Here is a 57,671-nt window from a genome sequence, read left to right as displayed (position 1 = left end):
TGACCTTGACCTAATACCTTATCTGAAATGATGGTTTTATCTAAAGCCAAATTTAATGCCTGTCTGACTCTGATATCATTAAAAGGTGCTTTTTGGGTATTAAATTCGTAATAATAAACACCTAATTTAGGCGAAATGTGAACCTGGCTACCTAACTTAGTTTTTAAGGAGTTAAATGAAATTGATGGGATACTTTTCGTTATATCTATTTCCCCTGCTAAATAACGATTCACCACTGCTGTTTCTGACGTGACGGCAAGATAGGTGACTTTATTAATAACGGTATGTGCATTATCCCAATATTGTGGATTTCTGATACCAATGACTTTTTCATTGACGATCCATTCAGCCAGTTTAAACGGGCCACTACTGACAAACACATTCGGTTGAGTCCATTTCTCACCATATTTTTCAACCGCTTTTTGGCTGATAGGCACCATTACCGGATGTGCCACCATCTGTAAGAAATAGGATAGCGGCTGTTCTAATGTCACTTCTACCGTCATGTCATCCAGTGCTTTAACACCTAGTGCATCGACTTTTTTCTTTCCGGCAAGAATATCTTTGGCGTTGGTTATATACATGTTTTCAATATAGCTGCCATATGGAGATGCCATTTGGGGATCAATTAAACGTCGCCAACTAAAAACCACATCATGGGCAGTAATAGGAGAACCATCAGACCATTTTATTCCTTCTCTTAAATGAAATAACCACACTTTATTATCTTTGGTTTCCCAACTGACGGCTAAATCGGGATTTAACTTACCATCAATGCCTGTGTCAATTAATCCACTAAAGAAGTCGTGAATAATATCAAATTCAACATCACTTTCAACTTTATGGACATCAAGAGACGCAGGTTCTGAACCATTATGAAGAACAATATCCTGATTAATTGCCAGTTTTGTACCAGGTGGAATAATTGCCGCATGAGATAATGTCAAGCTTCCAAATATAATTCCTGTGAATAAAAATATATTTTTTATTGTCTTTTTCATCGTGATTTCTCCAATAAGGCTTCGTTTTTTAATATTGATGTTGCAAGTTGAGCAATATCTGATATTGGCTCGATTGTAAATAACCCTGCCGAGGAATAGCCCCCGAATTTTTTCTTCCGGTTAAAAAAATCTTAGATCCTGCTCACAGATCAGCATATTTTCCTGAACAGAAATGTCGAAAGTTACATCTATGTATCTAATTATTCTTTTATTCTTTTTTTTAGTTGAAAAATTAACATCTATATAGCAATTGAATATATTAAGTTATAGGTTATATTTTATATTATCCAATCCATCAGGAGATAACCATGGCGGTAACAACGCTCAGGCATTTCATTAATAGTCAGTATGTTGAATCTAAAAGTTCCGAATATTTTGACCTGGTAAGCCCGGTCACGGGTGAAGCCTATGCACGTTCTCCTAACGCGACTATAGCGGATGTTGATGAAGCTTATGCATCGGCTAAAGAGGCGTTCAAGATCTGGGGGCGCAGCACACCGTCAGCACGTCAGCAGGCGTTGCTGGCATTAGCCGATGCGGTGGAAAAAAACGCTGAACGTCTGATCGAAGCGCAAAGCCGCAATACGGGGCAGCTCAAGCATCTGATTGCCTCTGAGGAAGTTGCGACGTCAGTGGATCATATCCGTTTCTTCGCTGGTGCCGCCCGTTTTCTGGAAGGCAAAGCGACGGCTGAATATCTTCCTGATATGACGACCAGCATCCGGCGCGAACCACTGGGCGTGGTGGGGCAAGTTACACCGTGGAACTACCCGCTGATGATGGCAGTATGGAAGATAGCGCCTGCGCTGGCAGCGGGCAATACTGTGGTACTCAAACCGAGCGATACCACGCCGGAAAGTACTCTGTTGCTGGCTGAACTGGCCGCTCCGTTCTTCCCTGTAGGTGCATTCAACGTGGTGTTGGGTAATGCCAGTGCGGGTGCTCTGGTCGTTTCACACAAAACGCCGGCTATGGTTTCCATCACGGGTTCCGTGCGTGCAGGTTTGCAGGTTGCCTCTTCGGCGGCGGCTAATCTCACCAGAGCACATTTAGAGCTAGGCGGCAAAGCGCCGGTGGTTGTTTTCGCCGATGCAGATATGGATAAAGCGGTGGAAACCATAGCTACCGCGGGGTACTTCAATGCGGGTCAGGATTGTACGGCAGCCTCGCGTGTGCTGGTGCATGAATCTGTTTACGATACCTTCGTCGCCAAACTGGTGGCGGCAGCTAAAGCTACCCGTTTTGGCTATCCGGAAGATGAAGCGGCGCTGTACGGGCCGCTTAATAATGCTCGTCAGTTGGAACAGGTCAAAGGGTTCATTGCGCGTCTGCCCGCTTATGCCCGTATCGAAACAGGAGGCCGTCAGGCCGAACGTTCGGGTTATTACTTTGAACCTACGGTAATTACCGGTCTGAAACAGCACGATGAAGCAATCCAGACCGAGATTTTCGGCCCGGTTATCACGGTGCAGAAGTTCCGCGATGAACAGGATGCCATAGAGAAAGCTAACGACGTGAAATACGGACTGGCCTCCAGTGTCTGGACTCGCGATCATGGCCGCGCGTTGCGTTTGTCACGTGAACTCGATTTCGGTACCGTCTGGATTAACACCCATATTCCTCTTACGGCAGAAGCGCCGCACGGCGGCTTCAAGAGTTCTGGATATGGTAAAGATCTGTCGACTTATGGCTTCGATGAATATACGCGTATCAAACACGTGATGAGTTCCAACGACTGACACAGGACATCCGTCATGATTCAGAATAGATCTCCACGCGACTTGGTGTCGCGTGCGCACCATGAGTTGTTTACTGACCGTGATGTAGGGGCGCTTGAGCGTTATTTTGCGCCGCATTTCATCGAACATTCCCCGTTGGTCAAAGAGGGTCTTGCCGGATTGCGTGAGTTGGTCCGGACACATCCTGAACTGCATCACGAAACGTATCGTGTACTGCAAGATGGTGATCTGGTCGCCATCCACGGTCGTTTTACGGGATTAGACGACCGGCCGCTGGTCGGTTTCGATCTGTACCGGGTTGCCGACGGCTTAATCGTAGAACACTGGGACGGCCTGGTACCCCAGGCCGAACCCAACGCCAGTGGCCGGACTCAATTAGACGGCCCGACTGAAGCAGGTCATGGTCATGACCGGGAGAAGAATCGCGAGCTGGTGGTCAACTTTTTCACACGTACCCTGATCGAGGGCCACTACGAAGAGTTTGTGAACTACACCAATGGTGAATTGTTTCGCCAGCACAGCCCCGATATTCCCGATGGTACGGCTGCGGTCATTTCGTTTCTTAAGCAACTCAGGGATGAAGGGCAGGGTCTGCATTACGCCAAAATTCACCGTACGGTAGCCGATGGGCAGTTTGTTCTGACCCATTCGGAGGGGAGTATCGCCGGAGCGCGTCACAGTTACTTCGAGCTATGGCGCATTGAAAATGGCGAAGTGGTTGAACTTTGGGATGCTATCACCCCGGTACCGGAGGATGCGAAAGCGCTGCATCGCCACGGCATTTTTTAACGTTGAACGATACCCGGCGCGGATGGCATGGCGGTAGTTGGGAACTGTTCACATCGGGCGTCTGCCTGCTGAAGCCCGTTTATTTCAGATTGCTGAGGAGTTTTCATTTATGACTGAATCTATGTTAGCCAAAAGACGCCGCGCGGCGATTGCAAAAGGCGTGGGCGTGACTACACAAGTTTATGCGGAGCGTGCGGAAAACGCTGAAATTTGGGACGTTCAGGGGCAACGTTATATCGATTTTGCCGCCGGTATCGCCGTGGTGAATACCGGCCACCGCCATCCGCGCGTCATCGCGGCAGCCAGAGAACAACTGGAACAATTTACCCACACCTGTCATCAGGTAGTGCCCTACGAAAATTATGTGGCGTTGGCCGAACGTTTGAACCACCTGGTGCCTGGTAATTTTGCGAAGAAGACTGTTTTTGTCACTACCGGGGCCGAGGCGGTGGAAAATGCCGTGAAGATTGCGCGTGCCGCTACCGGGCGCAGTGGCGTGGTCGCTTTCAGCGGCGCTTTCCATGGACGTACCTTCCTCGGTATGTCATTAACCGGCAAAGTTGCTCCGTACAAAATGGGGTTCGGCCCGCTGGTTAGCGACGTTTACCGTGTTCCGTTTCCGATCGGGCTGCATGGCATTAGTGTGGAACAAACGCTGAATGCGCTGGAAAATCTCTTTAAAGCCGACATTGAGCCTACGCGCGTCGCTGCCATCATCATCGAACCGGTACAGGGCGAAGGCGGTTTCTATCCTGCGCCTCCTGAGCTGCTCAAAGCTCTGCGTGAGATCGCCGATTGCCACGGCATTGTACTGATCGCCGATGAGATCCAGACCGGTTTCGCGCGTACGGGCAAACTGTTTGCCATGGAGTATCATGAGATTACTGCCGATCTGACCACGATGGCGAAAGGTCTGGCGGGCGGTTTGCCGCTGGCGGCTGTGACGGGACGTGCCGAGTTGATGGACGCTGTCGTGCCTGGTGGTCTGGGGGGAACCTATGGTGGTAACCCGGTGGCGATTGCGGCCGCCCATGCGGTGCTGGATGTGATCGAAGAAGAGAAGCTGAATGCGCGGGCGACGCAGCTGGGAGACCAGCTAAAACAGCGTCTGCATAAACTGCGACCGCGTATCCCGCAGATCGCCGACGTGCGTGGGCTCGGGCTGATGATTGCGGTGGAGTTTAACCGTGCGGACAGTCAGGAACCCGATGCCGGCTTTACCAACGCGGTACGTCAGAAAGCGCTGGAGCGTGGTCTGATCCTGCTGATATGCGGTGTACACGGCAACGTGATTCGTTTCCTTCCGCCGCTGACCATACAAAATAACGTTTTTGACGAAGCGCTCAACATTCTGGAGTCGGTGTTGCTCGATCTGACTGAACAGTAGATAGAACCTGCTGCCTCATAAGAGGGGATAACAATGCACTGGTATTTAAATGTATTAAAGAACTATGCATGCTTCAGGGGGCGAGCCCGGCGTAAGGAATTCTGGTATTTTGTTCTGTTCCAGATCCTGGCTGTATTTATTATCTCTTTCCTTGAACGCTACTTTGCCGTTGCCAATCCTGAAATTTATATGGGCTGGTTCAGCGCTGTCTATCTGCTGCTCACATTTTTGCCCGCGCTAGCTGTGAATGCCCGCCGCCTGCACGACATCAACTGTAGCGCTTGGTGGTTACTGCTGCATCTCATACCGTTTATCGGCACTGCTACCTTGCTGATTCTCGCCGGTCTGAAAGGGAGCTCTGGCAGCAATAAATACAGCTCAGATAGCCGTACTCACTCATAGGAAAACTCTCCAGACCAGGCCAGCGAGTGATTTCAAGATCATGACAGGAGTGCTGAAATGACAATGAATAGAAGAGACTTTATCTCTACCGTCGCGACGCTAGCGGGGGCAGGAGTGCTTTCATCTGTACTTCCTAACTTATCCTTGCTCGCCCAGACCTTAACCGCGGCCGATGCTCGGGCCGTCAATGTTGATAAGCTCCGGCCGACGCTGTTGGAGGATGCGCAGCACAGAGCCAGCCGGTTGGGGCTGGATCCGCGCATCTGGAACTGGCATAAAGACGCTGCTGCTGACGCCATGCCGGCCAACTATTATGAAGCATCTCTGGCTGACTGGTCAGCTTTTGGAAGCCTGCCTGGAGACCAGAACTGCGAGGTTGTGGTCATCGGCGGTGGATTGCTGGGTGTTTCCACGGCATTGCATCTTGCTGAAGCGGGTGTGGACGTGATTCTAGTTGAAAAGGATAACATTGGTTCAGGCGCTTCTGGCCGTAACGGGGGACAGATGACCCCCGGACTCGCACGCTGGGAAGCTGAAACCATGCTGGAAAAACTTTCGTCCGATGAGGCAAAACGCCTATGGCGTTTTGCCTCTGTTGAAGCGATGAATCTCGTGGATGAACTCCGTGAGCGTTACAGTTTCGAATGTGACCGCAAATATGGTCATATCACTGTTGCGGTGCACGCAGGCCACATGGGGCCGCTGGTGGCTAATGCTGACGCCCGGCGCCAAATGGGAGATACAGCAATGAAGGTTATCGGACCGCACGAATTGCAGGAAGAGTATGTGCGTTCGGGCATCTACCATGGAGCAAATATCGACAGTATCGGTGGGCAGATCCAGCCTCTGGCGCTGTTGCGTGGCCTGGTTTATGGTTTCGCCAGACTGGGTGGGCGAATCTATGACAGTACGAAAGTGAAGGGCTTCAGGCAGGATGCTGGTGGCACAGTCGTAGAAACTGAGCGGGGGGCTATCAGGGCAAGTAAAGCCGTGGTGCTGGGTGTGCATAGCTCCACGGGTGAGTTTATCTCCGGTCCTTCCACCACGGTGCCTTTTTTCTCCTACGTAGCGGTAACGCCGCCGTTGCCGGTGGATGTCAAAGAGCTGATCCCGTCAGATCTGCCGGTCTACGATACACAGTTACAGGTTGACTACTATCGTGCGGTGCGCAATAACCGCCTGTTGTTTGGTGGACAGGGTACTGGCAACTCCTGGTCACCGCGTGATGTGAACAACTATCTGCTTGGGCGTATCAGAACCGTGTTCCCGCAGCTGGAAAAAAACGAACTAGAATATTCCTGGGGCGGGATCAGCGATCTGACCCTGAACGGTGCTCCCGATGCCCGCAAGAGCGGCGACAGCGTACCCGTGTATATGGTACATGGCTGGAGTGGTCATGGCGTGGCGCAGACGGTGCGCATTGGCAAAGCTATCAGCGACGATCTTACCGGACGCAACGACGACTTTACCATGCTTACCTGCATCGACCACGCGAGTATTCCGCTGGGCTCCTATCTCTCTCCAGTAGCCATTCCGTTGGCTAAGGGTGTTTTGGGAGTGATAAGCACGTTTAATCCGGCAGAGATGGTTTCGTTCTGAGCAGTACTATGCAAGGCTCTAGTTCGTTGCGTGACATTGGTTAGTGATGAAAATATGCGGTAGGGAAATGCTCTTTAATTAAACAGAATAATTAATTTATGATAAATAAATTATAAGAATTTAGAATGATATTCTGGCTGAATATTATTCTGATTAATAATCTTATTATATTAAAATGACAATATATTTATTGGTGGATATTTATTATTGCTTTTATCACTGGAAGGAAATAATTTATCAATTCATCTTGCATAATTCACATAATAGAAATTCTATTGGCCGAAATATTGAAAATACTTATTTATGATTATGGTGATATATCTTGATTAGCCTACTTTTATAACTAGAAAATTGACATTCTCAATCCATGTATGAATGGTAACCAATATGCAGAGAACCCAAAGAGTTGTTATTACCGGTATGGGGACCGTAACACCGATTGGTGAAGATGTTGAATCGTGTTGGCAAAGTATTATCGAGAAACGACATCAATTTCACAGAATTGAATTTCCTAACTCATTTATTAATTCACGTTTCTTTTCTTTCCTTGAATCAAATCCATCACGCTATCAGCTCTTGCCGAAAAAGTTAACGCATATGCTTTCTGATTGTGGAAAAATAGCGTTGAAAGCCACTCATCAGGCTTTCGCGCAAGCATTTGGCGCAAATGTATCTCCGGTTGAATATTATGATAAATACGAATGTGGGATAATTCTTGGCAGTGGTTGGGGTGCTATCGATAGTGTCGGAGATTATGCTTGTCAATATAAGGAAGTAAAATTAGCTCATCCCATGAGCAATCTTATCACTATGCCAAGTTCCATGACGGCGGCATGCTCGATCATGTATGGATTACGTGGTTACCAGAATACCATTATGGCGGCATGCGCAACGGGAACAATGGCGATAGGAGATGCATTTGAAATTATTCGCTCAGGGCGTGCAAAATGTATGATTGCCGGAGCAGCTGAATCACTTACCCGGGAATGTCATGTTTGGAGCATAGATGTACTCAATGCATTATCGAAAGAGCAAACGGACCCGAATCTTGCATGCTGTCCATTTAGTCTTGATCGCTCCGGGTTTGTTCTGGCGGAAGGCGCGGCTGTGGTTTGTCTGGAAGATTATGATTCGGCGGTGGCACGTGGCGCGGTTATTTTGGCGGAAATTAAAGGTTACGCTCAATATTCAGATGCCGCCAATTTAACCCGGCCAACAGAAGATATTGAACCTAAGATATTAGCAATAACTAAAGCCATTGAGCAGGCACAAATTTCGCCGGAAGATATTGACTACGTTAATGCTCATGGCACATCTACACTTTTAAATGATCTTTATGAAACACAATCAATTAAAGCCGCATTGGGCCGATATGCTTATCAGGTACCCATATCAAGTACAAAATCTTATACAGGTCACCTTATTGCTGCCGCAGGTAGTTTTGAAACCATTGTTTGTGTGAAAGCCCTGGCTGAAAATTGTTTACCGGCAACATTGAATTTGCATCGGGCTGATCCAGATTGCGACCTTAATTATTTACCTAATCAACATTGTTATACGGCTCAACCAGAAGTGACTCTTAATATCAGTGCAGGTTTTGGGGGGCATAACGCGGCATTGGTTATCTCTAAGGTAAGGTGATCGAAATGTTGATTTTTGGAATAGAAGATATTAAACACTGGTCGAACTTCTCTGGGGATTTTAACCCCATTCATTATCCAGAGAAAAGCGAGTCTTTGCACAATATGCAGCAATATCCGGTACAAGGCATGTTGAGTCTTCTTTATGTACGGCAACAATTTGCTCAATTATTTTCAGCTTTTTCCGCTGAGGTACTGAATATTGATGCTTTATTCCGTCAATATGTTTATACCGCATTACCACATCAACTGAACATTGATGCTAAAAGCAAAACGTTTAAACTGGAAAATCCATGCAGGAAAAGCACATTGTCCGGCAATACCCGTGTAGAGAATACAGTGGCATCAATTGAAGATTGGGTCATTCAGGATAACTGTCAAAAGCTAACGATAACCGAGAGAGATATTTATAAAAAACATGTCATCTTTAAACATTATTTTCCCAGTGTTACTTCTGTTGGGTGGTTTCTGGATGCGCTTGCATTTCATTTTGTCATTAATTCGACAAGTTTTCTTAATTTTGAACACTACCACTTTAATCAATTAAACGATTATTTGAACCGATCTTTTACTTTACATACCGGGCAAGGGATAAAGATTAAGAAAACGGTTGTTTATAGCACAGAATTACTGTCTTCGCCGAATATTTGTATTGAATTAAACCCTCCATTATTGATTAAAAATGGTCCTAAAGACTATGTCCGTATTTTTCATTATCGATGTTTATATAATGAAAATCCTATTTTTGTTTCAAAGATTTCAATTATCTCTAAAATGGAATAAAAGGAATGAAGAATGCCTACACAAAGTGACATTTTTACTGAGGTAAAAAATAGAATATTAATGATGAAAGATATAGAAGAGACAGAAATAACACCAGAATCCTCTTTTGTTTCGCTTAAATTTGATAGTCTTGACTATGTGGAAATTCAAGTGTTTATATTGGAGATATATCGAATTAGTATTAAAGCCGAACTTTTTTCAAATCATTCTATTTTAACATTAAATGAACTTACTCATTATGTAAAATCACAGTTATAGTTTGAGTTTTTACTTAATACTATTTTTTACTACCACTAATATTTAAGGAGTTATAATGAATATTATAGAAAAAAGTAAATTTTCTGCTCTATATTCCGGATATTCAGAAACAGAAGGTTCTTCGTGGGTTGGGAATCTGTGTTACTTCTCAGCTGGTTTGGAGCACCTGCCTATTATTGTTAATAAGCGTCGTTTCTTGATTGAATTTGTTATTCCAAAACATTTATTTGATCCAACCGTTGAACCTAGAGTATTTGATCTGGATATAAATAAACAGTTTTTACTTCGTCGTGACCATCGAGAAATAAACCTTTATAGTTTAGGTGAAGGTAATTATATGGATAGGACAACAACAGATAGAAAACTGTTCGAATTAGATGAAGATAGTGCGCTATTTATTAAAACGTTACGTCAAGCACTTTGTAAATATGTTTCTATCACGCCCTCAACCACTCAATTCGTCTTTTTTGCGCAAGGAAAATACAGCGAATTTATTATGAATGCCCTGAAAGAATTTAATGACGAATTATCAAGGCATTATCGCATTAGAATTATCCCTGAGCTACAAGGGCCATTCTATGGCTTTGAACTTGATATTATTTCTATTACAGCCTAATTCGCAAGATTGGAGGGTATTATGGCAAAGAAAATCACAACATTTACTATTGAGAGAACTGATAACCGTTTTTATGCTAATGGGCGTCATCAATCCATGGTAAAAATTTCTGTACTTAAGCAGGAATATAATGGCAATAATTGGGTAAAGATAGCGCTTAGCGATGCTGAAAAAAGATCGATTCAGGTGGCGGCATTAAGTGATAGCCTGAGCTATGATCAATTAAAAATGCCTTCAGGATGGACAACAACAGATACTCGGGGTAGATATGTGTTTGGGTTATTGAATGGTGCTTATAATGCTTCATTTGATGAGCCTGTCACAGATCATGCTGGCGATTGCTGTACAAACGAAAACCATCAACAGAATGAACAGAGTGCGAATGTTAAGAGTGTTCCTGAAATTATCTATCGTTATGTAAGTAGTGGTAAAACAGGAATAGAGCAGTTGATGGCCAAAATGACATTCGAAGATACAACAGGGAAACGTACACTAACGACCAATATGTCAGTTGGTGATGATGTTTTTGACAGTAAAATTTCATTAGAAGCCATCGTGCCTTATGCGATCAATGCCAATCAATTGCATGAATCAATAAATAAATTATCCGACAAAGAAGAAAATCCTACAAAATCAGATACCCATCATCAGACAATCAATCTTTACACATGGACATTACCCTATAATTTGAGGATTTTTGAGGGGAATGACAGGACAGTTAATCGCATATATGCTCTTGGTAAAGACTCATCAAATGAACGATTCCTGACAAGAGGAAGAGTATTTAAACGAGGAACTTCATCTGTAAATGCACGTGATAATGTGAATGGAGGATGTGTTATTGACCATTCTTATTCTGTGACTATTCCAGACACTCAGCTTGCGGCTGAAGTACTCCAGGTTACGGGGTGTTCATGGACGAGTAGTCATCATGATCAAGGCTACGAAGTCTCAATTATTGATAATTACGGTTGCCAACATAAATTTAAAATATCATCTTTTAATACAGGACGTGAACTGAGAATAACGAGAATATAAGTTAATTTTCCAACTCTATTTATTGCTGGTAATCACTTTTGCGTTTACCGGCAATTTAGTATCTGTTGTCGTCCGTAAATTGATAAATAAGAATATTTTACCTGACTATAACCTTAATTAAACAGGAAATTTAAAATGAAAGTTGACGATATATACTCCAATGCCTTTAATTTTGGATCTTATATTAACACCGGTGTCGATCCCAGAACAGGTCAATATAGTGCAAATATCAATATTATCACGTTAAGACCAAATAATGTGGGTAATCTGGAGCAAGCACTGAGTCTATCATTTTCACCATTAACGACTTTAAATAATGGGTTCGGTATTGGCTGGCGATTCTCATCAACCACATTGGATGTAAAAACATTAACATTTAGCCGGGCAAATGGGGAACAATTTAAATGTAAACCACTTCCTCCTAATGGTCATGATATCAGCTTTAAAGATAAAAAATTAAAAGATCTCCGTGTACATAAATTTGATAGTAATATTTTCTATGTTTATAATAAGAATGGTGTTATAGAGATACTTAAACGAATTGGATCAAGTGACATTGCAAAAACCACCGCAATTGAATTTCCTGACGGTGAAGCATTTGATTTCATTTATAACTCAAGGGTTGCATTGTCCGAAATAAAATATCGTGCAACTGGAAAAAACTATCTTAAACTCAATTACGATGGAATTAATTGTACCTCAGTTGAATACCCTGATGATAATAATATCACTGCGAGAATATCATTCGATTATCGGAATGATTATCTGATCACCGTGACGGTGCCTTATGATGCTTCAGGCCCTATTGATTCTGCAAGATTTAAAATCACCTATAAAATGTTGCAGGGTATATTTCCGGTTATAGATAATTTTCGTACGCCAACCGGTTATATTGAACTGGTGAGTTATAAAGAAAATGGACATAAAGTAACAGATACCGAATATATTCCTTATGCTGCTGCATTGACTATCCAACCTGGCAATGGGCAACCGGCAATTAGAAAATCCTATGAATACAGCTCGGTACATAATTTTTTGGGATACTCTTCTGGTCGGACAAGCATTGATTCCAGTCAAGATAATTTATATTTGGTCACTGGGATATATAATTATTCATCAATTGAACGTGTTTTAGATGGTACAAAAACAGTTTCATCAACGGAAAGAGTGTTTAATAAGTTCCATTTGATGACCAAGGAAGCCAAAACCCAGGACAATAAAAGAATTACAACGGAAATTAAATATAATGAAGATCTGTCGAAAAGTTTCTCTGAACAACCCGAAAATTTACAGCAACCAGCGCGTGTGGTAACACATTATACTGACCTACAGGCAAATACCTCACGGGAAGAGGTGGTCAATATTGTCACTGATGATTGGGGCAATACCTTACGTGTCACTGAAACAAGTGGGATACAGAAAGAATACGTTTATTATCCTGTCAACGGGGATGGAAATAATTGCCCTGCTGATCCATTGGGTTTTTCCCGGCTTTTAAAATCAATTACGCAAAAAGGATCGCTCGACGCCTCGCAGAAGGTAGCGGATAAAGTGACTCACTACACATACAAGAAGCTGCCAACTTTTACCGGTGCTTATATTAAAGAATATATCTGTAAAGCTTCAGAAACAGTCGATAGCAAAATAGTACGAACTTTTACCTATATTAATTCACCTGCAAGTAAGACGCATGGTTTGTTGGAGAAAGTATCTTCTGTACAGAATAATCAGTCAACGGTAACAGCATTTAAATATGAATATTCAACAAGCACCATTACCACAACCGCCACGGTAACGGGGTTTGATGGTGCAAAAATGCAATCGAAAAATGTGACCTCTATTTATACACAGCGGCAGCTTCGCAAGGTTGATGTAAATCATGTCATTACGGACCAATCCTATGATCTTTTAGGCCGAATTACTGAACAAACTATCGACCCTGGGACGACAAAAGAGATTAACCGTGGTTATGCTTATCAATATCCCGGTGGAGATGAGAATAGTTTCTGGCCAGTGATGATAGAAATTGATTCTCAAGGTGTCAGACGTAAAACCCATTACGATGGTATGGGGCGTATTAGTACAATTGAAGAGCAAGATGATGACGATACTTGGGGCACATCGGGAATTTATCAGGGTACATATCGTCAAGTACTTGCCAGACAATATGATGCTTTGGGGCAATTGGCTAAAGAAACCACAAATGATTGGTTATGGGATTTAGCTTCTAATCCTCTGACCCGCCTGACGACGCCTTTGGTCACAACGAAAACCTATCAATATGATGGCTGGGGAAACCGTTACAGTACTGAATACAGCGATGGTCGGATAGAACTGGAAATCCATAATCCTGTTGCAAGGACGATTACGCAGGGAGTGAAAGGACAGGGGATGTTAAATATTCAGCAAAATAACTTTGACCAGCCAGGTTCTATCAAAGTTGTCTATCCTGATGACACTGTATACAGTTCTCGTACCTATCATTATGATGGATTTGGCCGCAATGTGACTGAAACTGATGCGGAAGGCCATGCCACACAAATAGCTTACGATGTGTTTGATCGTGTGGTGAAAAAAACGCTTCCGGATGGGACCCTATTAGAATCCACTTTTGCTGGTTTTAGCCATGAAGAATTAATCTCTGCACTGCATGTCAATGGAACACAGTTGGGCGCGATAACCTATGATGGCCTTGGGCGTGTAGTAAACGATACGGTTGGTGGTCGTAAATCAGAATATGTATATGGGCCTCAAGGTGATAAACCTATTCAATCCATTACGCCTGCACATGCCAAGCAAAATATAGACTATCTGTACCATCTTGGCAGTGTCATGTCCAAATTTGCGACAGAAACAAGCCAGCAAAATTTTCGTTACCATACAAAAACGGGCGCTTTATTATCTGCGTCAGACACTGCGTCCCAGAGTAATTATAGTTATTTCCCGTCTGGTGTATTACAACGAGAATCATTGTCGCAGGGGAATAAACCGATTTCATCAGGCGATTATCTTTATACGATGTCTGGCTTGATTCAGCGTCATAAAGATAGTTTTGGTCATGATCATGTTTATAGCTACGATGCTCAGGGGAAATTAGCCAAAACTCAGCAAGGTCCACAGGATGCGACATTTGAATATGATCAGGTTGGGCGACTGGTGACCACAACAACAACGGACACGACATCATTATCCCAATTAGTGACAAAACTCGAATACGATGTTTTTGGTCGGGAAATAAAACGTACGCTAGTCAGTGATTTTGCAATACAAGTTATTACACTGAGTTATACCAAGAATAATCAAATCAACCAACGTATCACCTCCATCGATGGGGTGGTGATGAAAAATGAACTCTATCAATATGATAGTAATCAGCGTTTAAGCCAATACCAATGTGAGGGAGAACAATCACCGGTTGATCATACCGGCCGTGTGTTAAATCAACAAATTTATCATTATGATCAATGGGGAAATATCAAGCAGCTCGATAATACATACCGGGATGGTAAGGAGACAATCAATTATCATTTCAGTAAGGTCGATCCGACCCAACTTATTCGTATTACCAGCGATAAGCATCAGATAGAGCTAAGTTATGATGCTAACGGTAACCTGATACGAGATGAAAAAGGTCAGACTCTCATTTACGACCAGAATAATCGCTTATCACAAGTCAAAGACGGTAAAGGTAACCTGATATGCAGTTACCAGTATGATGCACTGAATAAGTTGACAACACAGATTTTAGCGAACAGTACAGTTAATCGTCAGCACTATGCTTCAGGTAAAGTGACTAATGCTCAATTGGGTGATGAAGCGATTACCTGGCTGAGTAGTGATCAACAACGGCTTGGTCACCAGAGCACAATAAAAGGTCAATCAAGTTACTATCAATATGGTAATGACTGCAATAACACCGTTGTGGCGAATCAGAACGAAAGAGAATTGACCTCTTTATCCTATACACCTTACGGTTTCAGGAGCTTAATTTCTTCGTTACCCGGTTTAAATGGTGCGCAGATCGATCCGGTAACAGGATGGTATTTTTTAGGTAATGGGTATCGTGTTTTCAATCCGGTTTTAATGAGATTTCATAGCCCGGATAGCTGGAGTCCTTTTGGCCGGGGAGGGGTTAATCCCTATACTTATTGCCAGGGAGATCCGATAAACCGGATTGATTTGAATGGGCATATGAGTGCAGGGGGGATATTAGGCATTATATTAGGTGCAATTGGTATCATTGTCGGCATTGTATCACTGGGGGCTGGGGCTGCGATTAGTGCTGGTTTGATTGCTGGTGGCGGTATTATCGGTGCTATTGCTTCCACCAGCGCAGTTGCTGTCACCGCGACCGTAATTGGATTAGCTGCTGATACGATAGGGATTGCGTCAACAGCAATAGCGGAACAAGATCCGAAAACGTCAGGGATATTAAATTGGGTAAGTCTTGGGTTAGGGATTTTTAGTTTTGGCATCGGCGCGACGACATTTGCCACTTCGCTGGCGAAATCAGCAAGGGGGGGTGCTCAAGCAACCAGTGCGGGTGTTATTGGATCAGTACCTATTGAATTTGGTCAGGTTTCCAGCCGTGCCAGCAAGCGCTGGGATATTGCCTTATCCGCAGTATCATTGGGTACAAATGCGGTGTCGCTCTCTACCGGGATAGCCGCTTCTGCTGTTGCAGACAGCAATGCGAATGCAGCTAATATCCTGGGATGGGTATCGGTAGGTTTTGGTACTGTGGCGACAACCACAGGGTTGATAAACCTCGCACGTTCTGTTTATTCAGTAAACAATCAAACCTGGGAGCTGAGTTCATCATCGGGTACTTCTGAAGGAAGTGAAGCCTATACTTTATCCCGTTTCACCCAACTGGAGCCGGAAGCCGTGAATGTTCATCCAGCTGTTCGGGCTGTTGAGGTGAACCAGGCATTCCGCAATAGTACCGGGAATCTCTTTAGTGAATCGTCCATTGAAACCCGTAATGTGTTGCGAGGGCGTTTGACGATATAAGGATTCTGCGGGCTGAACGAAATAACAACTATTGGGCGACGTATACGTCGCCTTTTGTGAAAAATCGGAAATGAGTTTAAAGCTATTTTGCAAGCAGTCTACGATGATAATTTTCTTATTTTGCGATACCTAAAAACAAGGCCAAACAGCGATCCACTTGCTGCATCGTCGCGTAATCCAGTTTACCAAATACTGCTCCGGCTTTTTCTTTCGGGACAGTCATTGCCTTATCAATCATGACTTGTGACAATTTTTCAAGATTTGTTTCAGGGAAAGGTTTAATTGTCACCCGGAAGAGTTATTAAGTCTCCCCGCTTCACTCCCAGTCTCCTGAATCAGCCAGTTCATTCATCGCACCTTCTAATAGTGCATCCGTTTCCTTGTCTTGTATTGCTGTAGCCAGATGGCTTTGACGCCGGCACTCTTCTTTAAAATGAGGAAGGCGTGTATCAGGCACCCATATTTGAATGGGCCTTAACCCTGACTTCCTAAGTTGTTGTCTGTGTTTTTTTACACGATCTGCAACCTTATTCATCTCTCATCCTCGTGACATGTAACCATGTTCATAATATAACCAAAAAAACGTTACATGCAACACTTTGTGTGCATCACTTTTTTATTCGCACATGGGGATAATCTTACTGTATATTATTTTAATATTGATATCGGTGCTTACAATAATTTTTCATCAGGTGAATATTTTGCGCTTGTCTTAATTAAACTCCCGAATTTCTCTGTTATTTTTTTAGAAATGTGGCAAACATGAAGCAATTTTGGCAAATAGTTAGCGGTAATCCGATTATGGTTGTATACTGTGAAAAAGAGATAATAAGCAAGGTGGGGCTATTGAGCCAAGTAAATTAATTAAAAGATGAGGAGCTATTATGACTAATATTTATATAAATAAATATGCTTCAAATAGTATCGTTGCGAAACTCCCATTGGCATCTGATAAAAAAATAGAAAAATGGAATGCGGAGAATTTAGATTTTCGCATTTGGACCCCGGGATTTGTATGGTTGGATGGCCAAAGCATTTCAGAGTTTCGCAACTTATTTCGTTATCCAGGTATTACAAATCTTTATCTTGCATTCACGTTTAAAGCGCAGTTTCTCACTCCACTAAGCTCTACAGCAGAAATGTCAAGGGCACAGCCAATTCAAGATTGGTTTTTCAATAATGGGGAATATATTGAGAATGGTTTTGATAATTTCGGCATATATTCCAGTGATACAGGGAGTGGAGAATACAGTGTAAATTTCATTGACCCCTGTTTTTATCTTATAAAGAATGGTGAATTGAATTATAGTGATAAGAGTTCCGCTTTTCCAAACCTTGTCCTTCGGGTGAAAAGTAAAGTCAGTTCAAATTTTCTAGTAAATTTAATTCCTACGGATTTTAAAGTTATTATTAGTTAGTTTAATACTATATTGAACCCCATCTTGGGTGGCTGACCTGAGTCAACACACCCAAAAGAGGATTCGCCTTATAAGCTGGTTTCCTTAACTACCTCATTTTCCCTCTCTTTTTCCAGCATAATCAGCAATTCAAGCATACTGATAATATCTTTAGATGCTTCGCGGGCCTTTCTATGTGATAAGACAAGATTAGGGAACTTATTCATGAATGCGCTGACATTTAACTTTCTATCCGTATCCGGATTGTTGTTCAACGAGTCTATCAATTGGGACAGGCAATCTCTCGCCCGTAGTAAATTTTGCTCCAGATAGGGTAAATATTCTTGATAAGTATGCAGCAGTTTTTCTAATTTTTTTGTTTTCAGACTACCACCCGCATGTGGACCCGGTTTCATGTTAGCCATTGCCCGAAATGTATCTTTGCCTTTGTTATAAATACCACGGGGATCCAGTCCTGCCGCCGCAGTCAAACCCAAAGCTAATTTTGAGCTAACGGATATTGAGCCATATTGCAGCATGGAGCTGAAAGTACCCGCGGTCCAGTTACTCACACCTTCGGTAATAGAACTGGTAATCACATCAGGCGTGTTTGCCAGTGCAGTATCCAGCACAAAATCTTGCGCATATTCTCTGTTCACATAGGTACGATATAGCTCATGTAGCCTGGGGTAGCCGCTCAATTTATCCTGTAATTTCTTCATTACCTCACGTTCAATATCTTTAGTCGTATTGTTGGCACAGGTTGGATATAACTGGGTATGAACACCTGTTCTTGACGTAATGGGCTTTACCAATTCTCCACCAATGCTTCCTGCCGCCGCACTGGCGAGAAAAGAGAGTGCAGGACCGCCTGGAGCCGCAGCAGCGCCAGCTAATCCTGCACATATTGAAGCGGGAACTGAACGTATCATCGTGTCTTTAATTTCCACCAGTGCATTTCGCCCCATTTTATTCAACAGCTTTTGCGGTGAGCTAAGACGATACAATTGCTTTTGCAGTGCATATACATTCTGTCCCGCCATGACCATTGATCTATTTAACATATCAAATTCATATGCCAGTTTTATTTCCTCTTTGGTGAAACCTTCAAATCTGGAGTTTCCCATATTAACTTTTCCTTTGAATGAGAATGGGTTTATTTTTCTGATCAGATAATATTCCCATGCTTTTTAGCGTTTAGTGAAAAAAATAAATCAATTTTTGACAAATCAGATAGTGAGGGTATTGAATGACGGGCGGGAGTGTAATGTAAAGTTCCGGTAAACGGATGGTAATAATAAGGTTAAGCGGATTTCCATCCATAGTGGATAGTCATATTACTGTGGATAGTAATCCGCCATTAATTATAGATAAAATTGTTACTTTCGATTATTTTGCCTCAGGGAGTTTAGCGAGCTTAATCCCCAGCAGCAGAGCTAAAAGGATGAGCAGGGTAATAAATAAAACGACGCCGTTCCAACCCCATTGTAGCCAGAATATGCCGCCAAAAGTACCCGCTACACTTGAGCCGGCGTAATAACAAAAGAGATAGAGAGATGATGCCTGTGCTTTGGCCCGACGAGCGCGACGTCCAACCCAACTGCTGGCGACAGCGTGTGCGGCAAAGAAACCGGAAGTGAGTATGACCATCCCAATTATAATCATCACAGTAGAGGGCAGCATGGTAATAAGAGTACCCATTAGCATCATACTAATCATCACTATGAGTATTTTTCCGAGTCCATACTGATTTGTTAATCTACCCACTTTAGATGCGCTGTATGTACCGGCTAAATAGACAATGGACAACATACCGACAGTTGATTGACTAAAATGATAGGGTGAGTCCAGTAAACGATAACTGATATAATTAAACATCGTAATAAACCCCCCCATGAGTAAAAATGCTTCGGAAAATAATAATGGCAACCCTTTATCACGAAAATGTAATCTCAGATTTATCAATAAAGATTTAGGTTTGAGAGAACTTGGCCGGAAACGACGGGATTCAGGCAACATGCGACAAAACATAATTGCAGCAATTAAGGCAAATAAGCCTAATACGATGACAGAAACCCGCCATGAGAAATGATCAGTTATCACCCCCGATATTAACCGCCCACTCATTCCGCCAATAGCATTACCGCTGATATAAAGCCCCATTGATAAAGCAACAAAGTGAGGATGAATTTCCTCACTAAGGTAAGTCATTGCAACGGCTGCTACGCCACTGAGAGATAAACCAACCAGAGCGCGCACAATCAGAATTCCATGCCAACTGGTCATAAATGCACTGAGTAAAGTGAAAAATGCGGCGGCAGATAGCGCGGTTACCATAACATTTTTACGGCCAATAGCATCAGATAAAGGGCCGGTTATCAATAACCCCAGCGCCAGCATCCCAGTCGAAAGCGATAAAGATAAACTGCTGGTGGCCGGAGAAACGCCAAAATCTTCCGATAATATAGGTAAAATTGGTTGAACAAAGTAGAGCAGGGCAAATGTTGCTAATCCTACGGTAAAGAGTGACAACGTCACCCTGATATACAAAGGATCTTCCTTCTGAATATAATCTCTCTTATTTTGCATATCCTGGACAAGATTATTATCGGGAGTTGGGTTTTCGCTGATGCTACGGGTGGTGCTCACATGATTTCCTTAATTAAATAAGCAACTTGCATTTTGATCCAGATCAAGCATATGAATTGCAAAATATTTTGTCTAATATATTAATCATTAATAATAATATGTATTAGATCTCAAAGGTGATTATGGCTATCGAATTACGGCACTTACGTTACTTTGTTGCAGTTGCAGAGGAATTACATTTTGGTCGCGCAGCAGAGCGGCTTAATATTTCACAGCCTCCGTTAAGCCAACAAATTCAGTCACTTGAAAATAGTATAAATGCACAGTTATTAGAGCGTAATAACCGGAATGTAAGCCTGACCCCGGCAGGTAACATGTTTCTGGAGGAGGCTTATCAGATTCTGGCGCAGGTTGATGCCGCAGTGATAAAAGCAGCGAGAATGCAAAAAGGCGAATTAGGTGAAATATCTATTGGTTTCACGTCTACAACACCGTTTATGCATAAAGTCACGTTGAGTTTACGGCAATTCCGCGAACGATACCCAGAAGTATCTATTCATATGCATCAAATGAACACCAAACGCCAGATTGCTCCGTTGCTGACTGGGCGGTTAGATATTGGGATCATGCGTAATACGCAATTACCGGATAACTTGGAGCACCGGCTATTATTTCGTGAATCTTTTATGCTGGCTGTTTACGATGGACACCCTTTATTAGAATATGCTCAGCTGGGAATAAAGCTCGACATGTTGGCGGGCCATCCATTGGTATTTTTTGAACGTGAAGTTGGAACTGCTTTGTATGATGAAATCGTGACTTTACTTGCCCAAGCGGGTGTGACACCGATGATTTCACAGGAAGCCGGTGAGGCAATGACTATTCTTGGTCTTGTCTCTGCTGGGCTAGGGATCAGTGTTGTGACTGAATCTTTTACCCGTATGAAAGTCGATGGTGTTCAATATATTCCATTAGCTGATAACCAATCTTTCTCTGAGGTTTGGTTAGTCAATCATAAAAGCCGACCCGTATCAGCCGCGGCAGACAGACTGACAAGACTACTCATATCTAATATTCTGAATGAGAAAAATGAGTAAAAATCAGCTAAATTTCGTGCTTAATATCACATATTGATTGAAAGAATGATACTTTTTGCCTAAAACATCGACATAATCAGCCGACAATTATTTTGAAGCACAAATTAATTAAAGAGCGAAAGGGTGAGTATGGATGGACAACCAGGTCATATTGATCAAATAAAACAGACTAATATTGGTGCTGTTTATCGGTTAATTGATCAATATGGCCCAATTTCCCGTATTGAGCTATCTAAAAAAGCACAACTTGCCCCAGCGAGTATTACTAAGATTGTTCGTGAATTGGTTGATACGCACTTAGTGATGGAAACAGAATTTCTGGATTTGGGATTCAGAGGACGCCCGGCGACCGGACTGAAACTTGATTCTGAAAGCTGGCATTTATTGTGTGTTAATATTAGTCTGGGAAATTTAATATTGGGTCTCCGTGATCTAAGCGGCAAGTTAATTGTTGAAGATGTCTTACCATTACCGGCCAGCAATAGAAAATCCTTTTTGGACTGTATTACTGATGAAATTGATGCATTTTTTGGCCGATATCACTCTCGTCTTGAGCGTCTGACAGCAATTAGCATTACTATAAACGCGATTGTTGATCCGATTAAAGGTTTAATCAGCGACTTTCCCTATTATCAGATTCAAGAATTGTCAATAGGTGAGTACCTGCATCGTCGCATCGGATTACCGGTATTTCTCCAACATGAAATCATAGCCTGGACGATGGCTGAATCGTTATATGGTGCGGCAAAAAATTGTCAGAATATTATCCAAGTTGTTATTGGTGAAAATGTTGGGATTGGCGTTGTCATTGCAGGACAAACATTACATGCGAGCAACGGTAGTGTTATGGAAATAGGGCATATTCAAGCTGAACCTGATGGTGAACGTTGCTATTGCGGTAACTTGGGATGTCTGGAAATAGTTGCAGGTATCAGTCACATTTTATCCAGAGCAAAGCAGCAGTTAATAACGGTGCCAGATTCTTTACTTAACTGTGAACCGCTGACTATTGAATCATTCTGTCAAGCGGTGAATAAAGGAGATACTCTGGCAATGGATATTATCCATGATATAGGGGTAAAAATTGGTCATATTGTCGCAATTATGGTGAACTTATTTAACCCAGAAAAAATTCTGATTGGTTCTCCGCTTAATACTTCACAGCAAATTTTGTATCCTGTTATTAATGAATGCATTCAAAAACACGCTTTGCCTGCTTATAGTAAACAGGTTCAGTTGGTTGCAACCGAATTCAATAACTCAGGAACATTATCTGCGGTGTCATCAGTTAAAAAAGCTTTATATGACGGCTCATTGTTGGTTAATTTAATGAAAGGATAATAGACCTGATAAACGTTCTCTGGTTGTAATATTTGCTTTATATAAATTTTTTCTTCCTCAATTTACGCAATAATTAAACAAAACATTGAGCTAACGCAATCTCCCTTATAGCCGTACCCTCTAAACTTAAGTGCTCATTAACCGGATTTTATCTGTCATTATGGAAAACAGAATTTATGTTAACTCGCCTATTTGTTACGGGGACAGATACCAACATCGGTAAAACAGTTGTTACCCGTGCATTATTACAAGCTTTTAATCGTGACGGAACAACAGCCGTAGGTTATAAGCCTATAGCCACAGAAGGGTATGAAACAGAAGAAGGAATGCGTAATCGAGATGGTCTGATTTTACAAAAATCCTCTCCCGTTCAGTTTAAATATGAAGAAATTAACCCCGTTATCTGGAAAAGCAGTTATTGTGAAGAAAATCAGGTTGATTTCGATCAGATGAAAAAAGGATTAAATAACCTTAGCAGTAAAGCAGATTGCGTTATTATTGAAGGCAACGACGGTTGGCGTGTGTTGTTGAATGATGAAACTTTTTATTTTGATTGGGTGATTCAGGAAAAAATTCCAGTCATTTTAGTGGTAGGTATTCAACCTGGTTGTGTAAATCATTCAATTTTAACCGCTCAGACAATCATAAATGATGGGTTGCAGTTAATAGGATGGGTAGCAAATAGGATTAATCCTGGTATATCGCATTATGCGAAAGTTATGGATAGATTACGCCGTCACATTAATGCACCACAGTTAGGTGAAATCCCTTATATTTTACGTCCGGAAGAAAAAGATCTATCCTGCTATCTGGATATTTCCACCTTATTAAAAAAGGTTGTAAAATAATAAAGAATTGAAATATTGAATGAACAAAATAGACAAATATTTTGACTGTGATGTTTGAAAATTTAATAAGAAAACCTCACTTTTAAAAAAAGTGAGGTTTTCCATCAATCCATTGCCATACGATATTATTAATCATACATTTCAAATTCCACTTTGCCGTCCTGTAGGGTTCAGGTATAGAAAGCGTATTTTTAGCTTTTGCGACACCCTCGGCAGAAATTAAGCCTGATTACTGGTAGCAAGAATATAGCGCGTGATATATTGGGTATTTCATATAGAACAGTACAAGGCTGGAGAAATCCAGCGTCAGCAAATATGACAAAGGATATATATGCCAAACAAAAAAGAAACCGAATCCGAAAATTTCGTGGTGCCTGGTGAATATACAATTTCATGCACCACAAGTCCCCACGCTACCTTCGGTGATCCTGGATATATAAAAATCAAAGTGTTACCGACTTTCTCGTTCCATAATTGGATGAAAGCCGTTCCAAATTCCCAGCCATTGGCTAATATGACAATATTTGGGACGCACAACTCATGTGCTAGAAGATCGGACTTTGTCTTTGGAAAATGTCAGACATACAATCTAGCCGCTCAACTTAGAATGGGAGCTCGTTATCTTGATATACGATGTTGTGTTAAGAAAGGCTCTTTCCAAATGTATCATGGCCCAATAGATGAAAAAATTAATTTCGATGACGTTATGAACCAGTGTCTTGCATTTTTGAGGGATAATCCGTCAGAGACAATTTTAATGAGGATAAAACAAGAACATTCTACCGCTTCTAATCAGGAGTTCATGAATATATTCGATGGTAAATATGGTGAATATCGTAGTTCAATGTATTTTAATCCCAGCGGAGCTAATGTTAGCTTGGGGGCGGTGAGAAATAAAATCACTATCATTTCGAATGTGAAAACGCTAGCTGGAATTCAGTGGGATGATATACGGAAGCAAGATTTTGATAGTGAAAATAATGTCTCTAAAAAATGGAAATTAGTTAAGGACCAATTAGATAGTGCATCTAGTGCTTATGCCGCTAACTATTCTGGTTTTTATTTCAATGGGCTCAATGCACATAATAGAGATGATGCTAATGAGTCAATTGAACATATTGCCAAAGAGATGAGAAAAAAATTATTAGATTATTTAAAATCAACGAGTACTCAATACTACGGTATATTGGCGACCGATCATATTGATATATTCAACGAAAATGATATGAAGACCATAATTTCCTGCAATAATATTACAGGTGACATTGTGTAAAAGCCTGACCGAAAAGAGTTGAGAGCATGTTATGATCCGGTAAGAACATCAAGATTATACTCCTCGCAAATATAGTTAATGAGCACTTTTCATCCTGCTTGCTCAATCGCTTGGGAAAAGGCACTTTCCAATGCTTCTGTCCACCAGTGAGTCAGCTGTTCATGACGGCCGTTTGAATCGCTAATTATTGGGTGAGGTGAACCGCCTTCACCCAAAATATGCGCTTTTTGGCTATCGACAATAATGACCTTAGTACTTTGTGTACCGCAATCAATACTAGCGTAGAGCGCCATGTGTTACTCCATTTCCAACATAATTTTGATATCTGTCGGACGGCCCTCAGCGGCTCGCTCGTAAGCCTGAACGCTGTTTTTAAATTTATAGGTTGCGGACAATAGGGGGGTTACATTGAGCTTGCCAGAGCTAAGTAAACGGATAGTACGAGGATACATATTTGCGTAGCGGAAAATGGTTTTAAATGTGATCTCTTTAGCTTGAGCAGAGACAATATCAAGTGGTACCGGATCGATAGGCATACCAACCAGAACAGCGGTTCCACCTGGTGCAATGTGATCTGAAATAGTCGCAACGACGGGTTTTGCACCACTACATTCAAATAGAATATTGACGCCATTACCATCGGTTAATGCGTTAACTTTCTCAGCAAGTACTTTGCTATTAACAGGGTGAAGACCTGGATACTGTTTTGCAATTTCTAGTTTTTCATCAAATACATCACAAATAATGACATCAGAACAACCACCGGCTAATGCAGCCAGTGCAGTCACAATTCCGATAGTGCCGGCACCAACAACTAATGCGATATCTCCTGGTTTAATTTCTGCTTTTGTGGCGGCTTGCATACCGATAGCTAATGGCTCAACCATTGCACCTTCGGCAAAACTGACATTGTCAGGTAATTTGAACGTAAATGCTGCTGGGTGAATAACGCTTTCACGTAAGCAGCCATCAATAGGGGGAGTCGCCCAAAAACGGACTTCTGGATCTAAGTTATAAATACCTGCCCGTGATTGTGGTGATTGCAGATTAGGAATGCCAGGCTCCATACAGACACGATCACCCATTTTTAAGTGAGTCACCTTTTTACCTACCGCTGTGATTACACCTGATGCTTCGTGCCCGAGGATCATCGGCTTTTCGACAACAAATGGCCCAATACGCCCGTATTGGTAATAATGCACATCGCTGCCGCAAATCCCCACAGAATGAATTTTTATCTCAACATCATTTTCACCCAATATTTCGGTGGTTTCCCAGTCTTGAATTGAAATCTGACCCGCTTTTTCTAATACTAATGCCTTCATGATACACTCTCGCATTATAATGTTATCGATATCAATTGGTTAGGGAGATATTAGAACGAAAATTATTATATTTGTGTGATGTAAGTTGAAACTTTATTAAAAATAGATGTTTTTTACGTCAATCAAAAAAGAAAGCTGTCCTGTTTGTCATTTTTTTGACATATATAATTTTTCTAGTGATAAAATCACTTATAATATTTACTATTTTAAACTACCAACTTGATTTTTATAAAATAAAATATTTAACAATAGAGGTCGAAGGCGTATAGCCTCGACCTCTATTTATTTAGATTGGAAAATATTTGCGTAATATTTTCTCTGAATTCCGCGTATCCCCCAGAAAAACAATAAAAGTTTATTCTGTGACTGACGGGTTTGTTGATTGGCTCCCTTGCCGGGTATACACAATCTTTTTGGTATTATTTTCACAATGACCAACGATCTTACCACCGGCTTGTTCGGTTTGGTCATTAGGAATAATTTCCAATTTAAAGCCAGATTCCGGCACACCATTATGGATAATTTTCTGAGTAATCTGCTCTTTCACGCTTTCGCATGAAGCTTGTGCAGCAAGCGCAAATGGAGATACAGTAACGAGCAACGCACTGAATAAAAGTGCTTTTTTCATCTTCATTATCATCACCTTATATTACGGTCTGATAGGCATACCAGTATTGCTGTCTAAGCAACGTTCGGTATTGGGTTCCCAATAAGCATTGATATTGGTGCTTTTCATACATGCATCGCGAGCGTCAATCGCTTTATCGAACTTATCAAATTCCTTCTCGGCACGTTTATTAACTTTGGTACGAAGATTCTTGGTTTCATCCCATTGTTCTTTACTTTGACGGGCCGCTTCTTTACTTAGCGCAGTATCTCCGTTGCCATTTACTGTGACGCAGGTTCCCCCGGAAGAGCAGGTTGCCGCCAGTGCCGGCGCTTGCCATAGCAAAGGAATGACCAGCGCGATAGCGGGCATAGCTTTTAATATCAAAGAATTACAAAAATTCATCTTTTATCCTCTTGAAAGAGAGTGGAGCCAAACTCGATGGCACAATAGGAAATTATCAGATAGATAAATTATAAGATAGCATGAAGATATTCAACAAATTATCAAGAAGAATGTGATTATATATTTCTATGCACACTAAGTCCGGCAAATGACTGACAAACCGGCATCATTTCCAATGTATTAATGTTGACATGTACAGGTAAGTTGGCAACCCAAAAAACGGCTTCTGCGACATCTTCAGCTGTTAATGCCTGAGTTCCATCGTAGGTTTTATTCACTTTATTATTGTCACCTTTAAAGCGGACTAAAGAAAACTCGGTACCGCCAACTAAACCGGGTTCTATATCAGTGACACGGATATTTTTCCCTTGTAAATCTGCCCGTAAGCCCAGACTAAACTGTTTGACGAAGGCTTTAGTTGCGCCATAAACATTCCCACCTGAATATGGCCAATTCGCAGCAGTAGAACCGATATTAATAATATGCCCATGATTTTTTTCCACCATTTCAGGCAGCAGGGCACGGGTCATATTCACAACGCCTTTAGCGTTGGTATCAATCATTATTTCCCAGTCACTTTGGTTAGCCAGATACGCGGGTTCTAATCCAAGCGCCAAACCTGCGTTATTAACTAAAACATCAATATTACGAAGTGATTCTGGCAATTGTTGTATAACCTGGCTGATAGCAGCCTGATCAGTCACATCAAGTTGAACCGCGTAAAAATCATCACCCAGTTCAACTTTTAAGTTTTCTAACCGTGCCTTACGGCGGCCAGCCCCAATAACTTTAGCGCCATTTTGAATGAATTTTCGGGTGATCGCTTCACCAAAACCTGATGTTGCTCCTGTTACAAAGATAATCATACAAAACCCCTTGTGTACTAATACTATTTTTATTGCAGTAAATGGGGTTCTGCATTTTTAGTCAAGAGATCACTGAAAATTTTCAGTCATTTTCTTTTTACTCTTCCAGAATAATCTCTGGCAGTGGGAGTTGATCATTAATAATTGCATCTGCAATGCGAATTATATCCTCATCTAATGCACGATCAGTGACCAGGGGAGGGCTGATTTCACGTACCGCATGGTAAAATTTCGCTGTTTCAGGCGCAATTTGACTAATATTGCCACGGAGATAAATTGCCTGACAAACGATCAAAATTGTCATTGATACAATATTGCGTAATTTCTGCTCCATTTCTAAAACATCTTGTGCCGCATGTAATCCCAAACTGACAATATCCTGGTTATATTGCTCTGTAGCGAGAGTATGAATACCAGATGCAGCACAATCATGACGGATTGCAGCAACTAAAGCAGTTTGAGAAAGCTGGACGCCTTTAAAACCTTGATACATGCCGGGAGTTGGGCTAAGTGAATTGGGTAACCCACGGGAAAAACGGTTATCCATCATAAGTGCCACAATTGCATGGAGGTGATTGGCGACTAAAGCGATATCCAGTTTTAACGCATCCATTGTCCGGGCGACATATTGCCCCATAAAGTTCCCGCCATGCAGAACATCGCCATTTTCTGGATCGATCAGTGGGTTATCATTCGCAGAGATGACTTCCCGCTCTAATATTTTTCGGGCTGTGGCTAAAGATTCTGGTACTACACCTAATATTTGTGGTGCACAACGAATTGAATAAACCTCCTGTAAGGTATCATTTAGTTGGGTGACTTCCTGGTGACGACAAACTTTATTTGCTTGTTCTTTAATCCCTGATAATAAATCAACCTGAGTCGAGCCTGCCAATAAATTACGCAATGTACTCGCTACGGCTTTCTGACCGGGATGATTTTTTACTTGCTGAATTCGGGCATCATAATGTTCATGAGATGCAAGTAATGCTTCAACAGCCAGGGCAATAGCAGAAATTGATGCTTTAAATAGTTTTTCCAGTTTAATAACAGCAACTGCGCTGATGCCTGACATTACCCGGGTGCCATTAATGAGGGCAAGGCCTTCTTTGGCTTGTAATGATAATGGCGTCAACCCGGCATGTTTAATTGCTTCAGCCGCACTAATTTCTTCTCCCATATAATACACTTTACCAATACCACATAATGCGCGTGCAATATAAGATAATGGAATCAAATCACCGCTTGCGCCGACGGAACCATAACGAGGAACCAGAGGAACAATATCATGATTAATATGATCGGCTATCGTTTGAGCAACAATGGGTCTGGTTGCAGACCAACCTTTGCAAACGGAAAGTAACATAGTGAATTGTGACGCTTTAATACAAGTTTTGGACATAAAGTCCCCGGTGCCGGCAGAGAGAAAAGTCAGCAGATTTTTTTGATGTTCTGAGATCTTATCAAATGGCACAACTAAGTTAGCATTCCCGCCAAATCCTGTATTAATCCCGTATATGACCTCGCCAGAATTTAATTTTTCCTCTAATTTTTCACGACCACGGCTCAAAAGCTCAATGATATCCTTTGATATTTCTACTTTTTTTTGTTTTATAGCAATATTATAGATGTCTTCCAGAGCAATAACGTTATTATTATTAATAATAATGGTTGGCTGAACATCTTTAGATTTCATTTTAATCTCCATATATAAGAGTGATAATAATAAATTAAAGAAACAAATACCCTTAATGATACAAGTTAGTATAGATATAAAATAAAAAAATAGTCACTTGAGAATAAAATCAAAATAAATTAATCGTAAAAATTAATTTACAAATATTCATTAATATTGGTGATTGTAACAATAAAGATGTAATATATTTTCGATTTGATATTATTGTTTTTGGTTTTACCACATTATAATAAAGAGATGATAATGTTCAATGTGTTGACATAAAATTAGGTTGATCATTGACAATCAAACAAATAGCAATTATTTGTTTTCCTAAGAATACAAGCTAGAATATAATTGTGTTACCACACGAAGTAAAATAATTTGAATGTTCATCGAAAAATAAATTGATATCTAGTCGAGGTGATTTTATGTCAAAAATAATCAAGACAGATTCTCTTAGTGAACAATCTTATAAAATAGACAATTTCAATCCATCAACTGAAACAATAAATTTCAGTTACACATCGGGGAGGGTTTTATTACCGGTTTATAATAAATATGATACACAAAATAAGCCTAAAGTTTTTGGCTATTATACAGATTGGTCGCAATATGATGGCAGATTACAAGGAAATCAAGATCCCGCCAGTCGTGGTAGAGGAATAGATTTACAGCACCTTTTAGATAATCCTTTTGCGTATGATAAATTAGTTATTGGTTTCTGTGGAATATTAGGTGATGAGGGTGAAAAGAAGCAGCAAATTAAAGAGCAAGCACCACTATTTGCCCGCACCAATAACGGTGAAGTCACATTTACAGATGCCTGGGGGGATTGCCAGTCTTATCAGAATTGCACTTATTCTGGTTGGCAGGATATCCAAATGCCAAGGGATTTCGATCAATCTAAAAGTATGGGCGTATTAGGTGGATTGGCTAAGATTCAACAGGCTGCAAAAGCCCAGGGCCATGACCTTATTATGTCATTCAGTGTCGGTGGTTGGACCATGAGTAATGGCTTTTATAATATGGTCAGAGACGAAACACTGAAATCCTATTTCTGTTCGAGTCTGGTTGATATATTCCGACGTTTCCCTATGTTCACCGAAATTGATATTGACTGGGAATACCCAGGTGTTGCCGGGAATGACGGTAATATTTATGCTCCAGACGATGGCGATTATTATGTTAGTTTAATTCGAGACTTAACCGCTGCTTTTAAAGAAGCGGGGCGATCGGATGTAAAAATAAGTATAGCCTGTTCCGCAGTGCCAGAAAAAATGGAGAAATCAAAAATACCAGAATTATTAGAGGTTGGACTATATGGTATTAATGTTATGACCTATGATTTCTTTGGTACTCCGTGGGCCGAAAAATTGATGCATCACACGAATCTTCGTGATTATCCTGGAGGTGAAAATAGTGTAGAAAAAGCGGTTGAATATTTACTGAGTATCGGTGTTCCTGCATCTGTAATTAATATTGGTTATGCTGCATACTCACGTAATGCCAGAAATGCGGTTATTGATAGTTACTCGCCATTATCCGGCAGTTATGATCCGGGCTATATTCCGAAAAAGGAACCGAAAATTACGACAACCGGTTCATTTGAATCAGGAACAACAGAATGGTACGACACTATATATAATTATCTGGATTTGGAAGGTAAAAAGGGGAGAAATAATTTTTATTTTTGTACTGATGATATAGCAGATGCTGATTATCTCTATAATAAGGAGAGCAAGTTGTTCATTTCTATTGATACCCCTCGTTCTGTTAAAGCCAAAGCTCAATATGCACTGGAAAAGAATCTGGGAGGAATATTTACATGGACTGCGGATCAGGACCGAGGCTTATTAGTTAATGCCGCCAGGGAAGGTCTTAGTTGTGAGTTAGTCACGAAAAAAATAGATATGACACCATTCTATTTTAAAGGCATTGATGTTGATCCGGGTGATCAAGGTAAGGGCGGTGATTACCCGACATGGGATGCAAATAAGGAATATCAGGCTGGTGATAGAGTCAGTTGGAAGGACCAAAACTGGGAAGCTAAATGGTGGAATAGGGGCACCGCACCAGATGGCGCTGAAACATCTGATGCTTACCCTTGGATTAAAATTTCATAATTAGTTAAATGAAGCCACCAGTATGATATGTGTGTACTGGTGGCTGATTATTTACCTTCATTTCTTCTTTACTTATATCTTGTAAATGAAAATAAATGTGTCCTTACGTGAAGATAGCTTAGGTTAAGGTATTGCAACTATATTTTTTAAAAAACAAACTAAGTTTAATCTGCTATTTTATTGTCATTAGTTCCTGTGTTCTATAACTGGCACTATATATATTTTAGACGGTTTTTATATTGTCGATAAAATAATTACCATAAAAAACTTCTTCGGGAGGAAGGGGCAGGGTGAACTCGTTCCGAAGATAAAATAAAAGGTTTATTCATGAGATTAAAAAAGATCAATCTGTTGAAGGTTGCATTTATCGTTTCCTTTGTAACAAATCAGTCTTTTGCAGCAAGTAATGTTGTATTTCTGAACAATCCTTCACCACAACATGTCGAAGATATCGGTAATTTTGTTGTGAAACGGACTGAAAAACCATTTTTTTCTGATGTTATATTATTCGCAGCCAACATTAACAGCAACGCTTCAAAGAATCCTGTGCTATTTTACAACGATGAAATAAGTTCTATACTTAAAGGAAATATTTCCCTTGTGCATAATTTGCAGAAAAAAGGTATCAGAGTTCAACTGTCTTATCTAGGCAATCATCAAAATGCAGGTTGGTCATGTAATATGAGCAAGGAAACAGCAACGGCGCTTGCCAACGAAATGGTAGACGATGTCGTTAAATACGGGTTGGATGGAGTCAACATTGATGATGAATATTCAAGATGTTCCGGTAATCCTCAATCTTTCTATTGGGTAGCGGATGCAATCAAAAGCCATCCAAATTTTGCAAAAAAAGTATTAACCAAGGCCCTGTGGTCAGATTCGATCTACTTTAAGGAACCAACAAACATAGCAAATTTATTGGATGCAGGTTACGAGATGACTTATGCCGGCAATGTTAATAGCCTGGCTCGGTACGTCAATTTCGGGATGAGAAAAGAAAATTTGTTACTGGGTGTTTCTCCTGAAAAAAATTCGGTATCCTCAGTGCAGAAGATTACCAGATCGGTCATTAATAAAGGGTACGATGGGATGATGGTTTGGTCACCTAATACATTCTTTACAAATAGCCAAGCATCTCAATATTACACCGCGATCATCAAGGCAGAAGAGGGGGTAAATGAAGAAGTTGTATACGTCCCGGATACCAGAAAAGACAATGCAAAAGAGTAGTATTGATATACATTAGTTAATATGTAAAACCACGTATAGAAGATTCAAAAATTTTCTATACGTGAACTTGTGGCATCAGGAAATATTTTTCTCTATTTAGGATGTACCACAGGGAATGACCGGCATAAAGCCGGTCAGCGAAACGGACAGTACGGTAATCATCAAGTTAATTTTTTATAACAAGGAGTATTTATGAAAATATTGAATATTATAATTTTATCTATATCGACAATGATATCCTCTAATGTTTTAGCCAATGAGACTAGAGCAAGGGATTTAGGCATTCCTTTCTCTGGAGTCACGGGGAAATATAATGCGATTACAGATGTTAGTGGTGTAGAAGTTGGCTATTCAACCATAATAGAAGGCGATGGAAAGTTAGAGGTTGGGAAAGGTCCAATAAGAACAGGCGTGACAGCTATATTGCCAAGAGGAAAGAAATTTAGCCCTGTATTTTCGAGTACATTCTCTTTAAATGGAAATGGAGATATGACAGGCAATCAATGGGTCAAAGAAAGTGGTTTCTTGGAAACGCCAATATTGATAACCAACACTCATAGTGTTGGTGTTGTTAGAGACTCAACAATTAGCTGGATGATTGATAATAATCTAACATCACCACTAAAAGATGATTTATTTTGGTTATTACCTGTGGTTGCAGAAACGTGGGATGGAATATTAAATGATATAAACGGTATGCATGTAAAAAAAGAACATGTCTATCATGCGTTGAATAGTGCTGAATCAGGAGCGATAGAAGAAGGTAATGTTGGTGGTGGAACGGGAATGAACCTTTTTAAGTTTAAGGGAGGCACTGGTACTTCATCAAGAATTCTAGATAAAAAAGATGGAGGATATACTATTGGTGTTCTTGTTCAAGGCAACTTTGGTGATAGGGATGACTTGATTATTTCGGGGGTTCCGGTTGGTAAAGAAATAAAAGATCTCAAGCCGATATATCATGGAAACAAGAAAAAAATAAAGGATGCTGGTTCTATAATAGCAGTGGTAGCCACAGATGCGCCATTAACTCCTCACCAATTAGAAAAAATAGCTAAAAGAGTATCTCTTGGGCTTGCAAGAGTAGGTGGTGTAGCCAGGAATACCAGCGGTGAGATATTTATCGCATTTTCAACCGCAAATAATGATGCATTCTCCAGAAAGGATGTAAGAACAATAAAAATACTCCCAAACGACAAACTAGATCCTTTGTTTGAGGCAACAATCAATGCAACAGAAGAAGCAATAATTAATGCTATGATCGCCGCCAAAAAAATGGTTGGGAGAAATGGTAACACTTCGTATTCTATCCCTAAAGATAGAGTTAAAGAAATATTAAAGAAATATAATGTACTCAATACCTAAAATTTTAATAAAAGGCTATTGATTCTGATAAATATAGGGTAGCACAGGGAGATTGCAGCATAAGTGCCCCACACATTTTTATGCTCTCCAGTTTTGCGTCCTCATGTTCTGGGGAATATGAGGTTGATATAGCAATCAGACATTTCGGACTCGCGGGAACATATAACATATAAATATGTTGGGCCAGAATTCATTGATGTGTGAAACTACGATGGGAAGGCAGACTGGATAGTGGCAAAGTTACATTTTTTTTAAAAACCTGAACTCTGGTTCAAGGAAGGAAAGAAAAAAGGAATTAAGTGCCTGAAGAGGGCATAAAAAAGTGTGGGGCACTTTGTTCAGTTAACGATTAAATAACCATTAAATGTATTAGTCGCGATTAGATCTGACAGTGAAGGTAACTCTTATGCTCCATACTAACCAGTTGATGTATGTTATTTAACATAATATACATTAGGCGCACTATGATTGAATCCAGTTCTGATCTGAGCAATCTGAAAACAATCAACCGTAGACTTATTCTGGAAAGTCGGAAAACTTATACATTTAAGTCCTTCGCTGCCATTACAAAAATATCATCCAGGCTGTTTTTGCTGACAGGAGAATTCAGGCCAGCCAGCACCATTTCACGAACATTCTGAATACGCTGCTCGCGAGCCTCCATCAGGCGCATCACCAACGAACCCGTTGAAATGCTCACCAAGGGTAACACTAGTTACTCGTGCCATAAATCTGTCTCTCTTCATGTATTACTGAGTAATACAATTATAGCAAGGCATAATAATGATCGCCAACAGACTATGTTAATCCCAACACTGAAACGTTCTTTTGTCTCCGACCGTCTGGGGCTTATCACCGCTGAAAATCGGCTGCACATTCGCTGTCAAACTCATGATCGTTGATAAGTACGATCATGAGTTTCTTCATTTAGATTTAGATAGCTATTTCTTCTATGACCTGGCTGCCGTATTCACGCACGTTCTATCATCATTTAATGTGATGTAATGTTTCACCGACAGCGTCAAAGAGACGATCCAAATCTGCCCTTTCCGCGTTGAACATAGGCCCGAATTGCAGCGTATCTCCGCTAAAGCGTACGTAAAAACCCGCTTTCCAAAGTGCTATACTGGCATCAAAGGGACGTACGGCAGTATCACCGTCACGGGCAGCCAACTCAATTGCTCCTACCAAGCCACAGCTGCGGATGTCAGTCACGTTTGGACAGTTTTTGAGAGCATGAAGGGCCGTTTCAAAATGAGGGGCAAGCTCAGCGGAACGCAGGATGAGATGGTCTTTATCCAGCAGATCCAAGGTTGCTAGCCCGGCGGCACAGGCTACAGGGTGTGCCGAATAGGTATGACCATGACTAAATTCCACTAAATGTTCCGGCAGTGGCTGAGACATAAAGGTTTCATAAATTTCACTGCTTGCCACTACGCCTCCCAGAGGAATGGCACCATTGGTAATTTGTTTGGCAAAGTTAAGAATATCTGGTGTCACACCAAAATATTCAGCACCGGTCCAGCGCCCCATGCGACCAAAGCCAGTAATAACCTCGTCAAAAATCAACAAAATATTATGCTGATCGCAAATTTCACGCAGACGCTGTAGATACCCTTTAGGCGGAATAATCGCACCGGCGGAACCACACAGTGGTTCGATAATAACCGCCGCGATGTTTGAAGCATCATGCAGTTCGATCAACTTGAGCATCTCATTGGCCAACTCCACACCGCCGGTTTCCGCCATACCTGGTGTAAACGATATATCGGCTTGTAGCGTATGGGGTAAGTGATCTACATCCATCAATTGTCCGAACATTTTGCGGTTGCTACCAATCCCCCCCAAACTGGTACCAGCAATATTGACACCATGATAGCCAAGTACACGGCCAATCAGTTTGGTTTTCGCAGGCAGGCCTTTCACCCGCCAGTAGGCGCGCGCCATTTTGACGGCGGTGTCTGTAGACTCAGAACCTGAACTGGTGAAAAAGACGTGATTAAGATCACCAGGTGTCAAATTGGCAATTTTTTCTGCTAGTTGGAACGATAAGGGATGACCGAACTGAAAGCCTGGTGAGTAATCAAGTGTACTCAATTGAGTAGCGACTGCTTTCTGAATTTCTGTCCGGGTATGACCAGCTCCACAGGTCCAAAGACCAGACAGGCTGTCATAAATCTGGCGCCCTTTATCGTCCTTCAGCCACTGTCCTTCGGCAGCAACGATAAGACGCGGATCGCGGTGAAAATTTCGGTTAGCACTGAATGGCATCCAGTGAGATTTCAGGTTTAACGATTCAGAAAAACGGGTCTCAGACATAGTTAACTTCCTCTCACAAAAGTAGAATTTGAGTTTAGTTCAACCTCCTATTTTTGCCAACAATAATTGTCCGATTTGTTATGTAGATATATCATGGTCTAGCATGTAGTTACCCCGTAAGCCAATTAAGTTACCAAATGGGTCTTCTACTTGACACATTCCCAGACCGTTTTCAATAACCATTGGACCTCGATACAGCCTGGCACCAAGCTGCTGAAAATATTCAATTGCATCTTTAAGGTCCAGGATCAGCTTGCACTATTTCCAGCGAAAATCCGTTGATTTTTAAAACCGTAAAATCGAATTTTTGAATCTGAGTCAAGCTAATGCCACAATGATATTTAGCGCGCATGGCGTGTTGTTCGCCCATTTTTGCGCGCTTCCTAAAGATGAGGGACTCTTTGGATCATGATAGTACCATTAATGCAGGTCACCGCGCTGCCACCGACAAAAATCTTACCGTCAGAATGACTAAGCTGTAGACTTCCCTGACGGCCAAGTCTTTTGCCCTGTGATGAATGAACAATTTTATCGTCAATCATAGCAATTTTGTGGTAACGCATGAATGCAGCAACACTGCCGTTTCCACTGCCGCATACAGGATCTTCATTCACACCACATGAAGGCGCAAAAGAGCGTACTTCAATATCGGCATCTGCCCCTTCGCAATAGGCACCATAGAGACAAATCCCAGTGATGTTCATTTGAATGTCGTGCTCACGCAGCTTGGTATAATCAGGTTCCGCTGCCAGAACGGCTTCTGCTCCTGTGGTATGGGCGACAATCCAGCGAGCTCCAACGTCAATAAGTGCAGGTGTCAACATGCGATCTAGCTGACAACTGAGAATACTTTCGAGGCGATCTGTTTGCCCGGTGCTGAGCGGTGTGATGGTTGGTTCTGGTAGTTCAAAGGTGATTGTTGTATGACCTTCTTGTGTTTCTGTCACGTTCAGTGTAATTAATCCCGCCCCACATTCTTGAATCAGTTGTCCCCTGCTCACCTGAATTAAGCCGGCTTCAAGAAGAGCATATGCGGTACCTATCGTAGGATGACCGGCAAAAGGGAGTTCACTGCCAGGTGTAAAAATCCGTACACGGTAATCTGCTAATGGGTTTTCTGCGGGGAGGACAAACGTAGTCTCAGAAAGATTGGTCCAGTTGGCAATATCCCGCATCTGTATCGGTGAGAGTTCCCTGGCATCCATGACAACGGCAACAGGATTTCCCTTGAAAGGCTGGTGAGTGAATACATCAACCTGTTTAAATGGTACGAAGGACATAAAATTTCCTTATATAGTGCCAAAAGCGAAAAGTAATTTGTAAGTGTGTCAGGGAATGATGTTAAGAACTGAAAATATGACAAAATGGTAGTTTGATGTCAAACAATCCATCATTATTACAGCAATATCGGTCAGGCAATGCTTCTTGTGCTCAGGCATAGTGATCGCCATGGAGGATGCAATGCACGATGATAAAAATAATGGTTATGCAAAACGGTTCAATAAGATATTTGATTATATTGAGCACCATCTGGATGATCAGCTTACACTTGAGCAACTGAGTGAAGTGGTGAATTTTTCGCGTTATCACTTTCACCGTCAATTTGCCAATTATTGCGGTATGCAAGTGGAAATGTGCTATTTTTCGCCAACAAGCCAATGAGGCCATAACTGTATTGCAATATGCGGTTGAAACTGAAATGGCATCGGAAGCTGAAAAGGTGTTATTACTCGATTGGAAAAAGTATCTGGTATTATTGAGTCGGATTGATATTTCATTGGCACCAGATATTAATTGGCCTGAAAAACCGCAATAATAATAGCGTTAACGTTTTTACTGTCTTTAGATATTGATAAAAGGCTGGTTTTGTTAATCAGAATTTTAACTTAATAAAAGCTCGTCTAAAAACGAGCTTATCACTGTGTTATGAATAATGGGTATAAATTAAGGTGAGTTTTTTAATAATTTAATGTAGTGATTATAATAAAACATTATTTAATTTAGGGGATATATGAGTCAAAAAAATGGTTTTATACCCAAGAAACTTCAAGATGCAGCTTTTAGCACCTGAAAATGGTCGTTAATTCTAGACATCAGCGAGTCCGCTATATCAGGTAGCGTTGTGGTGAAAAATTTGAGATGGATTTCATTCCCAATGATAAACTTCATAAATGTAATATTATAATGTTAAACAAATTTAATATGGAAATTTGATAATGAATTCCGTCAACATTTTCGGCAAGTGAATTTTTTTACAGGAATAAGCTTTTTTTCCTCATTCTAAGATTCATTTTTTTACTATGATTAATAAGTCACCTTTAATTTTTCCCTCTCGTGACAACGGTTAATTTAAAAAAATCAGATTGATATACATCAGCTTGCAACCATTCTTGCAGGTATCTATCCTTTGGAGAAAGCAATATGTTCTCACGTCGTGATATCTTGAAGGCATCCGCAGTTAGCGCGGCAGCAGCCAGCGTTATGGGAAGTATGATTAAATCCGCTGTGGCTGATGACCAACGTAATCTTGTCTTACCTGACAATAAACCGCCAGGAAATGCCAAAAGCTTATATAAATATAAATTCACAAACAGTAAAAAACGTGTATTGGAATATGGATGGGCACGCGAAGCCACAGTGGAGCAATTCCCGATATCCAAAGGTATTGCCGGTGTTGATATGAAGCTTGAACCTGGTGGTGTACGTGAACTCCATTGGCATGCTATTGCTGCCGAATGGGCATTTATGCTTGAAGGCCACGCACGTATTACTATTATCGATCCGGAAGGCAAATGTGAAGTAGCGGATTTTGGCCCCGGTGATGTGTGGTATTTTCCTAAAGGACACGGCCATTCTATTCAGGCACTTGAGGATGGAGCACATTTTGTGCTGACTTTCGATGACGGGCACTTCTCAGAATTTGGAACTTTCAGTATCACTGATTGGGTGACACATATACCGAAAGAAGTGCTGGAAAAAAGTGTCAATATGCCGATAGAGGTTTTTTCTAAAATCAAACAGGGAGAAGCTTATATAGTCGGTGGTGCTATACCGCCAAAACTACCCCTGCCGGTTAACGATGGAGGGTTGAACAATGCACCACTCACTCACCGGTATGAGCTCATGAAGAAAAAACCATTCTTCGAAAACGACGCAGGGAGTATTCATAAGGTGTCATCACTGGAGTTTCCCATTTCTACAACTATTACCGGCATTATAGAGATCATCAAACCTGGCGCAGTACGTGAGTTACATTGGCATCCTAATGCCAATGAATGGCAATACTACATTTCAGGCAAAGGGCGTATGACGGTATTTGGTTCCCACGGACACGCACAAACCGAGAAATATGAACCGACCGATGTCGGCTATGTGCCGCAAGGATTTGGTCACTATATCGAGAATATTGGGAATGTGGATCTTAAAGTGCTTGTTGTGCTGGATAACGGTATTTACCAAGATATCTCACTATCCGATTGGTTAGCTAAAACACCATCTTATCTGCTGGCGGATAATTTCAACAATCAGATTGCCGATTGGGTAGACCGTCCCAAGGATAAGCTGGTTATATCGCGCCGCAGGACTTGATATATCCCTTATCGAAGAGACAGGAAGAGCTTTACGCCCCTCCTGTCATTTCTCCTGCTAGCTCAAAACAATGAAGCTACTGGGTGGCCCAGGACAGTTCGAACAAACCATCTTTGGCCACTCCTTCCCAAGTAAAACCCTTGACCAAGTAATCAACGTTGATCACCGACGAGGAACCTTCCAGCTCAATTTGCAGGTGCCGGTGCGTCTCCGCTTGGCTACCGAACACCTTGCGCATCACCAGGGCCGTGCCATTGGTCGAGTCGGTTAGCATCAGGTCATCCTCGTGGCGGCTGACGAGGATTTTTTCCGCATCGGCCACTGGCATGATCAAGCGATCCAGACCCTGATCCGGGTCATCGTTGTCAATGACGACCACGCGGTAATGCGACCATATCTCTTGGCTAAGGCGGTAGGTATCGTTACTGGTACCGCCATGCAGCACCACGCTGTCAACACCGGCGATCAGCGGTGGGAGCAGATAGTCCCCGCCCTGAAGCAACAGCGACGAACCAATGCGCTCGACACCAGTGTAATGGTTCAGCTTCTGCGCATTGCCGGCCTTGACCCAGTACAGCGTCTGGTCCATCGGGCTGTACACGTAAGCGCCCTTCTTCCCGGCAGCGATTCCGATAAAACGCAGGTTGTCTGCGGCAGGGATGCCATCGCTGGAGAATACCTGACCACTGTCGACATCGAACCAGCCTTGCATGTCATCGCCTTGCAAGGTCAGCACACCTTTGGCTCGCCACTGATTAGCTATCTCAGCAAGTGCCTGTGGCAGACGAGCGAGGTTGTCCTGTTTCCAACCTTTGTCGACGGCAACTAACTGTAATTTGCCGTCATTGGTTCGCAGTAGGATCTCGCCTTTTACGGTGGTCAGACGCAGCCCGGCATCGACTTGCTCCGCCGTCTTGAGGTGCAGTTCAGGCATCAGCTCACTGGCAGCGGGAAGCTGCGCTGAGGCTTCAAGCATTGCGTCGATACCGAACGCGGCAGCCAGCGCATCGGCAGTCATAGGCCGCTGACGATACAACTTGCCACTGGCGGGTTCGAACAGTCGCGCACTAGAGCCATCCGCTTCAAAACCCAGGAACTGCAAATGCTTGTCTTGCAGGGAAGCCACAACCACTTGACCGTTGTGGTACCACACCGGCAGCACGCTCTTGCCGTCGGCACCCTTGACTCCAAACACGGCCAGGATGGCACTGCTGCCGGTGACGCTGTGCAGGTCCTGCCACCAGTGGGTACGTCCCTTGAGCCAATGCTCGTTGACGGCTGCGTAGTTAAAATGCCCCAGTGCATCAAGCTGGGCCACACGCCCGTCCTCGGTTATTGCGACCAGGTGACTGTTCAAGTTAATCACGTTGACCAAGGCCGGAGTGGTGACCCGCAATGCGCTCGGTTGGTTAGCGTCGAGTACCACCTGACCTGCTCCTTCCTGGCGGAACAGGGCCTTTTGTTCCTTGCTGTAGAAGAAAAACACTTCCTCGCCACCGGGCTGCGATATGCTCCCTGCTAACACCAGGTCGGCCGGGATCTGCCAGGCACTGCGGGTCTGCTCATACTCTTCGAAGCGCTGGGTCTGATCCGACGGTGGTGCCAGATTCGGCTTGATTAGCATCCCGTCACTGGTGCGTATCCAGTAACGGTGCGGCACGCCAGCCGCATCCACGCCGAACACCGTGACCAGCGCCGCACTGGTCGGCTTGATCAGCCGTGCTCCCAGCGTATACATCAGAGTCTCACGCTGGGTACTATTGCTCCTGTAGCCCTGAAGTATGACCTTAATCTCATCACCATGCCGACCGGTGCGGGCCGAAAGTTGGAGCAGCGCATCATCACCCACCGCACTAACCAACTCCATTTGGTCACCGAGGATCCGATAGCTCAGCTCAGCCTCCCTCTCCTTTAGCTGATAATGGCGTGCTAGGTAGACCGCATCCCCCTCCTGCCATAGCCGACTGATCTTGCCTGCATTCTGGTTGAACCACGGCTCAAACTGTGCGTCGACCTGCCCGGTGGCGATGTCTACCCGCCACGCCACCGCGTTGTCGGCATCGTAGAAATAGGCATGGTCACCCATCACCGCACCCAGTTGGGCATGTCTGGCCTGTTCCTGACTGGTGTCGGTGAATAGCATGCGGTCCTTGGCCACATCGTAGAAAGCTCGACCAACATCATGTCCGTTGTGGCGGTAGTTCTCCACCACCACGTACTGTCCGTGCAACTGATGCGCCTTAGCTAAATCACTCAGGTGCTGCTCGATTTGCTGGCCGGGCATCTGCCACTTGCTTGCATCTTCGCTTACCACCTGAGCTGTCAGGCTGGTGAGATCGACTTTGTGCACCTCACCCTTACCGTTGACCACCAATATCTGCCCGTTCTGAGCCGGGTTGAGCTCTACCACAACCCCGCCTACCACCAATTGGTTCTCCGACACGTGGATGCTGTCACTGGCGAGTTGGCTACTGTCGATAATCCACTCACTGGTGACATCGTTCGTGAGCTTAACTTGGGTGCCTTTGTTGAGGCCGATCAGGTACTTGCCGCCCGCCCCCTTAATCTCGTAGCGCAGAAAGCCGTGCAGCTCCTTGGGCAGCTCGGGCACCACCAGTTGCCGGTTGCGCTGATCGAGCACTACTTCGACCGAGGTGTCGACATACTCATGACGAATTCTACGGATCGTCTCCTCACCCGGAAAGATGTAGAAGTCGTAGTCAAATCGTTTGTCTTTCTCAAGCCTGCGGATCACGTCGAAACCTGCGTCGTGGCGTGTGGTAGCACCGGGTAGCAGCATGTATTCGTAGCTGATGTAGGACTTAGGCGTGCCAGGCAAGATCACCACATTGCTGTCGCTGTGCTTGAGGGGCTGGGAAATGTCCTTGTAACCAATGCCACTTCGTACCTCAATCGCCTGACCACGGTCGTGGACCATTCGCGGAAAGTCACCGACCCAGAAGAAGTAATTAATTTTCCCCGAACCGGTAGAGCCGGAATGGGTTCGGTAGATGTACTGGCTGTCGAAACTAATCTGGTTCTTGCTCAAGTCAAGGCTTTTGACTACCGCCCCGGCAAGGGGCACCAGTACCTTGTTCTTGTCGTCATAACGATAGCCGTTGTTTTTGTACGCATTGTCGACTGTGTCGAAGTAACGACCCACCGCCTTAGCATCCTCGGCGACCGCACCAAAGGCCTGCGCCAGTGCTGTAAAGCCCACCGCAAGCCCGCCAAGGATCACCCCGGCCCCACCGAGTACTGCCCCGGCCGTCGAAGCACCGACCAACCCGGCTCCCACTCCTGCTACGCCGGTAACGAAGCTAGCCGAATCGAACGCCAGCTGGGTACCGAACACTGCTTTCTGAACATCGTTCTCGGCGTGGGCCAGCTCATAGGCATCCAGACCGACCATGGCTCCGCCAAACAATAAACCGGCGCCTTCGTTGACGGTGTGGCCCAAGTTCAAGGCAAAGCCTTTGAGCGAGGTTTCGGCGGCCACCACTTCGCCACGCAGCGCCGTACGTACCAGCGCGGTGACCTTGACCACATCCTGCACGCCACCGTGAGCCATCTGGACAAAATTGAGGTAGCTGTGGACCTTGAGCGCGGTGGCTAGATCAGGCGAAGCCACTCCGCTTGCCGCATCGTGACGGTTCTTGTCAGAAAACCACTGGATCAATGTCTGGACTGCAAACCCTGCGTTCAACCCGTCCACCGGCGCAGCCTCGCCAACCCCACCGCGAGGCCGCATCCGGCCGTGCTCCAGGGTAAAGTGCTCATTCAGCACACTGATGTGCTCATCGACGAAGCGCCGGAATTCGATAAAGGTGTTATCGTTGGTAACCAGCCTGCGGGTCTGTTCGGGTTGATCACGGTTGATGAATTGGACCCGGTAGCGGCCTTCCCCCAGGTCTTCGGTTGTAGCGATGATTGGTAGCCAGCGGTTATCCAGTTGGTATTTTTGCGCCAGCTGGGTACTGGCGGCTTCGAACCGTGCGCCCCATTGTTCGGCATCAAAGGTCTTCAGCACAGTGCCGAGTTGCAAGTCTTTCGTGATCTGCTCTTGTGTACTCACCGCCTGCTCGACCTGACGCCGTTGCCCGATGACACTGGCCAGCTCCTCGAACCGGGCCAGATCGGCCACATTCAAGCCATTGCTCACGGGTACTTCAGCCATCTTGCCGGTATCGATCTCAATCAGGTTGAAGGCCGGTGCCGAGTTACTGCCGAACAAGCCGTAATGTGCGGCCAGATTACTCCCCACTAAGTGCTGATCCATGGCCTTTGACAGACTCTTGGTGTTGTCGAAGGCAAAGATCCCGACGTTCGGGTCATAGAAATAGTAGCGACGGCCTTCGGCTGTGACAGCGCTCCCTACCATCATCGAATGATTCTGGGTATTGAGTGCGAATATCGAGGTGCCGGTCGTTGTGGCCAGTCGCGACACCACTTCGGGCAAATTGAACTGGCCCAGCTCCGTGGAGGCTTGAACGGCTTCGACATTGGCGTGCAGCCTGAGCAAACTGTTCTTAAGCAGCGTGGAACTGCCCGCTTGCGGGTCGGCAGAGGCGAAGAACAGCTTTTGCACCAAGCTATCGATGCCCACTTCACCACCACTAGCCAATGCCACGGCCATGGCCCTGACCAAGGGGTAGCAACGGCCACCGGATCGGTCACCAACCAGAGACAGATAAAAGTCCTGTGGAACCAGACGCTCGAAGACACTGCCTGCGTCATGGAAGTTCTCGCTGAACACTGCGGTCTGCCGCAGTACCTTGTCGATGTACTCGGCCTGGCTGGTTTCGGTGATGCGACCGCTCAAGGCACCCCGTTGCTTGTGGGTGAGTTTTCCATCGAGAAACAGGCGCTTCATCTCCAGGGCAGACATTTTGTCATCTACCCCAGTGATCTTAATCTCACGGAAGTGGAGCAAGCCATCTCTGAACTCGGTGCCCTGTCCCCCGCGTTGATAGGCCTCGGAGGTTGCATAACTTTCGCCCACACTGCTGGTGTGCTCCTCGCCCTGAATGGACGAATCGTCAATCCTTACCACCGCAGCGCTGCCTTCTTTGTCTTTGGCCTTGATCTGCTGCCAGAGCCAGGTATTTTCGACAGAGCCAGCTTCACGCAATACCGGATCGTACTGCGCCCTGTAGTAATCCTGTGTAAGATTGAGTTGCTTGATTTGTTGATCGACCAAGGCCGTATCGCTTGAGGTGTATCGTGCTTCCAGGAGCTGGTAGCGCTTGTCCGCCACCTGGTCGATGTCGGCTTTGACCTTAGCTTGAACCGCTTCGCGCAATCGGGTCCATGCAGCAATTGCCGGATGCTCAGGAGAAAATGCTCCCTCTGTGTAGACACCGTCGGCAACCCCTTCGACCGATACCCCAAACTGCGTCGCCACCTTCTTCAGTTGTTGATGAACCTGCTCACGGTAAGTGGTGAATTCGGCCTGTTTGCGCTCCACCACCTGACTGCCGGCGACCTGGATCGAGAGTGACTCCGCACCATCGCGCAGTTTCAACCAAACCATCTGTCCGTCTCGTTGATATTCCTGGCGCTGGAACACCAGTTGCCATTCGTCATTGACGAACTGCATGTACGCCGCAGCAAGACTCTCAGCGGTACCGGATACCTGGTAATCCTTGTAGTCGACCGCCATCACTACATTGTCGTATAGCAGCGAGCTATTGATCCGGCCGTCGTGGTAAACCCGGTAGGTATTGGCGTCAAGACGGGTCACTACCAGTGAGCTACCCGACAATGTACCAGTGAAGAGGAAGTTGCCCGGTTCTGCTGCCTGCTTGGGTATGTCCACATAGGCAGGCACCGGATTGGCTTGGTTCGGGCCGTTGTTACCGAGGAAATACGCTGGCACTTTTGCGGATATATCATTGGCATTTTGCCCGGTGTATTCCAACTCATACAGGTTAGGCGCGACCTTCACTAACTGAGCATGACCCTCTGCCGGCAGGCGGCCCGATTCGACCAGCACCTCGGCACTGATGGTATGGGTTTTGGCGAACAGTACAGGATCGGCAGCAAACTGATGGATGTCGGTGCTGCCTTGACGGGGCTTAAGTCCATCACCTACAGACGCCAGCCCAGACTTGAGTTCGAGATCCTTCACCGCCTGCCCCAGCAGCGCCGATCTTGGACCAAATCGGGTAAAACGCGGTGGATGGAACTCGTCAGCCGCTGGCAATCCCTGATTGATGATCGGCAAGACTCGTGCCATCACTCCGTCATACAGTTCACCCTGCAACGCCCTCTTGCTGCCTTCAACGCGGTACTTGTCGAACATCTGCAACAGGTCCTTGCCGATACTGTCCGCACTCTCCGGTTCGTAACGCGCAGCGACGTAGAGGGTTTCGAAAAACGAGTGATAGCCGTTACGGATCATGAAGGCCGCATTGGCCATCTGGAACTGCCAGTACTGCTTGATGCTCAACGCGCCATCGAACAATTCCGGCAAGGCATTGCTGACGGTCTGGGTGGCCCCGGAAATCCCCCCCACGAACGGGATATCCAGATCATTCATGTAGCGTGTAGCGTCATTCTTGGGGTCCGGACGGAACTGGTTGTAGCTGCGATACTTATCGTCCTTGATCAGGTATGAACCATCGTGATACGCCTGCTCCTCAGAGCTGGTATTAAGGATCAGATACGGGTCGGGTTGATTCAGCCGGTTATTGATTATGACCTTGTCGGCACCCAGCACGGCGTGAGGATTGACCGGGACTGCAGCCTTGGAAAGGCTATCAGCTATCGGGCTCAAGACATGAAACAAGACCTGTTTGCGCAGGCTCCTGCCCTCATTGCTCAACAGTGCTTCCTTAACCACCGGACGCAGTTGCGCATCGGCGTTCTCAAGGCCCTGGTAACCCGTCAACAACAGGGTGAACAGCTTGTCATCCAGTGAGCGCTCAACCGCGGCCTTATCGAAGATCTGTACTTTCGGGTTGTTTGGATGCTGTGTCGCATTGGCGTTGGCGACCCGCTGGGTTTCCTCTTCAACGGCTCGAGTGCGCCACTGTTCGTACAGCGGTGCCAGCAGCCCCTTGGCCTGGGCGATGTCACTTTGCACATAGCCACTTTGTAGGACCTTGTCCACAGCCGGATTTTTCACCAGTTTCGTCGCCAGCCCGAACAGCAGCCGGTCATTATCGGTGCTCTGCCAGACTGAAGCGGCGAACGCCTGTTCCCACAGCACCTTGTTCAGGTTATTGCCCTTGATATCGCGCATGCTGTCACGGGGGTACTCCGGCGCCAACATCCCTGCGGGGGTGATGTGGTTGCGTTCAAGCAAACGCACCAACTGCTGCTCGAATGCCATGCGCTCGCTGCTGTTTTTGAACAGGCGACTGCCCTCCGTACCGCTGTCACGCAGTTGTTCCAGCTTCTCGAAAAATGTGGCGTTGTATTTATACAGTTTACCAGTCTGCTCCTTACTCAAGTGATTGCTGCTGACCTTGTCGCCGTCAACGCTCATCACCCCAAAGGGCGTCGCGGACAGGTAGTCTTTGCCCTGGAGCATTTCCAGCAAGTATTGGCGGTTGGTAAAACCGACCGAACGTTCCAGCTCACGGATATTGACGAAAAGCCCGTCACGGTCCGGGTGGTAACTGCTCTGACGAAACCCCTCCAGGCCGATAGTCTTGAAACTGGTGATATCAGCATTCTGATTGATCAGGTCGCTCAAGGCGCTTGCCAATGGCACCTCTCGGGTGATGGTGGTATTCAGCGCCTGGCCGGACACCTGAATCCCAACCTGGTTCGGCACCTTGCGGTCAACGCTGGTCAGCAGCATCTTGCGACCGTTACCCAGCAACTGCGCCTTGAAACCTTCTCGCAAGGTGCTTTCCGAAACCAAGTAGTTGGCAAAATACTTCTCGACGAATTCGGTTTTGACCAGCACTGAGCGAATTGGCGCATAGGTCGGTGAGCGAAAGGATGGCGGCTCACTCTTGAGCCGGTATTGTTGTTGCCAAGCCAAGGAGCGGGCTGCGGTACCGAAGGAGAAGTTGAGTACCCCGTCCGTCGGCACAACCAACCTACCGTTCTCCAGAAAGAAGTCCTTGAAGCGGCCATCGGTGCTGGCATTGACCAGCGCGACGTTCATGCGGATGTAGCCGGGACGCTCCTCCATCATCAACAGTGAAATATTTACCGGTAGATCATCGGAAGCCCTTGGCACCTTGGTCAACGCACTGAGGGCTGTGGCCTCTTCCGTAGAAGGTGCATTGAGCAAAGTGTTGTAGCGGGCATTGACCTCCTTGTAGGCCTGTAGCTCGGAAAACAGCGTCACGTATTTTTGACTAAACGTGGAGTCGGACACCTGTGTGATCAATTGCTGTTCCAGATGTCTGATCTTAGTATCCAGCTTGGCCTGCTTGCCCGCCGCATCCTCCCTCAAGGTCGTCGCATTCAGGGTTTTGGTTTTGGGGTCGCCGGAATTGAGCATGACCAAAACCTTGCCCCAAGTGCTGTCAAAGTGCGTCATGGCCGTCTGTTGGCGGCGGTATAACCGGATGTCGCGCTCCAGTTGCTGCTTGTAGGCGTTGATCGCCGGCGTGCTGGGTACATTGTTCATCTGTTGCCGTCTTTGCTGCAACGTTTGCAACTGATCGCTGACAGAAACGGGGTTGTCCTTCATTTGAAAATGCTGGGCAGCCAGCACACTCAGGGTACTCTGCTGCATGTCTTGCAACCGCTCACTTACCTGCGTGATGTAGTCGGTACGCTCGTCAGGACTCATGTTGAACCATTCGGTCTGACGACCTGCCTCCTTGATCTGTCTATCGATCAGGATATTGAGTAGACTCGTGAAGTCTTTGTTGGGTATAAAAGCCATTACTATTTCCTTATATTTGTCGCTTATATTTCATTACATCAATGATAACAATGGATTATAGTCAACTATAGTTATATTTATATATTAATTATTAGTAATCTGAATTATTTATTAATATAATTATTTTAATGTAATCATACTCTTCAATCATATTGTTGTGTTTTTTATAAGACATTGAGTAAATAAAGTTGTCTCATATAAATCGGATTTTGACACACGGCAGAATGACTCACGCTAACTAACGGAAATTTACAATGAAAAAGAAGCAACTAAAAAAACTGCAGAAAGAACTTGATACATTGGGGCTAGTTGAAAAAAATCCTGATGTGGCCGGTTATGTGCTGTTTAACACGCGTAATCGCCGATTTGCGACGCGGGATAAAAATGAATTTGGGATGGTGATTTACACCGATGATATTGAAGAAGCCTATTTGACGACGTCACGATTTGCTGCATTAATGGAGATTGATTTTTTGCCGGAGCCAGACAAATTCGATATTGCAGTTATCCCTGTCGTTGATAACCCTTTATTTGGGTTAATGCTTAAAAAAACAGACTTAAATTAATACAACAAAATTTTGGACGGTTCCGGTATACGTGTGCCACGAATGCATCCGGTGACTTGATAGCCTTATAGGTTTGCTCCCAAGCTATGTGGAGCAAACCTACGCAACAAAGCTTAAAGACCGAATTTTTCTTTCAGTTTATCAAGCTGCCGTTGTTGAAATAGCTCAAACTCAGCTCTTGGCTGCTGCAAGCGTATAAAATCTAACATTGGATCTTTGACTTCAGTACGAATGCCGCTCATCTGTTCAAGTACAGCCAATCCACAGAATGGTACATAAGACTCCGCATACCCGCCTTCATGAACAACGACTAGTTTTCCGTCGCATAAACTTTCTGCTGTCTGTTGCACTAGCTGGGTCATCTCTCGAAAACTTTCACTATGGAGCTGCATCCTTGCCAAAGGATCCACCGCATTCGCATCATAGCCACAGGCAACAATAATCAGTTCCGGTTTAAAACGTTCAAGCGCAGGAAGTACTATCTGTGTCATTGCATAGATATAGCTATTATGTCCAGCTCCAGCAAGTAATGGGATATTTAGGTTATAACCTGCCCCTTCACCTTCCCCGATATCATCTTCACCGCTGTACCCTGGAGGGAAACAACCATCCTGATGTATCGAGATGGTCAAAACATCAGAACGATCCCAATAAATATGCTGAGTACCATTACCGTGATGAACATCCCAATCAATGACCGCAACTCGTTTTAAATCAAAACGTGCTTTTGCCTGTTCAATTGCTAATGGGATATTTGCTAGAAAACAAAATCCCATGGACTTATCAGGCAAACAGTGATGACCTGGTGGTCGAGAAAGGCTGTAAGCATTATCAAGCTCACCGTTAAGCACGGCTTCCACCGCAGCACAAGCAAGGCTGGCTGAGAGCTTAGCAATTTCATAGCTTCCCGGTCCTAGAGGGGCTTCTATACCAAGCATTCCTCCACCATTATCACTGACTTGCTTAAACCGCTTCAGGTACTCTTCCGGATGAATTTTACGTAATATTTGCTCATCAATAGGCGATGCCGAAGAAAGATGCAAAGAGTGGCTCAAGCCTGATACATCCATCAAATTTTTCAACCGCCTTTTTGTTTCCGGCGATTCAGCATGTGCAGTTCCAGAAGCAGGCTGAACCCAACCACCAACAGGCAGAGTTGTTATATGCATGCCAGTACTATGCCAAAAACAATGTTCATCAAAGAAAAATCCCGTTTTTCGTCTCATCACCCCTTCCTTACTATATTAAATTACATATCATTTGTGTCGCACCTATGTTTTGCCCATGTAGCGACAACACTTTTTCCCTGTCTATTATCTGCTTACGGCCAAATCTTATTCCTTTTAATCGTAAATCGCCAGCCGCTTTCAGTGTGAGAATATCGATTTGGTCGTCTTGGATCATTCTCCCATCCCTGGTTACCATATTGAGTAATATAATGATTTATTGCCTGAGTTTCCCCATTATTTCTGTTGACTATTACAGCGCCAAAAGGATATTTTGGGTTCTTTATGGCCTCTTTTATTGCCTCCCGCATATATTTTTCATGTTCGGTAATTTCCTGTTTTGATAATATGTTATTAATGATCTGTGTTTTTTTCTCTCCCGCTTGTAACATCAAGCGTTGCCAATAATTTTCTTCTGGTTTTATTCATGATTAATCCTTTTCTTAGTTGTAACTGTATTAACCTTCTATTGGGATAGAGTGAAAATTAAAAATTGAATAATGTCTACCATCAACAACATCATTTAATTCTATCGAAATAAAATGTATATTATATTAAATTCTCAATTGATATGTAAACTTTATATTCAGTCATTGAAATTGTCAAAAATATTAATCAATGTTTTTACTATATATGATAGCAATAGAATAAATTTGTATGTCTTACATATAAATTCTGACAATTAAGAAATAATTGGAAAATATTTTATTACAGATTGTAATTTATTATAAAATAATTGATAGTCATAAAAATGACTTAATTCAAGATATGAGGGTTTGTAATAAATGGAATTTCACAAGAGCAGTAACCCCACTTTATTGTTATAGGCAAATGGACTCAGCATTACTGCGGGGCGATGGCCTCCCTGCTCGTGTCCAGTCACAGGATCAAAGTCAATCCAAATAATATCGCCGGAATCAGGCACAAAACGAGAAACCATCAGATCAATTCCTTACCTATTACCCCATTTTTTCACGACGACTTGTGCCATGTTTAAACCCTCAAAGTATCAACAATGAAGATACCCTATCAGTTATCATTTTAAGTATTAATTTTGTCGATACGCTACTTGTGCGTTGTGCTGTATTACGCAAGTCTGGTGAACTTTTACACCGCTTATGATCTGCGCAATCTGAAAGCCGATCAGACTAGACTCTACCTGCTTTGTTATGCCTGGTGGCGTTATCGACCTTGATGAAGTTGTGGCGGGACGGGATTTAGGGTGACGGTTCCGGCTTACAACCCTTACTCCCTTCGCCAAAAGCTATGTCATTCGCTTTGATTCACATCTTGCAATTTTTCCAATTGCTGCTTAATCTGCTGTTGGAAATATTCCGCACGAGTCAACAACGCTTCAATCGTCTTTTCATCATAACGTTCACCCTTTTCAATACGCAGACATATACGTATTCCTTGCTGATATTGCATCAGAGCAAAAGCGCCTTTCATACGGTGTGCGTGGTGCGTAATTTTTTCATGCACTTGTTGATTTTCCGGTTGTCTCAGTTCTGCAATATCTTCCGACATCCCTTTCCACACCGCACTGAGTAATTGGTACTCTACAACAACATCTTGCTGGGCTAGCGCCAGAATCTCATCAAACTGTAACGTGACTTCGTCATTCACCTGTCGGTAATAACGGCTGATTTCTGCCAGCAATTTGCTTTGTACCAGCGGCTTGGTCAATACACCATCCATTCCCGCGTCCAGACAACGGGCTTGCTCCGTAGAAAACGCGTTCGCGGTACATCCCAGAATAATAAACGACGGTAATTGCCGTAGTCGCTCATGTTTTCTCAATAACTGAGCCAGTTCGTAACCATTCATCACCGGCATCTGGCAATCCGTCAGCACAAGGTCAAAATATCCCTCTTCCATCAGATTCATCGCCTGTTCACCACTTTCAGCCAATACAACACGATGACCCGATGGGGCTAACTGTAACGACAACACTTGTAAATTGGCGGGTAAGTCATCAACAACCAAGATATTCAGCGATTCATTGATTTCTCCTTCAATATTTTCAGTTTTTTCGCTTACCGCTTCCTTTTCAACAACACTGCGCATAAGGGGTAACATCACCGTAACCTGTGCGCCGCCACTGGGTACACCGGTGATTTTCAGGCTGCCGCCCATTAATTCAACTAACTGTACTGAGATGGGTAACCCTAACCCTGTGCCGGTTTTACCACCATTGTTTTGCGTCACCTGTACATAGGGTAGCAAAACAGCTTCATACATGGTTTCCGGGATGCCGCAACCGGTATCTGCAACCACCAGCGTGATTTCATCTTGGTTACTCTTTGGAATATGCCGATAGCCAGCGCTGATCTGCACACCACCCTGTTCAGTAAATTTAATAGCGTTACCCAGTAAGTTATTGACTACCTGAGTTACACGTGTTGCATCCAGCAGGTGGTAATATTCAGACGGTAAATCGAATTGCCGGGCAAAAAACAACCCTTTTTCCTTAGCGCGATGACTAAAAGCTGCCACACAACTTCCCAGAACTTCCTGCAATGATTCTGGTTTTAAATTCAGCACCATACGTCCAGATTCTATCTTGGAGAAATCCAGCACATCGCCGATTATTCCCTGTAAAGACATTGCCGCGTGCCATGCGATATGTAATGGCGTAGGTGGCAAAGGTTGCTGTTTTACCTCCAGATCGAGAATACCGATAATTGCTTGCAAGGGCGTTCGGATCTCATGGCTCATGTGCGCCAGAAAATCTGATTTCTCCAAACTGGCAAGTTCAGCCTTATCGCGCTCCTGGCGCAGTTCTTGCGCCAACAATTTACGCTCGGTCACATCAAACCAGCCACCAATTATTCCCTGAACAACGCCTTCGGTATTGCTGTAACTCTCAAGCCACAAATAAACATCTCTGTCCTGCCCTTGGATGGCAATGCTACGGTCGGAAAAATGCGCAGGGGCACCTTCCAGACAGCGCAGAAAAATCATACTGATATCTTGCTCATCGGCAGGCTTTAAAAAGCACAAAGAAAAGAGACTACGGCCAATCACATCAGACCCGAGCGTATCCATCTCGCGGCGGAAATAGAGGTTAGCTGCCGTAACGCACATGGTCGGATCGCAGACAAACATTGGCGTAGGCATGTTATTAAATAGGGTTTCCCAATACGTCAGCAAATCCTGTAAGTTGTTTTCCGCTCTTTTACGTCGTCTGATCTGATGAGCAAGATAACTCCCCCAAAAGGCCGAACTCAATGCAATGACAAATAACGCCCCTCCCCACAATTTCGCCCAGGGAGAAATTTTACTGTCAGCATAGGGGGTCACATTTCCCATAGATAACCATTTCAGACGCAACACCCGCAGCTCATTTGGCGGCAATGCATCAATGCTTTTATTTAATATGTTAACCAATTGGGGATAATCGGGGATGATGGCGTATTGTTCCGGTTGCAATGAGCCTTCAAAAAACTGAATAGAAATATTGGTGCCATAGCGGCTTGCTTGCAGATAATCAGCACTTATTAAGCTATCAAAGGTTGCATCTGCCGCCCCGGCTAGCACCATATCAATACCTTGCGCCACGTTATCAACTTCCATGATGAAGATCTCCGGATATTGCTTTAATACTGACAGGAGAGCATGGCCGCGCTGAATCGCTACCCGATGGTGTTTAAGTTGTTCAAACTCATAGGGCGCATTACGCTCATTGCGCGTGATCATCACCCATTCCACCGTACCGTAAGGATGACTAAAAGTGAGCCAACGACGACGTTCCGGCGTACTGATCAAAGAAGTCATTTGGGCTTCGCCATCTTTAAGCAGTTTTTTAACCCCCACTGCGCCATCCGCCGGGATAAAATTAAAGGTAATGCCACTTTTTTCTCCCAGCAGACGTAAAATATCCACATCCAGGCCGGCGAGTTGCCCATCTTTATCCAGAAATGAGTAAGGCGGCGCAGTACGGCTAATCGCAACGTTGACTACAGGATTTTTTTTAATCCAGGTTTTTTCTTGCGGCGAAAAGATTGAGGTATCGCTATTGCCGCTCAGAGCCAGCCCGGAAACCCAACGTTGATAAACCTTATTTCTGATTTCGTGAGGAATGGCAGTCAGGATGAGATCTATTGTTTCAACGATACCATCGCCGTTGTGGGCAAGAAAATCATACCGCTCTCCCTGAGAAATATCCCGACGGTAAGTCAGCTTTGTAAACGGGCGAAAAGCCAGCAAGTAGGCAATCTGGCTTTGTCCGTCCAGATAAGCATCGACTTCACCATCCACCACCGCTTGTATTCCCTCCTGTTGGTTTTTCGCCACCAAAACGCTGCGGTAATGTTTACGCAATTGCTCAATGGTATTCGGGTTACTGCCTGGTGCTGCCATAATATTCATTTCTGCAAACGGCATATTTGCTTGTTCTTTGCGCACAATCAGGGCAAGCGGCTGTACCAGAACCGGGTAAGTGTCATCCCTCCTGTTTTCCGACTGGGATGAAGCAGAATGTGATAACAGCTGAATATCTCCACGTTGTAATGCGGCATAGGCTGATTCCCAGTTACCAAACAACCGGATCTCCACCGGCCTTTTCAATACAGTTTCAATCAAGCGCAGATAGTCAGCATAAATCCCTTCCAATTTGCCATCCCAACGATGGATCACCAATGGCGCACCGATACAGCAGAGAATGCCGACTTTCAGGGTGGGAAATCGTGGGATCAGCATCCCTTGCTCTTTGATAGGTAATTTGACGGGTAATGGCACAAATTCCTGAGTGATGACATTCGAATAAAACGCCACCGGTAGCCCGTCTGAAGGCAGCTCTTGCGCATTACGGTATTCAAACAGATTGAGACTCCGGCCAGGTAATGGCAACAGGAGTATCAATACAGCTAACCATCGTGATCCTTTACGGCCGCCTTTCATCTATTACAATCCCAATCCAACCTGATGCAAATAATTATAGAGCGCTGCTTCATTATCTAACCCCAATTTTTTCATCGCGCTAATTTTTTGTGCACTGATTGTCTGCTTAGTACGGTATAAACGTGCAGCGATATCATTCACACTCAATCCTTGCCCCAATAATTTAATCACTTCCAGCTCTTTGCCGGTTAACGCCTTTACAACTTCCTCGTCCGGGGATTCAATAAACTGCTTACTCAAATAAGGCTCATCGTGCCCCGTTGTACTGTACAATCCTTTCACTAACTCGTGAGACAGACTGTTTTTGTTCAAAATCGCTTTCACTTTATAATCAATCAATGACGCTATTATCTTCCGGTCACTGATCATCGTGATCACCACAACAGGCAAATTCGGATATTGCTCACGAATTCGGCTAATCATCCGTAAACCGTCGATTTGGTTATCACCTGGCATATTGAAATCCGTAATCAGCATATCCGCCTCTTTTTCCTCTAGCAGGGAAAAAAGTGTCGTAACATCATGCGCTTCCCCCGCAATCTGATAATTCTCGGGTAATGTTGCCAATATGGTGCGTAGCCCTAATAAGAAGACTGGATGATCGTCAGCAATAATGACTTGTCTTGGCATTGGTTATTTCTCCATATTATTTTCTATCCGCTATTTCACGCATAGTTCCTTCAATAAAACCGGCATTTTCGCCTACATGAACGATCAAGGCGATAATCACAGGGTTAAATTCGCCTTTACCATCAGCAATCCGAATTTTTAACGTCTGCGGTATCCGCGAGACGGAACACTTAAGCTGTTCGATTTTCTGCCGATCTTCTGTATGCACCCAGGCCATTAACTGCGACCAGCAGACGGGCGCTTTTCCACACCGCATCCAGGCCGCGTCATGATGCCAATACAGGTGCCCGTCGGCACTTAACCGAAAACAATTAACCTGTTCTTGCTCCAGCATAGCACTCATTAACAAAAAATGCGCTTTACGGCGATGTAATGCATTGATTGTGTTATACAAACAACTACAGAATAACAATGCAGGTAGGGTAAATGCGGTACTGTACCATGCCGCAATTTGCACGTTCTGTTGGAGGCTCGTTAGTGGGGATGCGAATGGCCCAAAACCAAAGATGGTTGCACTCACGATCCCTACCGTACATAAGGATAAAAAGCCGCTTAATACTAGCAAATCACCTCTTAACGCCAGTAGCATCGGCAGGCTGAAGGAAAAAAGGAGCCCTACTCCTTGCCAATGTATTTTCCCGGTTTCAGGTGGCGGGCTGGTAAACAATGCTGTCATGGCAAATACGGCTACTAACCATAAACTATAAGCTTTCCTGTCTTCAGCCCGGCTTTTCTTGTAGGTAATGCAAGAAATAACAAAAAACGTAAACGGCAGATAACTCAACACAGAGCCGACAACAATCGATAATGAAATGGATATATCGGTGGGGTAACCCAATAAATGAAGTACCCACTTTGCCATAAGTCGCTCAGTAATTCCGCTTAACGAGCAGAGTACGGTCAGATTTAAGATGTCACTTGTCCGCTTCGGAGCCCACATTGCACCGTAGAAAAATTGCCAAACCAACCCTGTCACGACCAACATTGCCACATTGATACACGAAAATATCAGTGAGACATTTACCGGTCTGCCATACCACTGGCTGGCTGTTAGCGAAATCAGAGCACCCGTTATTAACCAAACAGGCCAGTACCGTGGTGCCCTGGCGCAAAAAATGCCTTGTAACAGGCCAGCCGGAAACCACACCAATGACGACAGACTCCAGACATCACGCAC

42 protein-coding genes and 3 pseudogenes (2 of these 45 only partly in view) are annotated in these 57,671 nt (G+C 43.9%); 23 read left to right on the top strand and 22 right to left on the bottom strand.

Annotated elements, in window-relative coordinates:
* Positions 1-1,001, bottom strand: the 5' portion of a protein-coding gene (locus PTE_RS13385; protein ID WP_081738227.1) for an ABC transporter substrate-binding protein. The gene continues 607 nt to the left of window position 1, outside the view; the window shows 1,001 of its 1,608 coding nt (coding positions 1-1,001); it begins with the start codon at positions 999-1,001; the stop codon falls past the left edge of the window.
* 308 nt (positions 1,002-1,309) lie between these two features.
* On the opposite strand from PTE_RS13385, the gene PTE_RS13380 reads away from it, so the two are divergent.
* The 11 genes from PTE_RS13380 to PTE_RS13330 all read left to right on the top strand — a co-directional run bounded on the left by PTE_RS13380 (position 1,310) and on the right by PTE_RS13330 (position 16,265).
* On the top strand, positions 1,310-2,740 hold the full coding sequence (locus tag PTE_RS13380) for a gamma-aminobutyraldehyde dehydrogenase (protein WP_036847306.1): 1,431 nt from the start codon (positions 1,310-1,312) through the stop codon (positions 2,738-2,740).
* Positions 2,741-2,755: 15 nt separating this feature from the next.
* Positions 2,756-3,529 (top strand): nuclear transport factor 2 family protein, encoded by a 774-nt coding sequence (locus PTE_RS13375; protein ID WP_036847303.1) that lies wholly within the window; start codon positions 2,756-2,758, stop codon positions 3,527-3,529.
* Positions 3,530-3,638: 109 nt separating this feature from the next.
* Positions 3,639-4,916, top strand: coding sequence for a 4-aminobutyrate--2-oxoglutarate transaminase (locus PTE_RS13370; RefSeq protein WP_036848362.1), 1,278 nt, complete (start codon positions 3,639-3,641; stop codon positions 4,914-4,916).
* Positions 4,917-4,949: 33 nt separating this feature from the next.
* Positions 4,950-5,318, top strand: coding sequence for a DUF805 domain-containing protein (locus tag PTE_RS13365; RefSeq protein WP_036847300.1), 369 nt, complete (start codon positions 4,950-4,952; stop codon positions 5,316-5,318).
* Between the two features lie 57 nt (positions 5,319-5,375).
* Positions 5,376-6,917: an NAD(P)/FAD-dependent oxidoreductase gene (locus tag PTE_RS13360; RefSeq protein ID WP_036847297.1), complete on the top strand. Its 1,542-nt coding sequence runs from the start codon at positions 5,376-5,378 to the stop codon at positions 6,915-6,917.
* A gap of 387 nt (positions 6,918-7,304) precedes the next feature.
* Complete coding sequence (locus PTE_RS13355; protein WP_241826172.1) at positions 7,305-8,558, top strand: beta-ketoacyl-[acyl-carrier-protein] synthase family protein; 1,254 nt, start codon at positions 7,305-7,307, stop codon at positions 8,556-8,558.
* Between the two features lie 5 nt (positions 8,559-8,563).
* Positions 8,564-9,340, top strand: coding sequence for a hypothetical protein (locus PTE_RS13350; protein ID WP_036847291.1), 777 nt, complete (start codon positions 8,564-8,566; stop codon positions 9,338-9,340).
* 12 nt (positions 9,341-9,352) lie between these two features.
* Positions 9,353-9,598, top strand: a complete 246-nt coding sequence (locus PTE_RS13345; RefSeq protein ID WP_036847289.1) for an acyl carrier protein — start codon at positions 9,353-9,355, stop codon at positions 9,596-9,598.
* Positions 9,599-9,653: 55 nt separating this feature from the next.
* Positions 9,654-10,214, top strand: coding sequence for a hypothetical protein (locus PTE_RS13340; protein WP_036847287.1), 561 nt, complete (start codon positions 9,654-9,656; stop codon positions 10,212-10,214).
* A 21-nt stretch (positions 10,215-10,235) separates the two neighbouring features.
* Positions 10,236-11,252: a hypothetical protein gene (locus tag PTE_RS13335; protein WP_036847285.1), complete on the top strand. Its 1,017-nt coding sequence runs from the start codon at positions 10,236-10,238 to the stop codon at positions 11,250-11,252.
* Positions 11,253-11,387: 135 nt separating this feature from the next.
* Positions 11,388-16,265 (top strand): RHS repeat domain-containing protein, encoded by a 4,878-nt coding sequence (locus PTE_RS13330; RefSeq protein WP_036847283.1) that lies wholly within the window; start codon positions 11,388-11,390, stop codon positions 16,263-16,265.
* A 115-nt stretch (positions 16,266-16,380) separates the two neighbouring features.
* Here the strand turns inward: PTE_RS13330 and PTE_RS23775 are convergent, their stop codons facing one another.
* Entirely contained in the window at positions 16,381-16,554 is a 174-nt protein-coding gene (locus tag PTE_RS23775) for a type II toxin-antitoxin system PemK/MazF family toxin (protein ID WP_081738226.1), read from the bottom strand.
* A 27-nt stretch (positions 16,555-16,581) separates the two neighbouring features.
* Entirely contained in the window at positions 16,582-16,800 is a 219-nt protein-coding gene (locus PTE_RS13320; RefSeq protein ID WP_036847281.1) for an antitoxin MazE family protein, read from the bottom strand.
* A gap of 349 nt (positions 16,801-17,149) precedes the next feature.
* Between PTE_RS13320 and PTE_RS13315 the strand changes: the two genes are divergently transcribed.
* The gene (locus tag PTE_RS13315) at positions 17,150-17,683 is read left to right on the top strand and encodes a hypothetical protein (protein WP_036847279.1); all 534 of its coding nucleotides are present in this window, start codon (positions 17,150-17,152) and stop codon (positions 17,681-17,683) included.
* A 68-nt stretch (positions 17,684-17,751) separates the two neighbouring features.
* On the opposite strand, the gene PTE_RS13310 is transcribed toward PTE_RS13315, so the two are convergent.
* Positions 17,752-18,789: a hypothetical protein gene (locus PTE_RS13310; protein WP_036847276.1), complete on the bottom strand. Its 1,038-nt coding sequence runs from the start codon at positions 18,787-18,789 to the stop codon at positions 17,752-17,754.
* 262 nt (positions 18,790-19,051) lie between these two features.
* The gene (locus PTE_RS13305) at positions 19,052-20,251 is read right to left on the bottom strand and encodes an MFS transporter (RefSeq protein WP_081738244.1); all 1,200 of its coding nucleotides are present in this window, start codon (positions 20,249-20,251) and stop codon (positions 19,052-19,054) included.
* A 182-nt stretch (positions 20,252-20,433) separates the two neighbouring features.
* Between PTE_RS13305 and PTE_RS13300 the strand changes: the two genes are divergently transcribed.
* From PTE_RS13300 to PTE_RS22890, 4 genes are all read left to right on the top strand, one after another.
* Positions 20,434-21,348 carry a LysR family transcriptional regulator gene (locus tag PTE_RS13300; RefSeq protein WP_036847269.1) on the top strand — a complete coding sequence of 305 codons (915 nt, stop codon included), beginning with the start codon at positions 20,434-20,436 and terminating at the stop codon, positions 21,346-21,348.
* 123 nt (positions 21,349-21,471) lie between these two features.
* Entirely contained in the window at positions 21,472-22,689 is a 1,218-nt protein-coding gene (gene mlc, locus PTE_RS13295; protein WP_165577094.1) for a sugar metabolism global transcriptional regulator Mlc, read from the top strand.
* A gap of 176 nt (positions 22,690-22,865) precedes the next feature.
* Positions 22,866-23,537 carry a dethiobiotin synthase gene (gene bioD, locus PTE_RS13290; protein WP_036847264.1) on the top strand — a complete coding sequence of 224 codons (672 nt, stop codon included), beginning with the start codon at positions 22,866-22,868 and terminating at the stop codon, positions 23,535-23,537.
* A 331-nt stretch (positions 23,538-23,868) separates the two neighbouring features.
* Positions 23,869-24,810 carry a phosphatidylinositol-specific phospholipase C domain-containing protein gene (locus PTE_RS22890; RefSeq protein ID WP_051477403.1) on the top strand — a complete coding sequence of 314 codons (942 nt, stop codon included), beginning with the start codon at positions 23,869-23,871 and terminating at the stop codon, positions 24,808-24,810.
* A gap of 89 nt (positions 24,811-24,899) precedes the next feature.
* Here the strand turns inward: PTE_RS22890 and PTE_RS13280 are convergent, their stop codons facing one another.
* From PTE_RS13280 to stlA, 6 genes are all read right to left on the bottom strand, one after another.
* Positions 24,900-25,103: an FGGY family carbohydrate kinase gene (locus PTE_RS13280; protein ID WP_036847261.1), complete on the bottom strand. Its 204-nt coding sequence runs from the start codon at positions 25,101-25,103 to the stop codon at positions 24,900-24,902.
* 3 nt (positions 25,104-25,106) lie between these two features.
* The gene (locus PTE_RS13275; protein WP_036847259.1) at positions 25,107-26,135 is read right to left on the bottom strand and encodes an NAD(P)-dependent alcohol dehydrogenase; all 1,029 of its coding nucleotides are present in this window, start codon (positions 26,133-26,135) and stop codon (positions 25,107-25,109) included.
* Positions 26,136-26,490: 355 nt separating this feature from the next.
* On the bottom strand, positions 26,491-26,763 hold the full coding sequence (locus tag PTE_RS13270) for a DUF1161 domain-containing protein (protein ID WP_036848354.1): 273 nt from the start codon (positions 26,761-26,763) through the stop codon (positions 26,491-26,493).
* Between the two features lie 21 nt (positions 26,764-26,784).
* Positions 26,785-27,147, bottom strand: a complete 363-nt coding sequence (locus PTE_RS13265) for a DUF1283 family protein (protein WP_036847256.1) — start codon at positions 27,145-27,147, stop codon at positions 26,785-26,787.
* A gap of 116 nt (positions 27,148-27,263) precedes the next feature.
* Positions 27,264-28,013 carry a bifunctional NADP-dependent 3-hydroxy acid dehydrogenase/3-hydroxypropionate dehydrogenase YdfG gene (gene ydfG / locus PTE_RS13260; RefSeq protein WP_036847253.1) on the bottom strand — a complete coding sequence of 250 codons (750 nt, stop codon included), beginning with the start codon at positions 28,011-28,013 and terminating at the stop codon, positions 27,264-27,266.
* A 97-nt stretch (positions 28,014-28,110) separates the two neighbouring features.
* A complete protein-coding gene (gene stlA / locus PTE_RS13255) occupies positions 28,111-29,709 on the bottom strand; it encodes a phenylalanine ammonia-lyase StlA (protein WP_051477402.1) in 1,599 nt (532 codons plus the stop codon).
* Between the two features lie 410 nt (positions 29,710-30,119).
* On the opposite strand from stlA, the gene PTE_RS13250 reads away from it, so the two are divergent.
* From PTE_RS13250 to PTE_RS13240, 3 genes are all read left to right on the top strand, one after another.
* Complete coding sequence (locus tag PTE_RS13250) at positions 30,120-31,814, top strand: glycoside hydrolase family 18 protein (protein WP_036847251.1); 1,695 nt, start codon at positions 30,120-30,122, stop codon at positions 31,812-31,814.
* Between the two features lie 327 nt (positions 31,815-32,141).
* On the top strand, positions 32,142-33,044 hold the full coding sequence (locus PTE_RS22885; RefSeq protein ID WP_051477401.1) for a glycoside hydrolase family 18 protein: 903 nt from the start codon (positions 32,142-32,144) through the stop codon (positions 33,042-33,044).
* Between the two features lie 192 nt (positions 33,045-33,236).
* Complete coding sequence (locus tag PTE_RS13240) at positions 33,237-34,409, top strand: DmpA family aminopeptidase (protein ID WP_036847247.1); 1,173 nt, start codon at positions 33,237-33,239, stop codon at positions 34,407-34,409.
* 538 nt (positions 34,410-34,947) lie between these two features.
* Here PTE_RS13240 and PTE_RS25080 read toward each other — a convergent pair.
* The 4 genes and pseudogenes from PTE_RS25080 to PTE_RS13225 form a co-directional block, all read right to left on the bottom strand.
* A pseudogene (locus PTE_RS25080) lies at positions 34,948-35,137 on the bottom strand (type II toxin-antitoxin system ParD family antitoxin).
* A 259-nt stretch (positions 35,138-35,396) separates the two neighbouring features.
* The gene (gene aptA / locus PTE_RS13230; RefSeq protein WP_036847244.1) at positions 35,397-36,728 is read right to left on the bottom strand and encodes an omega-aminotransferase AptA; all 1,332 of its coding nucleotides are present in this window, start codon (positions 36,726-36,728) and stop codon (positions 35,397-35,399) included.
* Positions 36,729-36,963: 235 nt separating this feature from the next.
* Complete coding sequence (locus PTE_RS26850; RefSeq protein ID WP_274534116.1) at positions 36,964-37,098, bottom strand: hypothetical protein; 135 nt, start codon at positions 37,096-37,098, stop codon at positions 36,964-36,966.
* Between the two features lie 13 nt (positions 37,099-37,111).
* Positions 37,112-38,008: a PhzF family phenazine biosynthesis protein gene (locus PTE_RS13225; RefSeq protein ID WP_036847241.1), complete on the bottom strand. Its 897-nt coding sequence runs from the start codon at positions 38,006-38,008 to the stop codon at positions 37,112-37,114.
* Positions 38,009-38,189: 181 nt separating this feature from the next.
* Here PTE_RS13225 and PTE_RS13220 point away from each other — a divergent pair, with 181 nt between their 5' ends.
* From PTE_RS13220 to PTE_RS13215, 3 genes and pseudogenes are all read left to right on the top strand, one after another.
* The gene (locus PTE_RS13220) at positions 38,190-38,390 is read left to right on the top strand and encodes an AraC family transcriptional regulator (RefSeq protein ID WP_051477400.1); all 201 of its coding nucleotides are present in this window, start codon (positions 38,190-38,192) and stop codon (positions 38,388-38,390) included.
* Positions 38,365-38,544 (top strand): annotated as a pseudogene (locus PTE_RS23770) (tail fiber assembly protein); the annotation flags it as partial. The gene PTE_RS13220 and the pseudogene PTE_RS23770, both read left to right, overlap by 26 nt.
* Before the next feature lie 605 nt (positions 38,545-39,149).
* Entirely contained in the window at positions 39,150-40,316 is a 1,167-nt protein-coding gene (locus PTE_RS13215) for a cupin domain-containing protein (RefSeq protein WP_036847238.1), read from the top strand.
* Positions 40,317-40,392: 76 nt separating this feature from the next.
* Here PTE_RS13215 and mcf read toward each other — a convergent pair whose 3' ends face one another.
* Positions 40,393-49,170, bottom strand: coding sequence for a TcdA/TcdB pore-forming domain-containing protein (gene mcf, locus PTE_RS13210; RefSeq protein WP_036848343.1), 8,778 nt, complete (start codon positions 49,168-49,170; stop codon positions 40,393-40,395).
* A 254-nt stretch (positions 49,171-49,424) separates the two neighbouring features.
* Here mcf and PTE_RS13205 point away from each other — a divergent pair, with 254 nt between their 5' ends.
* Positions 49,425-49,736, top strand: coding sequence for a hypothetical protein (locus PTE_RS13205; RefSeq protein ID WP_036847233.1), 312 nt, complete (start codon positions 49,425-49,427; stop codon positions 49,734-49,736).
* 113 nt (positions 49,737-49,849) lie between these two features.
* Here the strand turns inward: PTE_RS13205 and PTE_RS13200 are convergent, their stop codons facing one another.
* From PTE_RS13200 to PTE_RS13175, 6 genes and pseudogenes are all read right to left on the bottom strand, one after another.
* Positions 49,850-50,962, bottom strand: coding sequence for a class II histone deacetylase (locus tag PTE_RS13200; RefSeq protein ID WP_036847230.1), 1,113 nt, complete (start codon positions 50,960-50,962; stop codon positions 49,850-49,852).
* 95 nt (positions 50,963-51,057) lie between these two features.
* On the bottom strand, positions 51,058-51,354 hold the full coding sequence (locus PTE_RS25750) for a hypothetical protein (RefSeq protein WP_036847228.1): 297 nt from the start codon (positions 51,352-51,354) through the stop codon (positions 51,058-51,060).
* 407 nt (positions 51,355-51,761) lie between these two features.
* A pseudogene (locus PTE_RS13190) lies at positions 51,762-51,902 on the bottom strand (type II toxin-antitoxin system PemK/MazF family toxin); the annotation flags it as partial.
* A 329-nt stretch (positions 51,903-52,231) separates the two neighbouring features.
* Positions 52,232-55,864, bottom strand: coding sequence for a transporter substrate-binding domain-containing protein (locus PTE_RS13185; protein ID WP_051477399.1), 3,633 nt, complete (start codon positions 55,862-55,864; stop codon positions 52,232-52,234).
* A 3-nt stretch (positions 55,865-55,867) separates the two neighbouring features.
* Positions 55,868-56,494, bottom strand: a complete 627-nt coding sequence (locus tag PTE_RS13180) for a response regulator (protein ID WP_036847224.1) — start codon at positions 56,492-56,494, stop codon at positions 55,868-55,870.
* A 16-nt stretch (positions 56,495-56,510) separates the two neighbouring features.
* Positions 56,511-57,671: the 3' portion of a hypothetical protein gene (locus tag PTE_RS13175; protein ID WP_241826174.1), read on the bottom strand. It continues 78 nt past the right edge of the window; the window shows 1,161 of its 1,239 coding nt (coding positions 79-1,239); the start codon falls outside the window, past its right edge — the gene reads right to left on this strand; it ends in the stop codon at positions 56,511-56,513.

Origin of the sequence: Photorhabdus khanii NC19 (assembly GCF_000517265.1) — a bacterium.
Taxonomy (GTDB): domain Bacteria; phylum Pseudomonadota; class Gammaproteobacteria; order Enterobacterales; family Enterobacteriaceae; genus Photorhabdus; species Photorhabdus khanii.
Note: the sequence above shows the minus strand (reverse complement) of the source record. Positions and strands in the feature narration are given on the sequence as shown.

Bases quoted from the DNA above. Each gene is read 5' to 3' on its own strand.
- PTE_RS13375 (WP_036847303.1), top strand. From the start codon at position 2,756: ATGATTCAGAATAGATCTCCACGCGACTTGGTGTCGCGTGCGCACCAT.
- PTE_RS13240 (WP_036847247.1), top strand. From the start codon at position 33,237: ATGAAAATATTGAATATTATAATTTTATCTATATCGACAATGATATCC.
- PTE_RS13270 (WP_036848354.1), bottom strand. From the start codon at position 26,763: ATGAAAAAAGCACTTTTATTCAGTGCGTTGCTCGTTACTGTATCTCCA.
- PTE_RS25750 (WP_036847228.1), bottom strand. From the start codon at position 51,354: ATGTTACAAGCGGGAGAGAAAAAAACACAGATCATTAATAACATATTA.
- PTE_RS13305 (WP_081738244.1), bottom strand. From the start codon at position 20,251: ATGCAAAATAAGAGAGATTATATTCAGAAGGAAGATCCTTTGTATATC.
- PTE_RS13180 (WP_036847224.1), bottom strand. From the start codon at position 56,494: ATGCCAAGACAAGTCATTATTGCTGACGATCATCCAGTCTTCTTATTA.
- PTE_RS13340 (WP_036847287.1), top strand. From the start codon at position 9,654: ATGAATATTATAGAAAAAAGTAAATTTTCTGCTCTATATTCCGGATAT.
- PTE_RS13320 (WP_036847281.1), bottom strand. From the start codon at position 16,800: ATGAATAAGGTTGCAGATCGTGTAAAAAAACACAGACAACAACTTAGG.
- PTE_RS13360 (WP_036847297.1), top strand. From the start codon at position 5,376: ATGACAATGAATAGAAGAGACTTTATCTCTACCGTCGCGACGCTAGCG.
- PTE_RS13330 (WP_036847283.1), top strand. From the start codon at position 11,388: ATGAAAGTTGACGATATATACTCCAATGCCTTTAATTTTGGATCTTAT.
- mcf (WP_036848343.1), bottom strand. From the start codon at position 49,170: ATGGCTTTTATACCCAACAAAGACTTCACGAGTCTACTCAATATCCTG.
- ydfG (WP_036847253.1), bottom strand. From the start codon at position 28,013: ATGATTATCTTTGTAACAGGAGCAACATCAGGTTTTGGTGAAGCGATC.
- PTE_RS13205 (WP_036847233.1), top strand. From the start codon at position 49,425: ATGAAAAAGAAGCAACTAAAAAAACTGCAGAAAGAACTTGATACATTG.
- PTE_RS26850 (WP_274534116.1), bottom strand. From the start codon at position 37,098: ATGGGCGAACAACACGCCATGCGCGCTAAATATCATTGTGGCATTAGC.
- PTE_RS13215 (WP_036847238.1), top strand. From the start codon at position 39,150: ATGTTCTCACGTCGTGATATCTTGAAGGCATCCGCAGTTAGCGCGGCA.
- stlA (WP_051477402.1), bottom strand. From the start codon at position 29,709: ATGAAATCTAAAGATGTTCAGCCAACCATTATTATTAATAATAATAAC.
- PTE_RS13225 (WP_036847241.1), bottom strand. From the start codon at position 38,008: ATGTCCTTCGTACCATTTAAACAGGTTGATGTATTCACTCACCAGCCT.
- PTE_RS13355 (WP_241826172.1), top strand. From the start codon at position 7,305: ATGCAGAGAACCCAAAGAGTTGTTATTACCGGTATGGGGACCGTAACA.
- PTE_RS22890 (WP_051477403.1), top strand. From the start codon at position 23,869: ATGCCAAACAAAAAAGAAACCGAATCCGAAAATTTCGTGGTGCCTGGT.
- PTE_RS13345 (WP_036847289.1), top strand. From the start codon at position 9,353: ATGCCTACACAAAGTGACATTTTTACTGAGGTAAAAAATAGAATATTA.
- PTE_RS13220 (WP_051477400.1), top strand. From the start codon at position 38,190: ATGCACGATGATAAAAATAATGGTTATGCAAAACGGTTCAATAAGATA.
- PTE_RS13265 (WP_036847256.1), bottom strand. From the start codon at position 27,147: ATGAATTTTTGTAATTCTTTGATATTAAAAGCTATGCCCGCTATCGCG.
- PTE_RS13250 (WP_036847251.1), top strand. From the start codon at position 30,120: ATGTCAAAAATAATCAAGACAGATTCTCTTAGTGAACAATCTTATAAA.
- PTE_RS13380 (WP_036847306.1), top strand. From the start codon at position 1,310: ATGGCGGTAACAACGCTCAGGCATTTCATTAATAGTCAGTATGTTGAA.
- PTE_RS13300 (WP_036847269.1), top strand. From the start codon at position 20,434: ATGGCTATCGAATTACGGCACTTACGTTACTTTGTTGCAGTTGCAGAG.
- PTE_RS13275 (WP_036847259.1), bottom strand. From the start codon at position 26,135: ATGAAGGCATTAGTATTAGAAAAAGCGGGTCAGATTTCAATTCAAGAC.
- PTE_RS13310 (WP_036847276.1), bottom strand. From the start codon at position 18,789: ATGGGAAACTCCAGATTTGAAGGTTTCACCAAAGAGGAAATAAAACTG.
- PTE_RS13335 (WP_036847285.1), top strand. From the start codon at position 10,236: ATGGCAAAGAAAATCACAACATTTACTATTGAGAGAACTGATAACCGT.
- PTE_RS13370 (WP_036848362.1), top strand. From the start codon at position 3,639: ATGACTGAATCTATGTTAGCCAAAAGACGCCGCGCGGCGATTGCAAAA.
- PTE_RS13280 (WP_036847261.1), bottom strand. From the start codon at position 25,103: ATGGCGCTCTACGCTAGTATTGATTGCGGTACACAAAGTACTAAGGTC.
- PTE_RS13315 (WP_036847279.1), top strand. From the start codon at position 17,150: ATGACTAATATTTATATAAATAAATATGCTTCAAATAGTATCGTTGCG.
- bioD (WP_036847264.1), top strand. From the start codon at position 22,866: ATGTTAACTCGCCTATTTGTTACGGGGACAGATACCAACATCGGTAAA.
- PTE_RS13365 (WP_036847300.1), top strand. From the start codon at position 4,950: ATGCACTGGTATTTAAATGTATTAAAGAACTATGCATGCTTCAGGGGG.
- PTE_RS22885 (WP_051477401.1), top strand. From the start codon at position 32,142: ATGAGATTAAAAAAGATCAATCTGTTGAAGGTTGCATTTATCGTTTCC.
- aptA (WP_036847244.1), bottom strand. From the start codon at position 36,728: ATGTCTGAGACCCGTTTTTCTGAATCGTTAAACCTGAAATCTCACTGG.
- PTE_RS13200 (WP_036847230.1), bottom strand. From the start codon at position 50,962: ATGAGACGAAAAACGGGATTTTTCTTTGATGAACATTGTTTTTGGCAT.
- PTE_RS13185 (WP_051477399.1), bottom strand. From the start codon at position 55,864: ATGAAAGGCGGCCGTAAAGGATCACGATGGTTAGCTGTATTGATACTC.
- PTE_RS13350 (WP_036847291.1), top strand. From the start codon at position 8,564: ATGTTGATTTTTGGAATAGAAGATATTAAACACTGGTCGAACTTCTCT.